53 protein-coding genes and 2 pseudogenes (2 of these 55 only partly in view) are annotated in these 55658 nt (G+C 72.1%); 22 read left to right on the top strand and 33 right to left on the bottom strand.

The features are described 5' to 3' along the window. Together AC5K6T_RS21420 and AC5K6T_RS21415 are read right to left on the bottom strand one after the other, a co-directional pair. A protein-coding gene (locus AC5K6T_RS21420; protein ID WP_493211337.1) for a PucR family transcriptional regulator crosses the window boundary here: on the bottom strand, positions 1-609 show its 5' portion. The gene continues 453 nt to the left of window position 1, outside the view; the window shows 609 of its 1062 coding nt (coding positions 1-609); it begins with the start codon at positions 607-609; its stop codon lies beyond the left edge, outside the window. Positions 610-857: 248 nt separating this feature from the next. After that, a complete protein-coding gene (locus AC5K6T_RS21415) occupies positions 858-2822 on the bottom strand; it encodes an NAD-binding protein (protein ID WP_493211336.1) in 1965 nt (654 codons plus the stop codon). Positions 2823-3656: 834 nt separating this feature from the next. On the opposite strand from AC5K6T_RS21415, the gene AC5K6T_RS21410 reads away from it, so the two are divergent. From AC5K6T_RS21410 to AC5K6T_RS21400, 3 genes are all read left to right on the top strand, one after another. Then, complete coding sequence (locus AC5K6T_RS21410; RefSeq protein WP_493211335.1) at positions 3657-5684, top strand: flotillin family protein; 2028 nt, start codon at positions 3657-3659, stop codon at positions 5682-5684. A 77-nt stretch (positions 5685-5761) separates the two neighbouring features. Further along, the gene (locus tag AC5K6T_RS21405; RefSeq protein WP_493211334.1) at positions 5762-10825 is read left to right on the top strand and encodes a DNA repair ATPase; all 5064 of its coding nucleotides are present in this window, start codon (positions 5762-5764) and stop codon (positions 10823-10825) included. A gap of 100 nt (positions 10826-10925) precedes the next feature. Beyond that, positions 10926-11189 (top strand): hypothetical protein, encoded by a 264-nt coding sequence (locus tag AC5K6T_RS21400; protein ID WP_493211333.1) that lies wholly within the window; start codon positions 10926-10928, stop codon positions 11187-11189. Between the two features lie 14 nt (positions 11190-11203). On the opposite strand, the gene AC5K6T_RS21395 is transcribed toward AC5K6T_RS21400, so the two are convergent. Continuing rightward, positions 11204-11734 (bottom strand): nitroreductase family deazaflavin-dependent oxidoreductase, encoded by a 531-nt coding sequence (locus tag AC5K6T_RS21395; protein WP_493211332.1) that lies wholly within the window; start codon positions 11732-11734, stop codon positions 11204-11206. Positions 11735-11899: 165 nt separating this feature from the next. On the opposite strand from AC5K6T_RS21395, the gene AC5K6T_RS21390 reads away from it, so the two are divergent. The 3 genes from AC5K6T_RS21390 (at position 11900) to AC5K6T_RS21380 (ending at position 14870) form a co-directional block, all read left to right on the top strand. After that, positions 11900-13036: a PP2C family protein-serine/threonine phosphatase gene (locus AC5K6T_RS21390; RefSeq protein ID WP_493211331.1), complete on the top strand. Its 1137-nt coding sequence runs from the start codon at positions 11900-11902 to the stop codon at positions 13034-13036. 295 nt (positions 13037-13331) lie between these two features. Continuing rightward, positions 13332-13838 carry a MarR family winged helix-turn-helix transcriptional regulator gene (locus AC5K6T_RS21385; RefSeq protein WP_493212161.1) on the top strand — a complete coding sequence of 169 codons (507 nt, stop codon included), beginning with the start codon at positions 13332-13334 and terminating at the stop codon, positions 13836-13838. Positions 13839-14117: 279 nt separating this feature from the next. Then, positions 14118-14870, top strand: a complete 753-nt coding sequence (locus AC5K6T_RS21380; protein WP_493211330.1) for a hypothetical protein — start codon at positions 14118-14120, stop codon at positions 14868-14870. A 90-nt stretch (positions 14871-14960) separates the two neighbouring features. Here AC5K6T_RS21380 and AC5K6T_RS21375 read toward each other — a convergent pair whose 3' ends face one another. The 3 genes from AC5K6T_RS21375 to AC5K6T_RS21365 all read right to left on the bottom strand — a co-directional run bounded on the left by AC5K6T_RS21375 (position 14961) and on the right by AC5K6T_RS21365 (position 19579). Further along, positions 14961-15707, bottom strand: a complete 747-nt coding sequence (locus AC5K6T_RS21375) for a DUF4142 domain-containing protein (protein WP_493211329.1) — start codon at positions 15705-15707, stop codon at positions 14961-14963. Between the two features lie 170 nt (positions 15708-15877). After that, positions 15878-17830 (bottom strand): radical copper oxidase GlxA, encoded by a 1953-nt coding sequence (gene glxA, locus AC5K6T_RS21370; protein WP_493211328.1) that lies wholly within the window; start codon positions 17828-17830, stop codon positions 15878-15880. A gap of 372 nt (positions 17831-18202) precedes the next feature. Further along, positions 18203-19579 (bottom strand): anaerobic sulfatase maturase, encoded by a 1377-nt coding sequence (locus AC5K6T_RS21365; protein ID WP_493211327.1) that lies wholly within the window; start codon positions 19577-19579, stop codon positions 18203-18205. 674 nt (positions 19580-20253) lie between these two features. Between AC5K6T_RS21365 and AC5K6T_RS21360 the strand changes: the two genes are divergently transcribed. Together AC5K6T_RS21360 and AC5K6T_RS21355 are read left to right on the top strand one after the other, a co-directional pair. Next, entirely contained in the window at positions 20254-21564 is a 1311-nt protein-coding gene (locus tag AC5K6T_RS21360) for a cation:proton antiporter (RefSeq protein WP_493211325.1), read from the top strand. Positions 21565-21750: 186 nt separating this feature from the next. Further along, entirely contained in the window at positions 21751-24105 is a 2355-nt protein-coding gene (locus tag AC5K6T_RS21355) for an arylsulfatase (RefSeq protein ID WP_493211323.1), read from the top strand. 151 nt (positions 24106-24256) lie between these two features. Here the strand turns inward: AC5K6T_RS21355 and AC5K6T_RS21350 are convergent, their stop codons facing one another. Then, the gene (locus AC5K6T_RS21350) at positions 24257-25675 is read right to left on the bottom strand and encodes a DUF2252 domain-containing protein (protein WP_493211321.1); all 1419 of its coding nucleotides are present in this window, start codon (positions 25673-25675) and stop codon (positions 24257-24259) included. Positions 25676-26174: 499 nt separating this feature from the next. Here AC5K6T_RS21350 and AC5K6T_RS21345 point away from each other — a divergent pair, with 499 nt between their 5' ends. Both AC5K6T_RS21345 and AC5K6T_RS21340 read left to right on the top strand, forming a co-directional pair. After that, complete coding sequence (locus tag AC5K6T_RS21345; RefSeq protein WP_493211320.1) at positions 26175-26627, top strand: DUF6325 family protein; 453 nt, start codon at positions 26175-26177, stop codon at positions 26625-26627. A 145-nt stretch (positions 26628-26772) separates the two neighbouring features. Next, positions 26773-27066 carry an SHOCT domain-containing protein gene (locus AC5K6T_RS21340; RefSeq protein ID WP_493211318.1) on the top strand — a complete coding sequence of 98 codons (294 nt, stop codon included), beginning with the start codon at positions 26773-26775 and terminating at the stop codon, positions 27064-27066. A gap of 17 nt (positions 27067-27083) precedes the next feature. On the opposite strand, the gene AC5K6T_RS21335 is transcribed toward AC5K6T_RS21340, so the two are convergent. From AC5K6T_RS21335 to AC5K6T_RS21310, 6 genes are all read right to left on the bottom strand, one after another. Then, positions 27084-27422, bottom strand: a complete 339-nt coding sequence (locus AC5K6T_RS21335; protein WP_493211316.1) for a type II toxin-antitoxin system PemK/MazF family toxin — start codon at positions 27420-27422, stop codon at positions 27084-27086. Continuing rightward, positions 27416-27661, bottom strand: a complete 246-nt coding sequence (locus AC5K6T_RS21330; RefSeq protein WP_493211314.1) for a hypothetical protein — start codon at positions 27659-27661, stop codon at positions 27416-27418. The genes AC5K6T_RS21335 and AC5K6T_RS21330 overlap by 7 nt, the downstream gene beginning before the upstream one ends. 205 nt (positions 27662-27866) lie before the next feature. Beyond that, complete coding sequence (locus AC5K6T_RS21325; RefSeq protein ID WP_493211312.1) at positions 27867-28901, bottom strand: hypothetical protein; 1035 nt, start codon at positions 28899-28901, stop codon at positions 27867-27869. 282 nt (positions 28902-29183) lie between these two features. Continuing rightward, complete coding sequence (locus tag AC5K6T_RS21320; protein WP_493211311.1) at positions 29184-29402, bottom strand: DUF397 domain-containing protein; 219 nt, start codon at positions 29400-29402, stop codon at positions 29184-29186. Between the two features lie 15 nt (positions 29403-29417). Beyond that, positions 29418-29549: a DUF397 domain-containing protein gene (locus tag AC5K6T_RS21315; protein ID WP_493211309.1), complete on the bottom strand. Its 132-nt coding sequence runs from the start codon at positions 29547-29549 to the stop codon at positions 29418-29420. Further along, positions 29512-30426, bottom strand: coding sequence for a helix-turn-helix domain-containing protein (locus AC5K6T_RS21310; RefSeq protein ID WP_493211307.1), 915 nt, complete (start codon positions 30424-30426; stop codon positions 29512-29514). The genes AC5K6T_RS21315 and AC5K6T_RS21310 overlap by 38 nt, the downstream gene beginning before the upstream one ends. A 242-nt stretch (positions 30427-30668) precedes the next feature. On the opposite strand from AC5K6T_RS21310, the gene AC5K6T_RS21305 reads away from it, so the two are divergent. Beyond that, complete coding sequence (locus tag AC5K6T_RS21305; RefSeq protein WP_493211305.1) at positions 30669-31133, top strand: ATP-binding protein; 465 nt, start codon at positions 30669-30671, stop codon at positions 31131-31133. A 244-nt stretch (positions 31134-31377) separates the two neighbouring features. Here the strand turns inward: AC5K6T_RS21305 and AC5K6T_RS21300 are convergent, their stop codons facing one another. The 3 genes from AC5K6T_RS21300 to AC5K6T_RS21290 form a co-directional block, all read right to left on the bottom strand. Continuing rightward, a complete protein-coding gene (locus AC5K6T_RS21300) occupies positions 31378-32280 on the bottom strand; it encodes a F510_1955 family glycosylhydrolase (protein ID WP_493211304.1) in 903 nt (300 codons plus the stop codon). Between the two features lie 251 nt (positions 32281-32531). Beyond that, positions 32532-33203, bottom strand: coding sequence for a DUF305 domain-containing protein (locus tag AC5K6T_RS21295; protein ID WP_493211302.1), 672 nt, complete (start codon positions 33201-33203; stop codon positions 32532-32534). A gap of 118 nt (positions 33204-33321) precedes the next feature. Then, positions 33322-33744, bottom strand: a complete 423-nt coding sequence (locus AC5K6T_RS21290; protein ID WP_493211300.1) for a DUF6153 family protein — start codon at positions 33742-33744, stop codon at positions 33322-33324. A gap of 705 nt (positions 33745-34449) precedes the next feature. Between AC5K6T_RS21290 and AC5K6T_RS21285 the strand changes: the two genes are divergently transcribed. Together AC5K6T_RS21285 and AC5K6T_RS21280 are read left to right on the top strand one after the other, a co-directional pair. Beyond that, positions 34450-35235, top strand: coding sequence for a hypothetical protein (locus AC5K6T_RS21285; RefSeq protein ID WP_493211298.1), 786 nt, complete (start codon positions 34450-34452; stop codon positions 35233-35235). Next, a complete protein-coding gene (locus AC5K6T_RS21280; protein WP_493211296.1) occupies positions 35232-36554 on the top strand; it encodes a 7-cyano-7-deazaguanine synthase in 1323 nt (440 codons plus the stop codon). Before AC5K6T_RS21285 ends, AC5K6T_RS21280 begins: the two co-directional genes overlap by 4 nt. A 123-nt stretch (positions 36555-36677) precedes the next feature. On the opposite strand, the gene AC5K6T_RS21275 is transcribed toward AC5K6T_RS21280, so the two are convergent. The 3 genes from AC5K6T_RS21275 to AC5K6T_RS21265 all read right to left on the bottom strand — a co-directional run bounded on the left by AC5K6T_RS21275 (position 36678) and on the right by AC5K6T_RS21265 (position 37550). After that, complete coding sequence (locus AC5K6T_RS21275; RefSeq protein ID WP_493211294.1) at positions 36678-37001, bottom strand: MazG-like family protein; 324 nt, start codon at positions 36999-37001, stop codon at positions 36678-36680. 73 nt (positions 37002-37074) lie between these two features. Continuing rightward, complete coding sequence (locus AC5K6T_RS21270) at positions 37075-37287, bottom strand: hypothetical protein (protein WP_493211292.1); 213 nt, start codon at positions 37285-37287, stop codon at positions 37075-37077. Beyond that, the gene (locus AC5K6T_RS21265) at positions 37287-37550 is read right to left on the bottom strand and encodes a hypothetical protein (protein ID WP_493211290.1); all 264 of its coding nucleotides are present in this window, start codon (positions 37548-37550) and stop codon (positions 37287-37289) included. The genes AC5K6T_RS21270 and AC5K6T_RS21265 overlap by 1 nt, the downstream gene beginning before the upstream one ends. On the opposite strand from AC5K6T_RS21265, the gene AC5K6T_RS21260 reads away from it, so the two are divergent. Further along, positions 37512-38648 (top strand): tyrosine-type recombinase/integrase, encoded by a 1137-nt coding sequence (locus AC5K6T_RS21260; protein ID WP_493211288.1) that lies wholly within the window; start codon positions 37512-37514, stop codon positions 38646-38648. The genes AC5K6T_RS21265 and AC5K6T_RS21260 overlap by 39 nt on opposite strands. Here the strand turns inward: AC5K6T_RS21260 and AC5K6T_RS21255 are convergent. The 5 genes and pseudogenes from AC5K6T_RS21255 to AC5K6T_RS21235 all read right to left on the bottom strand — a co-directional run. Continuing rightward, on the bottom strand, positions 38635-39060 hold the full coding sequence (locus AC5K6T_RS21255; RefSeq protein WP_493211286.1) for a PIN domain-containing protein: 426 nt from the start codon (positions 39058-39060) through the stop codon (positions 38635-38637). The two genes, AC5K6T_RS21260 and AC5K6T_RS21255, sit on opposite strands and share 14 nt — an antisense overlap. Further along, positions 39057-39335, bottom strand: a complete 279-nt coding sequence (locus AC5K6T_RS21250) for a ribbon-helix-helix domain-containing protein (protein WP_493211285.1) — start codon at positions 39333-39335, stop codon at positions 39057-39059. Before AC5K6T_RS21250 ends, AC5K6T_RS21255 begins: the two co-directional genes overlap by 4 nt. A gap of 42 nt (positions 39336-39377) precedes the next feature. Beyond that, the gene (locus AC5K6T_RS21245; RefSeq protein WP_493211283.1) at positions 39378-40292 is read right to left on the bottom strand and encodes a phosphorothioated DNA-binding restriction endonuclease; all 915 of its coding nucleotides are present in this window, start codon (positions 40290-40292) and stop codon (positions 39378-39380) included. Between the two features lie 125 nt (positions 40293-40417). After that, complete coding sequence (locus AC5K6T_RS21240; RefSeq protein ID WP_493211281.1) at positions 40418-40792, bottom strand: hypothetical protein; 375 nt, start codon at positions 40790-40792, stop codon at positions 40418-40420. Positions 40793-40838: 46 nt separating this feature from the next. Continuing rightward, positions 40839-41024: pseudogene (locus AC5K6T_RS21235) on the bottom strand (serine hydrolase domain-containing protein); the annotation flags it as partial. Positions 41025-41088: 64 nt separating this feature from the next. Here AC5K6T_RS21235 and AC5K6T_RS21230 point away from each other — a divergent pair. The 5 genes and pseudogenes from AC5K6T_RS21230 (at position 41089) to AC5K6T_RS21210 (ending at position 44122) form a co-directional block, all read left to right on the top strand. Next, the gene (locus AC5K6T_RS21230; protein WP_030053558.1) at positions 41089-41397 is read left to right on the top strand and encodes a transposase; all 309 of its coding nucleotides are present in this window, start codon (positions 41089-41091) and stop codon (positions 41395-41397) included. Then, positions 41394-42314 carry an IS3 family transposase gene (locus AC5K6T_RS21225; RefSeq protein WP_493211280.1) on the top strand — a complete coding sequence of 307 codons (921 nt, stop codon included), beginning with the start codon at positions 41394-41396 and terminating at the stop codon, positions 42312-42314. The genes AC5K6T_RS21230 and AC5K6T_RS21225 overlap by 4 nt, the downstream gene beginning before the upstream one ends. 36 nt (positions 42315-42350) lie before the next feature. Continuing rightward, positions 42351-43040, top strand: coding sequence for a methyltransferase domain-containing protein (locus AC5K6T_RS21220; protein WP_493212159.1), 690 nt, complete (start codon positions 42351-42353; stop codon positions 43038-43040). A 76-nt stretch (positions 43041-43116) separates the two neighbouring features. Next, positions 43117-43669 (top strand): annotated as a pseudogene (locus AC5K6T_RS21215) (flavoprotein). Between the two features lie 288 nt (positions 43670-43957). Continuing rightward, entirely contained in the window at positions 43958-44122 is a 165-nt protein-coding gene (locus AC5K6T_RS21210; RefSeq protein WP_493211278.1) for a hypothetical protein, read from the top strand. Here the strand turns inward: AC5K6T_RS21210 and AC5K6T_RS21205 are convergent, their stop codons facing one another. Beyond that, complete coding sequence (locus AC5K6T_RS21205; protein WP_493211276.1) at positions 44123-45301, bottom strand: ISAs1 family transposase; 1179 nt, start codon at positions 45299-45301, stop codon at positions 44123-44125. It lies immediately after the preceding gene. Positions 45302-45569: 268 nt separating this feature from the next. Here AC5K6T_RS21205 and AC5K6T_RS21200 point away from each other — a divergent pair, with 268 nt between their 5' ends. Continuing rightward, on the top strand, positions 45570-46772 hold the full coding sequence (locus tag AC5K6T_RS21200; protein WP_493211275.1) for a pentapeptide repeat-containing protein: 1203 nt from the start codon (positions 45570-45572) through the stop codon (positions 46770-46772). A 714-nt stretch (positions 46773-47486) separates the two neighbouring features. Beyond that, positions 47487-48152, top strand: a complete 666-nt coding sequence (locus AC5K6T_RS21195) for a hypothetical protein (RefSeq protein WP_493211274.1) — start codon at positions 47487-47489, stop codon at positions 48150-48152. Positions 48153-48349: 197 nt separating this feature from the next. Here the strand turns inward: AC5K6T_RS21195 and AC5K6T_RS21190 are convergent, their stop codons facing one another. Both AC5K6T_RS21190 and AC5K6T_RS21185 read right to left on the bottom strand, forming a co-directional pair. Continuing rightward, on the bottom strand, positions 48350-48916 hold the full coding sequence (locus tag AC5K6T_RS21190; RefSeq protein WP_493211272.1) for a peptide deformylase: 567 nt from the start codon (positions 48914-48916) through the stop codon (positions 48350-48352). After that, a complete protein-coding gene (locus AC5K6T_RS21185) occupies positions 48913-49257 on the bottom strand; it encodes a hypothetical protein (RefSeq protein ID WP_493211271.1) in 345 nt (114 codons plus the stop codon). The genes AC5K6T_RS21190 and AC5K6T_RS21185 overlap by 4 nt, the downstream gene beginning before the upstream one ends. Positions 49258-49657: 400 nt before the next feature. Here AC5K6T_RS21185 and AC5K6T_RS21180 point away from each other — a divergent pair, with 400 nt between their 5' ends. Then, positions 49658-50515 (top strand): hypothetical protein, encoded by an 858-nt coding sequence (locus tag AC5K6T_RS21180; protein ID WP_493211269.1) that lies wholly within the window; start codon positions 49658-49660, stop codon positions 50513-50515. A 52-nt stretch (positions 50516-50567) separates the two neighbouring features. On the opposite strand, the gene AC5K6T_RS21175 is transcribed toward AC5K6T_RS21180, so the two are convergent. The 6 genes from AC5K6T_RS21175 to AC5K6T_RS21150 all read right to left on the bottom strand — a co-directional run. Continuing rightward, the gene (locus AC5K6T_RS21175; protein WP_493212157.1) at positions 50568-51611 is read right to left on the bottom strand and encodes a serine hydrolase domain-containing protein; all 1044 of its coding nucleotides are present in this window, start codon (positions 51609-51611) and stop codon (positions 50568-50570) included. 124 nt (positions 51612-51735) lie between these two features. Then, the gene (locus AC5K6T_RS21170; protein WP_493211268.1) at positions 51736-52857 is read right to left on the bottom strand and encodes a glycosyltransferase family 4 protein; all 1122 of its coding nucleotides are present in this window, start codon (positions 52855-52857) and stop codon (positions 51736-51738) included. Then, a complete protein-coding gene (locus tag AC5K6T_RS21165; RefSeq protein WP_493211267.1) occupies positions 52854-53390 on the bottom strand; it encodes a dCTP deaminase in 537 nt (178 codons plus the stop codon). The genes AC5K6T_RS21170 and AC5K6T_RS21165 overlap by 4 nt, the downstream gene beginning before the upstream one ends. Further along, positions 53387-53926 carry a dCTP deaminase gene (gene dcd / locus AC5K6T_RS21160; protein WP_493211265.1) on the bottom strand — a complete coding sequence of 180 codons (540 nt, stop codon included), beginning with the start codon at positions 53924-53926 and terminating at the stop codon, positions 53387-53389. The genes AC5K6T_RS21165 and dcd overlap by 4 nt, the downstream gene beginning before the upstream one ends. Next, complete coding sequence (locus AC5K6T_RS21155; protein WP_493211263.1) at positions 53907-55184, bottom strand: metallophosphoesterase; 1278 nt, start codon at positions 55182-55184, stop codon at positions 53907-53909. Before AC5K6T_RS21155 ends, dcd begins: the two co-directional genes overlap by 20 nt. After that, a protein-coding gene (locus AC5K6T_RS21150; protein WP_493212156.1) for a carboxyvinyltransferase crosses the window boundary here: on the bottom strand, positions 55181-55658 show its 3' end. 806 nt of this gene lie beyond the right edge of the window; only the last 478 of its 1284 coding nucleotides appear in the window; its start codon lies off the right edge, out of view; its stop codon occupies positions 55181-55183. Before AC5K6T_RS21150 ends, AC5K6T_RS21155 begins: the two co-directional genes overlap by 4 nt.

Raw genomic sequence — 55658 nt, 5'->3', positions numbered from 1 at the left:
GGCCGCGTACGCCTGCTTGGCGAAGAACGACAGCACGTCGTCCTGGTCTCCGGGCGCCACGCAGACCAGCCTGCCGTCCTTGGTGGTGAGCAGGATGCGCCGCTCGCCGAACCGGGCCACCACGGCGCTCTCCACCTGCCGGGCGGCCGGATCGGCGTCGTCGACCGACACGGCGCCCTGCGCGACGGCCACGGCGTGCGCGCGGGACAGCAGCAGACCGAACCGCTCGGCCCGCTCCGCCAGCCGGCCCAGGTCGCTGCGGCCGTACAGCAGGTCGTCGACGAACTCCCGGCGGACCGCCTCCTCCTGCCGTACGGCGAGCAGCTGGGCGCGTTCGTGGCCCTCGGCGAAGGCGTCGACGGCCTGCTCGACCGCGGCGAGAGCGTGCGGGCCGGTGCCGTCCGGCAGCGCGGGCCAGGCCTCGCGGGCCACGGAGATGTGCCGGCGAACCAGCGCGCGCAGACCGAAGCCGGCCTCCGCCGCGCGCTCCCCGCGGGCCCGCAGCGACTCCAGCTCCTCGCGGGTGAGGCGGCGGCCCGTCGCGCACACCTCGGCCAGAGTCCGGGCGTAGCCCTCCAGATACTCGTCGGGTATCTCCCGCCCCTTCACGCTGTCCTCCGTGGTGCCGGCGCCGTGCGGCCGCCCCCTCGGCGCCGCCGGACCAGCCTGGCAGATCACGGCGGCACCGGGCAGCCCGGCCGGCCGGGGGCCCGCCGTACGGTGCCGTGGAGTGCGGTGCCGTGGAAGGCTCCGCGGCACGGCACGGCACGGCACGGCACGGCGCGGCACGGCACGGCGTGGCACGGCGCGGCGCACGCCGTACGGCCGGGTGCCTCCCGCGGCGCGGCGGGGCCTTCTCAGGGTTGTCCGGCGGGCCCGGTCCGGGCGGGTGTCTGGGTGGCGAGCAGCTCGGCCAGGCCCTGGCGGGTCGCGGCGAGCACCACCCGGTCGCGGGAGTGCAGGACATAGCCGGGGTGCAGGTCCCACAGCAGGCCGCCGGAGTGCTCCCGGCCCTCGTGGGAGGGCGTCACCGCGAGGTCGGGCAGGCGCTCGCCGGGGGCGGTGGAGTCCACGGCCAGGACCCGCCAGCCGCCCGCACGGAACGACTCGGCCACGGTCCGGCCCTCCAGCTGGGGGTGGTCCGCCACGTTCAGCGCGGCGAACACCAGGACGCGCCGCTCGACCGGGATGGCGCCGAGGATGCGGCGGCCCATCATGGCCCCGGCGAAGGCGGGTGCGGCGAGGGTGGAGACACTGCGGCTGCGGGTGAGGGCCTCGGGGTGGGCGGCGCGCAGCGTGCGGTACACGGCGGTGGCGAAGTCGTCGTCGTACAGCCGCAGCGACACCCGGACGCCGGGGGCCACGGAGCGGGCGTACAGGGCGGCCTCCAGGTTGGTGCTGTCGTTGCTGGTGACGGCGAGCAGCGCGTGGGCGCGGTGGATGCGGGCGGCCTCCAGGACGCCTTCCTGGGTGACGTCGCCGACGACGGTCGGCACGTGCAGCCGCCGGGCGAGGGGGATGCCGCGGGCGTCGGGGTCCTCCTCCACGCACACCACGGGGATGTCGAGTTCGTGCAGCCGGGCCAGGACGCGGGTGCCGACCTTGCCGAGGCCGAGCAGGACGACGTGTCCGGACAGTCCGCGCGGCGGGCGGCGCAGGGTGGCGGCGTTGCGGAAGGTGCCGAGCCCCTCCAGCACGGCGGCCAGCAGCACGGGCAGGATCAGCAGCCCGGTCAGTCCGGAGAGCAGTTGCAGGACCTGGCGGGGCACGGGTTCGTCGACGGCCGGGTCGCCGATGGCGAAGATGTCGAGGAGCGTGAGGTAGGCGGCGTGCAGCGGGTGTTCGCCGGCGGTCAGCCAGGACGCCACCGCTATGCCCAGGACGCTGAGCACGAGCCCGGCCAGGGACCAGCGCAGCCGGCGTGAGAACAGGGAGCCCAGCGGCAGTCCGCGCCCGGTGAGGCGGCCCGGCGGCCGGCGGTCGGCGGCGGTGACGGTCTCCAGCACGACCGTGCCGCGTCCGGTGGCCGCGGCCACGGCGTCCTCGTCCGGCAGCAGCAGCGGCCCGTCCTGGCCGCTGGCGTCCGAACCCTCGGTGCCTGCCGGGTCGTTGGCGGTGGAGGAGAGCAGGGCGAGGGTGCACAGACCGGGGTCGGCGACCTCGCCGGGGCGTGGCGGGGTGCGCTCCACGGCGCGCAGCAGCAGTCCGTCGGCCTGGACGACCTTGCTGGTTCCGGTGACGGCGGTGGCCACGAGGGAGGGGGCGGCGGTGTCCGCGTCGGACAGCACGGTGGTGGAGGTGTCGAGGACGGCCGGGTCCAGGCCGGGCGAGGCGACGACGGCGGCCTGGTCGAGCACGTCGGCGAGGTGCTGGCCCAGTTTGCGGTCGTAGAGGCGGATGACCAGGCGCAGGCGGGGGTTGAGGCGGCGGGCGGCGAGCGCGGCGCGGATGTTGGTCTCGTCGTCGTCGTGGACGAGGGCGAGGGCGTCGGCCCGGGTGACGCCCGCCTCGTCGAGGGACCGCTCGTCGAGGACGGGTGCCTGGAGGATCCGCACACCGGTCGACGGGTCGGTGCCGGGGGCGCGGTTGACCGCCGCCTGCATACGGGCGAGCAGCGCGGCGGCGCCCGCCCAGCGCGGTGTGGCGCCGCCGGGAGTGCCGGTGCCCGGCAGGGACGGTACGACGACGGTGACCTGGACCCGGTACAGCTCGCGCAGTTCGGCGGCGAGCCGCCCGGCGAGGGCGTCGTCCCCGGCCACGATCATGTGGCCGGGCAGCGTGCGGTGCCGGGTCTGGTCGGGCAGTGAGGGGACGCGTCTCATCGGCGGACCGCCCCGGCGGCCGGCGGGTGCGGGCCGGCCGCCGGGCCTGGCGCGCGGACGGACGACGTCCTACTGTCAACACGGCCTGGACGCACCTGCGTTCCTCCCCGTCTGCCGATACCGAGCGGCCGCGTGCGGTGGTCGGTCGTGCTGCGGCCGCCTCGATCATGACGCACCGTCGGACGGGACGGGAGCACCTCCCCCCGGGGACGTCCTCTCGCGAGCCGTGCCCGCCGGGAGGGGGCGCCGTGCCCGCCGTGCCCCGCGGTCGGCTCGCACGGTCCAGGCCCGCGTCGCCGGGCCGCGCGGGCCGCCTGCCGGTGCTCGGCAACGAGGCGGCCCGTGGCGGACGTTGCCGCCCGCGGAGGCCGGCGCACGGCCGCCCGCCGGGTCGCTGTCCGGCATGAAGGAGGCCCCAACACTGCCGGATCACGGCAGTGCGCCGGACGGGCCGGCCGGGCCAGGATGAGTGCGGCAGAAACACGGGGAGGGTTCCGGTGCCGTGCCCGGCGACGGGTGCGGCGCCCGGAACCCGCGGACACGGGTACGGGAGGTGCGGACATGGCGCAGGTCGACGCGGTGTCCGCCGCCACCCGCTGCCCGGTCCCGGGGATGCCCTCGGTTCCTGCCGCCGGGCCGTGCCGCGGCCGCGGCGGGTTCGGCGGGCCGGACGGGGCGAGCTGCGCTCCGTACGATCCCGGCAGTCGCCCCGCCCGCCCCGCCCGCGGCTGATCCGCCGCCAGGCGTCACTCCAGGACGCCGCGGCCCGCCCTCGCGCGGGCCGCCCCGCCTCCTCGCCGAGGCGTCCCTTCCCGCAGACTTCGAGGACCCCTCATGGATTTCGTCACCCTGGGCATCGGCCTGCTCGTTTGCCTCCTGCTCCTGGCCGTCGTCGCCCGGTTGTTCCGCAAGGTGGAGCAGGGCAAGGCGCTGATCGTCTCCAAGATGCGCAAGGTCGACGTGACCTTCACCGGGCAGGTCGTGCTGCCGGTGCTGCACCGGGCCGAGCTGATGGACATCTCGGTGAAGACCATCGAGATCACCCGGGCCGGCAAGGAGGGGCTGATCTGCAGGGACAACATCCGCGCCGACATCCGCATCTCGTTCTTCGTCAAGGTCAACAAGACCGTCCACGACGTCGTGAAGGTGGCGCAGGCGGTCGGCACCGCGCGGGCCAGTGACCGGGAGACGCTGCAGGAGCTGTTCCACGCGAAGTTCTCCGAGGCGCTGAAGACGGTCGGCAAGCAGATGGACTTCACCGACCTCTACACCAAGCGCGAGGAGCTGCGGTACCGGATCATCGAGGTCATCGGCGTCGACCTCAACGGGTACCACCTGGAGGACGCCGCGATCGACTACCTGGAGCAGACCCCGGTCGGCCAGCTCGACCCGTCCAACGTCCTCGACGCCCAGGGCATCCGCAAGATCACCGAGCTGACGGCCGTGGAGCACGTGCGCACCAACGAGGCGCAGCGCACCGAGGAGAAGGAGATCACCCGCCAGAACGTCGACGCCCGCGAGGCCATCCTGGAACTCGAACGGCGCCAGACGGACGCGGAGATCAAGCAGCGCCGGGAGATCGAGACCGTGCGGGCGCGGGAGGAGGCCGAGACGGCCCGGGTGGTCGAGGAGGAGCGGCTGCGCGCGCAGTCCGCGTTCCTGAAGACCGAGGAGCACCTCGGTGTGCAGCGGGAGAACCAGGCCCGCGAGGTCGCGGTGGCGCAGAAGAACCGCGAGCGGGTCATCGCCGTCGAGAACGAGCGGATCGAGAAGGACCGGCAGCTGGAGGTCATCGCCCGCGACCGGGAGACGCAGCTCACCCAGATCGCCGCGTCGAAGGAGGTCGAGGCGGAGAAGCGGGAGATCGCCGAGGTCATCCGGGAGCGGGTGGCGGTGGACCGTACGGTCGCCGAGCAGGAGGAGTCCATCAAGCGGCTGCGTGCCGTGGAGGAGGCGGAGCGGGAGCGCCAGGCGCTGGTCATCGCCGCCGAGGCGGAGGCGCAGGAGAAGCTGGTCAAGGACATCAAGGCCGCCGAGGCCGCCGAGCAGGCGGCGGTGCACCGGGCCGCGGAGGAGCTCACCCTGGCCGAGGCCCGGCTGAAGAGCGCCGACCTCGACGCGCAGGCCAAGCTCAGGATCGCCGAGGGCGTCCAGGCGGAGGCCGCCGCCGAGGGACTGGCGGCCGTCCGGGTCCGCGACAAGGAGGCGGACGTCATCGAGAAGGCCGGCCGTGCGGAGGCCGAGGCGGCCGGGGCGCGGATGCGGGCCGAGGCGGAGGGCGCCCGTGCGAAGGCGCTCGCCGAGGCGGAGGGCGTCAGCAGCCGGCTGAAGGCGGAGGCGGCGGGCCTGACCGAGAAGGCGGCGGCGATGGCCGCGCTGGACGAGGCGTCCCGGGGCCACGAGGAGTACCGGCTGCGGCTGGAGGCGGAGAAGGAGATCCGGCTGGCCGGGCTGGACGTGCAGCGGCAGGTCGCCGAGGCGCAGGCCACGGTGCTGGCGACCGGGCTGGAGAACGCCGACATCGACATCGTCGGCGGGGAGTCCGCCTTCTTCGACCGGCTGGTCGGGGCGATCTCGCTGGGCAAGGGCGTGGACGGGTTCGTCCAGCACTCCGAGACCGTGCAGTCCCTCGCGCGGCCCTGGCTGGACGGCTCCGCGGACTTCACCGAGGACCTCGGCCGGATGCTCGGCTCGGTCTCCACGTCCGACGTGCAGAACCTGACCGTGTCCGCGCTGCTGATGAAGCTGATGCACAGCGGCGGCGCGGACTCCGGCGCCCTGAAGCAACTCCTCAGCAAGGCGGGCGAGCTGGGGCTCGCAGACACCTCGCTCGCCGCCCTGAACGGCAGCGCACGGCGCTGACCGACGACGGTCCGGAGCTGCCGCACAGGGGACGGCAGCTCCGGACCGTACTTCTCCGACTTCCTGAGAGGGACCCCATGACCACCGGCCTGGACACGGGACTGTACGAGGTGCTGCGCGACCGGCTCACCGCGCAGGCGGCCGAGCTCGCCCGCCGCGCAGAGGCGCTGAACGCCCGCCGCGTCGAGGAGTTCGGCTCGCTCAGGCTGGAGCTGGCCGGCACCGAACGGCTGCGCACCGCCTCCGCGGCCCTGCCCCGCGCGGTCGTGGCCGTCGGCGACGCCCTGCTGTTCGGCTACGGCACCGTGCCCGGCCGGGGTGCCGACACCGGCCCCGGCGACGTGTTCGCGCTGTACGACCGGGCCGCCCTGGAGCGGCTGCCCGACGACGCCGTGCCCGGCCTGCTCGACGACCCGGACTTCGTCCGCGAGTTCACCGCCCTGCACCGCTACTTCCACCAGGCCCGGCTGGTCCGGCTGCACCGCGTCGAGGGCCGGCTGCTGGCCGTGTTCCGCACCGGCGAGGCCCTGGCCGACATCCGGGTGCTGCGCTGGTCGGTCACCGCCGACGGGCAGGTGTCCTTCCTCGACGCCCGCGGCGACCGCGACCACGTCCAGCCGCCCTCCCACGACTTCACCTGGACGCCCACCACCCGCGAGGACCACGTGCCGGGCCGGCACCCGTACGTCCTCGTCGACGGCGAGGTGGCCGTGTCGACGGTGGGCGGCACCCTCACCGTCCGCGCGGCGGAGGCCGTCGTCCCCGGCACCGGCGCCGGGGAGGCCGGTTCCGGTCCGGGCGGTCCGGGCGGTCCGGGCGGTCCGGGAGGCGGCGCGGCCGGCGGCTCCGGCGGCGGGGCCGTGGCCGACGGCTCCGGCACCGGCTCCGGCACCGGGACGGGAAGCGGCACCGTCCCCGGCGCGACCGGCAGCACCGGCAGCACCGGCACAGGCGCCGGCTACAGCGAGCCCGTCGACGAGCCGCTCCAGTCGCTCGCCGACGCGGACGTCTCCTACGCCCGCGTCGGCCCCCTGATCCTGCTCGACGTCCTGCCGTACAAGGAGGTGACCCACCGCCACCTGGTGTTCAACACCCTCACCAAGGCGGTCGTCCGCCTCGACGGCATCGGACAGGCCTGCCGCCGGCTGCCCGAGGACCAGGGCGTCGTCTTCCCCGGCGGCTACTGCCTGGCCACCGGCACGCACCGCACCTTCGACGGCGTCGACACCGCTGACCTGGAGTTCGAGCGGACGGTCCGCTCCCCGAACGGCGAGGACGTGCTGTTCGCCTTCCGCGCCCGCCGGGACGGCCGCGGCCTGCTGCTGCCGTACAACGTGATCCGCAAGGAGGTCGCCGCCCCGCTGACCTGCCAGGGCTGGGCCCTGTTCGACGACGGCGCCCTGCTCGCCCTGCGCGCCGACGGCACCGAGCCGCAGCGCGTGCACCCCGTGCAGCGCTGGGACTCCCCGTTCGTCTCCGACACGTTCGCCGCCGCCCGCCCGGCCGGCACCGGGCCCCTCGCCCGCGTCGGCAACGCCGACCTGGTCCGCGGCATCTCCGACTGCCTCTCCCTGACCCGCGCCGTCGCCGACACCACCCCCACCCGCGAGGTGTACGAGGAGCTCGCCGCGGCCTGCGTACGGGTCGCCGACTCCTGCCACTGGCTGGCCGAGCCCGGTCTCGGAGCCCTGCACGAGCCGCTCGCCGAGGTCCGGGCCGCCGCCGAGCAGGTGCTGGCCGAGTTCACCGCCGTGCAGGACCTCACCCGGCAGGCCGCCGACGCCCTCACCGAGGCCGAGGCGCGGGTCGCCGCCGTCGTCCGGCGGCTGCGCGGCGAGACCCCGCGGGACGCCGGCGCCTGGGTGGCCGGACTCACCGAACTCCGCCACGCCCAGGGGCATCTGCTCACCCTGAAGGACATGCGGTACGCGGACACCGCCCGCATCGACGCCCTCGCGGCCTCCGCCGAGGCCGACCTCGCCGCGTTCGGCCGGCGGGCCGTCGGCCACCTGGCCGACGAGGACGCCTTCGCCGGACACCGCACCGACATCGAGCGACTCGCCGCCGCCGCCGACGCGATCGGCACCGTCGCCGAGGCCGCGCCCGTCGCCGCCCGCCTCGACGAACACGCCGACGGCCTGCGCACGGTGACCGAGGTCGTGGCCGGACTCGACATCGCCGACGCCACCGTCCGCACCGCCGTCCTGGAGCGGATCGCCGAGGTCCTGGGCGGGGTCAACCGGGCCCGCGCCACCCTCGACGCCCGTCGCCGCCACCTCGGCGAGAGCGAGGGCCGCGCCGAGTTCGCCGCCGAGTCCGCCCTGCTCGGCCAGGCCGTCACCGGCGCCCTCGCCGCCGCCCACACCCCCGAGGACTGCGACGAGCACCTGTCCCGGCTGCTCGTCCAGATCGAGAACCTGGAGTCGCGGTTCGCCGAGTCCGACGACTTCCTCACCGAACTCGCCGACCGGCGCGACGAGATCCACGAGGCGTTCTCCGGCCGCCGGCAGACCCTCGCCGACGACCGCGCCCGCCGCGCCGCCCGGCTCGCGGACTCCGCGGCCCGCGTCCTCACCACCGTCACCCGGCGGGCGTCCGCGCTCGCCGACGCCGACGCCGTCAGCACGTACTTCACCTCCGACCCGATGCCCGCCAAGGTGCGCCGCCTCGCCGGGCAGCTGCGCGAACTCGGCGACCAGGTGCGGGCCGAGGAACTCGACGGCCGGCTCAAGTCCGCGCGCCAGCAGGCCCTGCGCACCCTGCGCGACCGCACCGACCTGTACGCCGACGACGGCCGCACACTGCGGCTGGGCGCCCACCGCTTCGCCGTCAACACCCAGCCGCTCGACCTCACCCTGGTCCCGCACGGCGAACACCTCGCCTTCGCCCTGACCGGCACCGACTACCGCGCCCCGGTCACCGACCCCGACTTCGCCGCGACCCGCCCCTACTGGGAGCGCCCGCTCCCCTCGGAGTCGCCCGCCGTCTACCGCGCCGAACACCTCGCCGCCCGGCTGCTCGACGAGCACGGCCCGGCCGCCCTCGCCGCCGCCGACGACCTGCCCGCCCTGGTCCGGCAGGCCGCCGAGGCCGCGTACGACGAGGGCCACGAGCGCGGCGTCCACGACCACGACGCCACCCTGATCCTCGGCGCGCTGCTGCGCCTGCACGATGGCGCCGGCCCGCTGCGGCACGAGCCCGCCGCCCGCGCCGCCGCCCAGCTGCACTGGGCGCACGGCACCACGGCCGGGGAGCGCTCCGTCCTCACCCGGCGCGCCCGCTCCCTGGCGCGGGCCCGCGACACCTTCGGGCTCGCACCCGCCATCGCCGACCTGGAGGCCGAACTCGCCGCGGCCACCGGGTCGCCCGCCGCGGCCGCCTACCTCTTCGAGGAGCTGACCCGCGGCCCCGAGGGCTTCGTCCTCGCCGCCGGCACCCGCACCCTTCTCGACAAGTTCCGCCGCGCCGTCGGCACCTCCGCCTACGACGACGACCTCGCCGCCCTCGCCGACGCCGGGGGCCTGCCCGCCCGCCGGCAGCTCGTCGAGGCCTGGCTCACCTCGTACGCCACCGCGACCGGGACCGACCTCACCCCCGGCGACCTCGCCGAGGCGGTCGCTGCCGAACTCTGCCCGGACCTGCCCCGCTACACCTGGGACGCCGCCCTCACCGAGACCGTCACCGGCCTGCTCGGCAGCCACCCCCGCGTCCAGGGCCGCACCCTCACCGTCCGCATCGACGAACTCCTCGCCCGTACCGAGGAGTTCCGCACCCACGAGGCCCCCGCCCACCGCGCCTACCAGCGCCGCCGCACCGCCCTCGTGGCCGCCGCCCGCGACCGGCTGCGGCTGGAGGAGCACCGGCCGCGGGTGATGCCGGGCTTCGTGCGCAGCAGGCTCGTCGACGAGGTGTACCTGCCGCTCATCGGCGACAGCCTCGCCAAGCAGCTCGGCACCACGGGCGAGTCCAAGCGCACCGACACCGGCGGCCTGCTGCTGCTCATCTCCCCGCCGGGCTACGGCAAGACGACCCTGATGGAGTACGTCGCCGACCGCCTCGGCCTGCTCCTGGTCCGGGTCAACGGCCCCGCCCTCGGCCACGCGGTGACCTCGCTGGACCCGGCCCAGGCCCCCGACGCGACCGCCCGGCGCGAGGTCGAGAAGATCAACTTCGCGCTGGAGGCGGGCAACAACACCCTGCTCTACCTGGACGACATCCAGCACACCTCGCCCGAACTCCTGCAGAAGTTCATCCCGCTGTGCGACGCCACCCGCCGCGTCGAGGGCGTGCACGACGGCCGGCCCCGCACCTACGACCTGCGCGGCAAGCGGTTCGCGGTGTGCATGGCCGGCAACCCCTACACCGAGTCCGGCGGCCGCTTCCGGGTCCCCGACATGCTCGCCAACCGCGCCGACGTGTGGAACCTCGGCGAGGTGCTCACCGGCAAGGAGGACGCCTTCCGGCTCAGCTTCGTCGAGAACGCCCTGACCGCCAACGCCCACCTCGCCCCGCTCGCCGGCCGCGACCGCGCCGACCTGGAGCTGCTGCTGCGCCTGGCCGGGGGCGACACCTCCGTCCGCGCCGACCGGCTGTCCCACCCGTACGCGCCCGCCGAGCTGGAGCGGATCACCGCGGTGCTCGGCCACCTGCTGGCGGCGCGGGAGACCGTCCTCGCGGTGAACGCGGCGTACATCGCCTCGGCCGCCCAGTCGGACGGGACCCGCACCGAGCCGCCCTTCCAGCTCCAGGGCTCGTACCGCAACATGAACAAGATCGCCCAGCGCATCCAGCCCGTGATGAACGCCGCCGAGCTGTCCGCCCTGGTCGAGGACCACTACACGGCGGAGGCCCAGACCCTCACCACCGGCGCCGAGGCCAACCTGCTGAAGCTGGCCGCGCTGCGCGGCACCCTCACCGCCGCGCAGGCCGCCCGCTGGGCCGAGCTGACGGCCGCGCACGTCCGCGCGCAGACCCTCGGCGGCCCCGAGAACGACCCCCTCACCCGGGCCGTCGCCGCTCTCGGCCTGCTCGCCGACCGGGTAGCCGCCGTCGAGGCCGCCATCACCCGCGCCGTCGACCCCCGCACCCTGCTCGCCACCCCGCACGGCCGGCCCGCCGCCGGACGAGAGGAGCACGCGTGAACGCCGGACCCGGTACCGCCCGCCGCGATCGGAGCGGGGGAGAGGCCGCCGCGACGGGACGGCCGGCGCCGCCCGCCGCCGCGGGACGGAGGCTGCGCCCGTGACGCCCTTCCTCGTGCCGCTCGCCGCCGCCGTGCTGATCGTCGCGGCCGCCACGTCCGTCCTGTGCCGCCGGGACCGGCGCCGCCTCGCGGCCTGCGCCGACGGCTCCCGGACCGACGGTTCCCGGACCGACGGTTCCTGGACCGACGGTTCCTGGACCGACGGTTCCTGGACCGACGGTTCCCGGACCGGCGGCCCCCGGGCCGGGAGCGGCGGGGGCGGGGCCGGCCGCCGCCCCACCGGCACCGGGGAGGCCGGATGACGCGCGCCCGGGGGTCACGGCCGGGCGGTCCGGTCCGGCAGGTCGTGCCGGTGCACGTCGGCGGCCTGGAGCCGGACGAAGGGGATGGCCTCGCCCGCCGTACGGAACGACGCCTCGCTGCCGTCGGAGGGCAGGCCCAGGTACGAGCAGAGCCGCCGGGCCGTGCCCGGATACCTGCGCGCGTAGTCGGCCATGACGTCCGCACCCGCCTCGGACGGCAGGAACTGCGCGGTGACGGCGTAGAGCCGGTTGCCGAACTGCAGCACCGTCTGCGGCTGCTCCCGGAGGTTGCGGTACCAGTCGGAGCCGGGCCCGAACCCGGAGGCCACCACCCAGCTCTGGCCCGCCGGGTCGTGGGAGACCACCTCCAGCACCACGACCCGGTCCCGGCCGCTCACCCGGCCCACGTGATGGAGCAGCAGCATCCGCTTCCCGGCCAGGCCCCCGAGGCCCGCCCGGAACAACAGCACGGGCAGCCGGGCGACCAGGCGCCGCCATCCGGTGGGCGGGCCCGGCCGGGAGGATGCGGTCTCTCTGCGTGGCATAGCGCCTTCCGTGGGTCGGAAGCGTCGGCTCTCGGCGTCGATTGGGTAAAGGCCATGACGGAGGGCCGTCTCGTCCGGGCAACCTTTGCATAGTCTAAAGGTGGGAGGGGCGACTACGGGGCCGGGAGGCGGCTCCCGAGAGCCGGGAGACCTCTGGAGAGCGCCATGACCGACCACAGCGCGGCGTCGAGCCGTCGGGTGCTGTCGTGGCTGCCGGGCGTGGTCATGGCGGTCGTCGCGGTCATGGACATCGTCGCCGGGCCCGGGGTGGGTTTCCTGCCGCTCGTCTCGCTCGGACCGGCGTTCTCCGGACTCGTCGGCGGCTGGCGCCGGACCGCCGTGTACGGGCTGGTCGCGCTGGTGCTGTGCGTGGCGCTCGGCCTGTACGACGGCCTCTTCGAGGAGCGGCGCGGCTTCACCGCGATGGCCTCCGTGGCCGGTGTGACCGGGGTCGGCATCGCGGCCGCCGTGACGCGCTCACGCCGGGAGGGCGAGCTGGCCAGCGTGCGCTCCATCGCGGAGGTCGCCCAGCGCGTGCTGCTCAGGCCGGTGCCGCTGAGCGCGGGACCGCTGCAGGCGGCCGTGTCCTACACCTCCGCCGTCGCCGAGGCGCGCATCGGCGGCGACCTGTACGAGGTCGTGGCCTCACCGCACGGCATCCGGGTGATCGTGGGCGACGTGCAGGGCAAGGGCCTGGCCGCGGTGGAGACGGCGGCCGTCGTCCTCGGCGCCTTCCGGGAGGCCGCGCACGACGAGCCCGACCTCCTCGGCGTCGGCGAGCGGCTGGAGCGGAGCGTGGACCGGGAACTGGAGGGCGAGAAGTTCGTGACCGCGATCCTCGCCGAGATCGGCACCGGGCACGAGGCGGTGTTCCTCAACTACGGCCACCCGCCGCCGATGCTCGTCCGCCGGGACGGCGACGTCGACTTCCCGCAGCCGCCCGCCTACGCCCTGCCGCTCGGCCTCGGCGCGCACGGCGGCGGCGGTCCGACGCCCTACCGGGTGGACTTCCCGCCCGGCGCGCAGCTGCTGCTCTACACCGACGGCGTCACCGAGGCCCGCAACGAGGACGGCCTGTTCTACCCGCTCGGGGAACGGGCCCACCTGCTGAAGGACCCCGACGCGCACCGGGCGCTGGAGGCGGTGCGCGGCGACCTCGCCCAGCACATGGGCGGTCCGCCGCACGACGACGCGGCGATGCTGCTGCTCAGGTACCACCGGCACGGGGACGGGGACGGGCACGGGGACGGGGACGGGCACGGGGACGGGGACGGGGACGGAAAAGCCGTTCCGCACGGGTGAGGAGCCGGTGGCCCGCGCGAGGTACAAAGGACTCATGGCCGAGCGCGAGCGCCCCGTGGGGGCGGTGGACGACGTGGCCGCGGCCGACCCGGCCGACCCGGACGTCGCGGCCGACCCGGACGGCGCGGAACGCGCAGCAGAAGCGGCGGACGCGGCCGCCACCGAACCCGGGGCGGACGCGGCCGCCGGCGAAGGCGCGGCCACCGAAGGCGGGGCGGACACCGAAGACGCGGCCGGTGTGGCCGGCACCGGAGCCGGGGCGGGCGGGGCGGACACCGGGGACACGGTCGGCGGGGTGGACGACGTCGACGCGGTGACCCGTGCGGTGCTGACCGCCTCCCGCCTGCTGGTCGCGGTCTCCGCTCGTTCCCTCGCCGAGGTCGAGGAGCGAGTGACGCTGCCGCAGTTCCGGATGCTGGTGGTGCTCTCCACCCGGGGCGCCACCAAGCTGGTCGCCCTCGCCGAGGTGCTCCGGGTGGCGCCGTCCACCGCGATGCGCATGGTCGACCGGCTCATCGCGGCCGGGCTCGCCGACCGCCAGGCCAACCCCGGCAACCGCCGCGAGACGCTGCTGCGCCTCACCCCGGAGGGCCGGCGCACCGTCGAGGTCGTCACCGCCCGGCGGCGTACCGAGATCGCCGCCGTCGTCGAGCGGCTGAGCCCGGCCCAGCGGCTGGCTCTCGTCGAGGCCCTCTCCGTCTTCAACCAGGCCGGGGGAGAGCCCCCGGCACCGGAACCCGGCGAGGTGGAGCGTCACCCGCTGGGCTGGGCGGCCGACCTCCCCGTCCGCCGGGACTCCTGACGGCCCCGCCCCGGGGCGCACTCCGCCGGGCCTCCGGGGCCTGAGGTCCCGGGGCCGCCGAGGTGTCCGGGCCCCCCGAGCGAGGGGGCGGCCGGTGGCGTGTTTTCCGTGCCCGCGCAGGTCTTTGCATAATGCAAGGCAGCCGGGGTGCGCGGGCTCGTTGCCCGGTCCCGGCAAGGTGGGGCGTTCGTACGCATCCGGCCGGAGGCCGCGCGGGCGGTCCGCGGTCGGGACCAGAATGCAGGGCCGTGGCCCGAGCCGTGGAGACGCCGGAAGGGGATGAGCGTGCGCCGTCGCAGTCGTCCCCTGCCCGCGCCCGAGGAGCACCTGCCGGCGCATCTGCGCGCCATGGTGTGGGGGCCCGCCGAGTTCATGGGGCTGCCGCCCTGGTGGCTGGTGGCCGAGGGGGTGCTCGCCGGATGTGTCACCGTGGCCGCCATCGTCCTGCTCACTCTGGCCGGGGTCTGGTACGGCGTCCCCGTCCTCGCCGACGGCGAGGGCGGCCTGCTGTGTGCCGCCGCGCTCACCGTCCACCTCTGCGCGGTACGGGCCGGGCGGGCCCTCGTCGGCATCGTCGCCGTGCTCGGTGTCTGCCTCGCGTTGCAGGCGCCGCAGGCGGCCGCGGACATGGTGCTCGCCGAGCGCGGGCAGGTGGAGCCGACGGTCGTCACCTCCGTGGAGGGCGGGCCGGGCGAGATGCCGGGGCGCGGCCGCTACCTGTGCTCCGTCGTCGACCGTGACGGCGTCCCGCTCGGCGTCCGCATCCGGCGCGGCTGCGGGCGGGCCACCCGGCCCGGCGACGTGCTCGCCGTCGTCCACGACGTACGGGGGCTGGTGCCGCCGCGCGGGGTCGACGCCCACGCGTCCTGGTCGAGGCCGTGGCGCGACCTGGGCGGCTGGGCCCTCGCGCTGGTGGGCGGGTGTGTGACCGCCGTCGTACGCTCCTTCCGCCTCGGCGGGACCGGACCCGCGGCCGCGCCTGCGGCGGAGCCCGCGTGCACCGGTCCGCCCGAGCCCGCGCGGCGCCGCTGAGGCCGGTCCGGGTCCGCGCCGCCGCCCGGTACGGCGCTCGGCCCCGGTGTGCGGCCCGGCCCGGTTCGGCGCTCGGCCCCGGTGTGCGGCTCAGCCGACGGCCGGTTCCGGGCTCGGCGTCGGGGCGGCGGTGTCGACGTCCAGGTCGGGGCGCGGAGTGAGCACCACGACCGGTGAGCCGGGCTGCGGAGCGGGCGGCGTGAGCTGCTCCTCGGGCAGCTTCGGCGGCGTGGTCTGCTGGAAGTTCACCTGGTCGTGATTGACCAGCCCGGTCTTCTCCAGCACGGTGATGTGGTCGAGGACGGTGTCGTTGGCCAGGTCGGCCAGCCGGCGCACCAGGGTGTTCTGGGTGTTGGCCCGGATCTTCGCGATCACCGGGAAGATCTGCCCGTGCGTGATCCGCATGATGTTCACGGCCGTGGAGTCGAACTCCTTGCCGTTCTTGGCGGCCACCGTCTGCACGAACTGCTGCTGCTGCGGACTGGCCTGGTTGGGCAGTGTCACGTTCAGCTCGGGAGCGATCTCGCGGCACATCCGGTCCAGTCCCTCGTGCCCCACGATCAGGTGCTCGCCCGCCTCCTTCATCTCCTTCGTCGTCCCGCGCGCCAGCGCCATCTCGCCCAGCGGGTACTCCCACAGCCCCGCTGCCCGGACCTTCACCACGAAGTCCCGGTCCGCCTCGGTCAGCGGACCGTACTGGGTGCTGGCGATGATCCGGGAGGTGTCGCTCGCCGTCTTGTCGAGGCCGAGCATCGCGGGGTAGGCGAGCGCGGAGAGGGTGAGCACCAGGGCGCCGCACACGAAGGCGGTGCCGACCGTGTTCCGGGAGAGGGGCATGGGGGCTCCTGATAGCAGCGGGCTGTACCAGGAGGTACGGCTGAGCGCGCCGAACCCGTCAGCGAGTCGGACGAAATCTGCCGCGGTTCACGTGAGTTACGTCACTCCGGGGCGGGTGGCGAGGGTGCGGCGGTACGCCGGAGGGGCGGGCGCGGCCGGGGCGAACGGCTTCAGGACGCCGCGGCTCCCCCGGCGACGTGCACCCACACGGCGGTGGACGGCACACCCTCGCGGTCCACCGCGACGGCCATGTACCAGCCGGGCGGCACCAGCGTCGGGTCGTCGGGGACACCGACGGTGAGGGTCTTGCCGGTGCGGTCGGTGACGGCGGCGGCGACCGAGCGCTGGTCGAAGTCGGTGACATGGGTCGCCGAACCGGGCCGGATGAGCCGGACGCGGTCGATCGCGGCCGGGTCCGCGGTGCGCAGGACGAGCTTTCCGCCGTGCTCGGTGTCGGCCGGGCCGTCGAGTGCGAGGCCGGGCCGGTCGCCCTGGTACAGATAGGGCGGCGAGAAGACCTCCACGCGCTGCTCGAAACGGCCGGGGCGGGAGTCGGCCCGGTCCGCGAAGAGCGGGTCGGAGCCGAAGACGGCGACGCGGCCGTCGGGCAGCAGCAGGGCCTCGGTGTGGTAGTTGCGGCCGACGGTCGGGTCGGCGGCCGGGGTGAAGGCGTTGCCGGCCGGGTCGTAGATCTGGGACCTGAGGATGTCGCTGGCGCCCTTGCCGCGGTAGTCGTTGCTGCCGCCGGTGGTGAACAGGGTGTCGTCGGGCAGGATCACGCTGTTGAGGTAGCGGGTGTTCTCGGGCAGCCGGGGGCCGGGGGTGAACTCCGGCTTGCCGGCCCGGGTGTCGACGATCGCGGTGCGCGAGGTCGCGGCGCGCGACTCGCCCACCCCGCCCCCGCCGAGCACCATCACCCTGCCGTCCTGCGCGGGCGGCAGGAGCACCGAGGAGGACGTCTCCAGCACGTCCGGGTCCGCCAGGCCGCGCACCGGGGTGAAGGTGTTGTCGGTCAGGTCCCACAGTCCGGGGGTGCGGCCCTGGTCGGCGGGGCCGTAGCCGGCGTTGGAGCCGGAGTAGAAGATCTTCCGCTTGCCGACCAGGAAGAAGGACGGATACGTCGGGAAGTACCGGGTGGGCGCGGGCGACCAGGTCTTCTTCGCGGGGTCGTACAGCTCGTTCTTGCCGGGCACCACCTGGCCGATGTCGTCCAGCCCCGAGACGGCGAGCACCCGGCCGTCGGACAGCGTGGTCAGGGTCGGGTACCAGCGGGCCTCGCTCATCGGCCCGACCTCGGTGTACCTCTCGGTGACGGGGTCGAACTCGTAGGCCTTCCTGATGCCCTGGAAGTCCTTCTTGTCGAGTCCGAGTTTGTTGGCGATGCCGTAGAAGTTGTCGGCGTCCTTGCCCTTGAGCCCGTCGATGGCGTACTGCTCGGTGGTGTTGGTGATGCCCTGCCGGCCCTCCGCCACCGCCTCCACGAACACCCGGGCCTCGCTGGCGGTGACCTCGACCTCGCCGCCCCGCCCGGTCGGGGTCTTGCGGGCGGCGGGCACCCGCACGTCGAACTGGGAGCGGTAGGCCACCCCCGACGGTGAGCGGAACACCGTGCCCTTGGGGAAGGTGCGGGCCGTGTCCGGGTTCTCGTTCTTCACCAGCATCGCGCCGCCGGCCCGGGTCACATCGCCCTGGAGCACCTCGTAGCGGGCGGTGCCGCCGGCGATCAGGACCTTGCCGTCGGGGAGTTGGGCGTGACCGCCGCAGAACAGGTCGGCGGGGGTGTCGATCTTCTTGAAGGTGTCGGCGGCCGGATCCCACAGCGTGCTGCGGAACACGCCGCCGTCGAACTGCTTCACGTCGTTGCCCGACCCGGCGATCAGCAGCACCTTGCCCGTGTGCAGCAGGACCGCGTGGATGGAGTTGAGCTGGTACTTCTCCGGCAGCGAGGCGAGCGCCCAGTGGCCGTGCGCCCGCTTGTACTCGGGCCGGTCGATCTCCCAGCGGTGGTACGCCTCCTGGGCGAACCCCGCGACCGCGGGGGCGTTGACGGCGGCGAGCACGAGCACGGCCGCGGCACCGAGCCAGGTCTTGCGGGTGGTGGGGCGGGGGGACAGCTTGGGCATGGGGCGGCTCCACGGCGGGCGGATCGGACGTGGACGTACCGACGACTACCGCAGCCGCCCCGGACCCTCGCGCAGACACGCTCGTTCGCACAGTGCAGGATGCCCCGATCCGCCCAGCGCACCGCCTCGCCGGAGCACCGTCCTGCCGGTGGGCCGTCCTGCCGGTGGGCCGTCCTGCCGGAGTGCCGTCCTGCCGGAGTGCCGTCCTGCCGGTGGGCCGTCCCGCCGGAGCACCGTCCTGCCGGAGCACCGTCCTGCCGGTGGGCCGTCCTGCCGGAGTGCCGTCCCGCCGGAGCGTCGCCCTGCCGGTGGGCCGCCTGTTCGGCGGGCGGCCCACGGGGCCGCGGGGCGCGCGGGGCCCGCCCCGGGGCGTCAGGAGCCGGCGGGCGGCCGCCCGCGCCCCGCGACGGGCCTGCCGTGACAGCGGGCCCACTTGCGTCCGCCCCCGCACGGGCAGGGCGCGTTGTGCGGCCGCCGGGCGTCGTCCTCCGCGTAGCCGCGCATGATCTGCGCCGGGGCCAGCCCCCGGCGCAGCAGCCCGGCCATGGCGCGCATCGGGGGGTCGACGTGCCGGAAGAACGCCTGGAAGCCGGCGCACAGGTGGTTCAGGCCCGGCTCGCCGTCCGGCGTGGTGTCGAAGCGGTCCTTCGGGCAGCCGCCGTGACAGGCGAAGCGGACGTCGCAGTCGAGGCACTGACGGGGCAGGGAGTCGTACTTGTCCTGGCCGAACCTCCGCTGCCGCGGCGAGTCGACCAGCTCCAGCAGGTGCCGGTCGCCGATGTTGCCGAGCAGGTGTGCGGGCTCGACGAAGTGGTCGCAGGAGTACACGTCCCCGTTGTGCTCCAGGGCGAGGGCGTCGCCGCAGGTCCGCGCGTGCACGCACAGGGAGGGCGGCTCCCCGTACCAGTTGGCCAGCGCGACATCGAACATCTGCACGTAGACCGTGCCGACGTCGTGGCGGACCCAGTCCTCGAACACGTCGATGAGGAACCGGCCGTACTGCTCCCCCGTCACCGACCGGTCGGTGACGCGGTCGCCCTGCTGCCGGTACAGGGGCCGGTCCGTGGCGCGGGTGCCCCAGCCGTCGTTGGCGCGCTGCAGGTCACCGGAGGTGGCGCGTTCCACGATCGGGATGAACTGCACGTGCTCGGCGCCGCACTCCTCGCGCAGGAAGGCGTACACCGCGCGGCCGTGCCCGGCGTTGGCGTCGTGCAGCGTGGTCAGGGCGTTCCACCGTACGCCGTGGGCCCGCAGCTGCCGCAGTCCGGCCATGACGCGGTCGAAGGTGGGCCTGCCGCCCTTGTCCACCCGGTAGGCGTCGTGCAGTTCGCGGGGCCCGTCCACGGAGAGCCCGACCAGGAAGTCGTTGTCCCGGAAGAAGCGGGCCCACTCGGCGTCGAGGAGGGTGCCGTTGGTCTGGACGGTGTTCACGATCCGCTGGCCGGGACGGGCATGGCGTCGCTCGTACGCCACGGACCGGCGGAAGAAGTCGAGCCCCATCAGCGTCGGCTCGCCCCCCTGCCAGGCCACCGTGACCTCGGGGGCCGGGCCGTGCGCCTCGATGAGCTGCCGGATGTAGGCCTCCAGCAGCTCGTCCGCCATACGGAACCTGCTGCCCTCGTAGAGCAGCTCCTTGGACAGGAAGAAGCAGTAGGTGCAGTCCAGGTTGCAGATCGCCCCGGCCGGTTTGGCCAGCAGATGGAACGGCCGGCGCCGGACGGTCGGATCGGGCAGCGCCACGGTGTTCATCGGCCCAGGATGGGGCGGCCGCCCGGCGGGCGCGTCACCCGGCGGGGGTGAGGTGCGGCGGCCGCCCCGCCCGCCGCCCCGGGGGATCCCGGCACCGAGCGCGCGGCACCGGGCGGGCGGCGCCGACGGCGTGGGGCGGGACGCCGGGCGGGCACCGCCACCGTCGGTGGGCGCCGGGAACGACGGTCACCCGTGACAGGTGAGGTCCGCGGGCCGGACGGCTGGTGCGCTGGGCTCTAGGGCGTGTTTCGAAAGTAGCGTCGTCTGCCCGAAGGGCAGGCCTGGCGGCGTCTGGTGCGTGCGATCGCAAGGCGGAGGGTCGCCCCGATACTGGATGTATCGGGGCGAGCCCGACAACGCGGCGAGCGTGCGTGCCAGACGCCGCCAGGCAGGCGGGACGTTCGAAACAGGCCCTACGGCAGGCCGGCCCCGCCACGGGAGGAGGGCCGGTCACCGCCGGCCGGACACGGGCGGGCGTGCCGCGCGCCTGCGTGCACCTGCGCGCGCCTGCGTGCACCTGTATGCCGGGCGCGGACGGGCCGGACGGCAGGACGTGCCGGGAGGACGGACGGGCCGGGAGGACGGACGGGCCGGAAGCAGGGAGGGCCGGGAGAGATGACGAGATGCCGGGAGAGATGACGAGATGCCGGGAGAGATGAAGAAGAGATGAAGAGATGAGCGGTGAAGCCTGGACCGGTGTGGCGGTGGCCGGCGTCACCGCGGCGTACGCGCTGGGCTCCCGGCGGCTGGCCTCCACCCCGGTGTCCTCGGCGATCGTGTTCGTCGGCTGCGGGGTGCTCCTGGGGCCCGCCGTGCTGGGGGTCCTCGACCTGGCGCACGACGCCGGGCCGATCCTCACGCTGCTGGAGGCCGCGCTCGCCCTGGTCCTGTTCACCGACGCCATGGCCGTCCGCCCGGGGGACCTGCGCTCCGGCGGCTTCCTGCCGGGCCGGCTGCTCGGCATCGGACTGCCGCTGACCATCGGGGCGGGCTGGCTGCTGGCCTGGCCCCTGCTGCCCGGCCTGACCGCCTGGGAACTCGCGCTGGTCGGCGCCGTCCTCGCCCCGACCGACGCCGCCCTGGGCAAGACCGCCATGAGCAGTCCGCGGGTCCCGCCCCTGGTCCGGCAGGGACTCAACGTGGAGAGCGGCCTCAACGACGGCATGGTGCTGCCGTTCTTCGTCCTCTTCCTGGCCGGAATCCCGGGCACCTCCGCCGCCCGGGAAGGAGTGGAGGGCGTCTTCCTGCGGGCGCTCGTGCTGAGCACGGTGCTGGGCCTCCTGGTCGGCGCGGTCGGCGGCCGGCTGCTCCGGGCGGCCCAGGCGCGGGGGTGGGTCGCGCCGGAGTGGGCGCAGCTCTTCGTCCCCGCCGTGGCCACCGCGGCGTACGCGCTGGGTGTCGTGGTGGACGGCAGCGGGTTCATCGCCGCCTGGGTCGCCGGGTTCGCCTTCGGCTTCGCGCTGCGCCGCTTCCGGGGAGCCGCCGCGGACGACGGCCTCTCCGGGGGAGCCGGCCGTACCGCCGACTTCACCGAGCACCTCGGCGGGCTGCTGGCCTCGGTCAGTCTGCTGGTCTTCGGCGCGGTGCTGCTCGGTCCGACGCTGGAGGACCTGAGCTGGCGGATCGTGGGCTACGCGGTGCTCAGCCTCACCGTCGTCCGGATGCTGCCGGTGGCCCTCGCGCTGGCCGGCAGCGGGCTGCGGCTGCCCACGGTCGGGTATCTCGCGTGGTTCGGGCCCCGCGGCCTCGCGTCCGTCGTCCTGGGGCTGCTGGTCCTGGAGGAGCACGTCCAGGGGGCGGACCTGCTCGGCCGGGTGGTCGCGGCCACGGTCGGGCTGAGCGTGCTGCTGCACGGCGTCTCGGCCGTCGTCCTCGCCGACCGGTACGGCCGCTGGACCGAGCGCGTCACGGCCGCGGGCGGCGCCCTGCGCGAGACCGGGCCCGTCCCCGGACCGCCCAGGCCGCGGCGGATCACCCCCCGCTGAGGCCCGTGCGCCGCGCGGGGCACCCGGCACGTCACCGGCCCGCCTCACCCGCGCCGGGTGAGGCGGGCCGGTCCGCCCGCCCCCAGGGTGGAGGGGAAGGCGAGGCCCCCGGGACGGCTCGGGACAGCTCCGGGCAGCCCGGCTCCGGGCACCGGGGGCAGCTCACGGCAGCGAGGGAGAACCGTCATGGCCAAGCCCTTCCGGGGAAAGATCGCCCTCGACGTCCGTGACGCGCAGCCGGACTGGGCGCCGTTCCTCGCGCCGAAGGCACCGGAGAACGCCCCGAACGTGCTGATGATCGTCTGGGACGACGTCGGCTACGGGACGATGGACTGCTTCGGCGGCCCGGTGCGCGCCCCGGCGATGTCGCGGATCGCCGACATGGGCCTGCGCTACGCGAACTTCCACACCACCGCGCTGTGTTCACCGACCAGGGCCTCGCTGATGACCGGCCGGAACGCGACTTCCAACGGGATGGCGACGATCGCCGAGTTCAGCTCCGGCTTCCCCGGCATCTCGACCCGCATCCCGTTCGAGAACGGGTTCCTCTCCGAGGTCCTCGGCGAGCGCGGCTACAACACCTACTGCGTCGGCAAGTGGCACCTCACCCCCGGCGAGGAGACCAACCTGTCCGCGTACAAGGGACGCTGGCCCCTCGGGCGCGGCTTCGAGCGGTTCTACGGCTTCCTCGGCGGCGAGTCGAACTGCTGGTATCCCGACCTCGTCCACGACAACCACCCGGTCGCCCCGCCGGCCACCCCCGAGGAGGGGTACCACATCGCGAAGGACCTGTCCGACAAGGCCATCCAGTTCGTCCGGGACGCCAAGGCCGTCGACCCCGGCAAGCCGTTCTTCCTGTACCTCTCGCTCGACGCGGCCCACGCGCCGCACCACGTCTTCAAGGAGTGGGCCGACCGGTACAAGGGCGTCTTCGACGAGGGGTACGAGGCGATCCGGCCCGGGATCCTGCGCCGCCAGAAGGAGATGGGACTGCTTCCGGAGGACACCGGGCTCTCCCCGATCAACCCGCACGGCGAGCCCGCGGCGGACGGACCGGACGGTCAGCTGTGGCCGGTGCTCGACACCGTGCGCCCCTGGGACGAACTCAGCGACGACGAACGGCGGTTGTTCGTCCGGATGGCGGAGGTCTTCGCCGGATACGTCTCGTACTCCGACGACCAGCTGGGCCGGGTGCTCGACTTCCTGGAGTCCGCCGGGGAGCTCGACAACACGATCGTCGTGGCCGTGTCCGACAACGGGGCCAGCGGCGAGGGCGGTCCGGACGGCACGTTCAACGAGTGGCGGTTCTTCAACGGCCTGTCCACACCGGCCGCGATGTCCCTGGAACACCTCGACGAGCTGGGCGGCCCGGCCTCGTACAACCACTACAACACCGGCTGGGCCTGGGCGTTCGACACGCCGTTCCCGTACTGGAAGCGCTGGGCCGGCTACGAGGGCGGGATCGCCGACATGTGCCTGGTCGCCTGGCCCGCGGGGATCGGGGCCCGCGGCGAGGTGCGTCAGCAGTACGTGCACGCCGTCGACGTCGTCCCCACGCTCTACGACCTGCTCGGCATCGAGCCGCCCGAGACGGTCAGGGGCTACCCGCAGAACCCGATCGAGGGCGAGAGCTTCCGGGCCTCGCTCACCGACCCGGAGGCGCCGGGCCGGCAGACCCAGTTCTACGCCATGCTCGGGCAGCGCTCCCTCTACCACGAGGGCTGGCTGGCCTGCACGGTCCACCCTCCGCTGAGCGGCTGGGGCGGGTTCGCGCACGACGTGTGGGAGCTCTACGACCTCACCCGCGACCGCGCCCAGTCCACCGACCTGGCCGCACGGGAACCGGAGCGCCTGGAGACCCTCAAGAGCCTCTGGTACTACTACGCCGGCATCTACAACGGGCTGCCGCTGGACGACCGCAGCGCCCTGGAGCAGGTCCTCGCCGAGCGGCCGCACGGGACCCCCGAGCGTGACCGCTACGTGTACTACCCCGACTCCGCGGCGGTGCCGGAGGCGTCCGGCGTGGCCACCAGCGGACGGTCGTACACCATCGCCGCCGGGGTGGACGTCGGCTCGGCCGACGCCGAGGGCGTCCTCTACGCCCACGGCGGCGTGGCCGGCGGCCACAGCCTGTACGTCAAGGACCACCGCCTGCACTACGCGTTCAACTGGGTGGGCAGCCGCCTGCAGACGGTGGACGCCGACCGGGAGATCCCGCCGGGCAGGCACGTGTTCACGGCGGAGTTCGCGGCGAGCGGGCGCAGCAGCGACCCCGCGATGCCCGGCGCGACGGGCACGCTCACCCTCTACATGGACGACCAGGAGGTGGGCCGCGACGACATCGTCACCCAGCCCGGCTCGTTCTGCCTCGTCGGGGACGGGATCTGCGTGGGCCGCGACGACTCCTCACCGGTCACGCCCGACTACCGGGGACCGTTCCCGTTCACCGGGGGGACGATCGACAAGGTCGTCGTCGACGTCTCCGGCGAACGCTACGTCGACCACGAGGCGCAGGTACGCGGCTGGTTCATGCTCGACTGAACCCGCGGCGCGGTGCCGGTGCGGTGCCGGGCGACGCCGTCCGGCCCGCACCGGCTGAGGCACGCGCCGGTCCGCGGAGGCGAGGTCACGCGAACTCCCGTTGCCCTCGGGGTTCCTTCGCCGGGCCGCGTCGCCGGGCGGCGGCGCGGCCTCAGGCGGCCTCGGCGGGCAGCCGTCCCGCGCGGATGGCGTCGACGAGGGACTGGTGGTCCCGCTCGTTCTGGTCGGCGTAGCGCTCGGCGAACGTCACCAGGGCCCGGTCGAAGGAGTCGCCGCCGCCGAGGTAGGCGGCGATGGCGATCCGGTCGCCGGTCCTGGCGTGGGCGCGGGCCAGCGTCGTGCCGCAGAGCGCGCCGAACGAGCGCATGATGCCCGGATCCATCTCCTCGGCCACGGCGACGCCCTTCCAGTCCCGCAGCTGCCGTACGTAGAAGTCCCGTCGCCGGCCGTCCATGCCCTCGACCCGGTCCCAGCCCAGGAAGATGTCGCTGGTGGCCTGCATCAGCCGCTGCCCGGCCACGACGCGCTCGCCCTGCGTCGGCTGGGCGGAGGCCCCCACGTAGGGCGCGAGCACGGACTCGTCGGCCTCCTTGGCCTGGAGGAACAGCGGGTCCTCGCCGTCGCGCCCCAGCAGCAGCACGATCCAGCAGCGGGTGCCCACGCTGCCCACCCCGACCACCTTGCGCGCCATGTCGGCCACCCGGTACTGCTCCAGCAGGAAGCGCCGGTCCGAGGGCAGGGACCTGCCGTAGCTCTCGATCAGCCGCCCGATCTGCTGTTGCAGCCGGTCGCGCCCCTCGCCCGGCAGCAGATCCGCCAGGCGGGTGATGAGCGGCGGCTCGGGGACGATCCGGCGCTCGCCGTCGACGACGCGGGTGAGCTTGCGGAAGACCTGGAGTGTGTCGTGCGAGCGCGCCTTGGCCACGCCGCGCTCCCAGCGCTCCCGGCCCTGCGCGGACAGGTCCGCCCCGTACCGGTCCCGGACCCACGCCTCGTCGTACTGCACGTACCAGACGCCCAGGTTGCCCATACCGGCGAAGGCCCGCATGCTCTCGCGGTACGACCGTACGGTGTCCCGCACGACCGCGGTGCGCTCCTTGGTGCTGAAGCCGTTCGACCGGCCGGCGATGACCAGGCTGGCGACCAGCCGCTTGACGTCCCACTCCCAGGGCCCCGGCAGCGTCTCGTCGAAGTCGTTGATGTCGAACATGAGCCGGCGTTCGGGGGAGGCAAGCAGCCGGAAGTTCAGCATGTGGGCGTCGCCGCACAGTTGGGCCCGGAGACCCGACCTGGGGGTGCCGGCGAGGTCGGACGCCATGATGGCCGCGGCCCCGCGGTAGAACCGGAAGGGCGACTCGGACATCCGGCCGTAGCGGATCGGCACCAGTTCGGGCACCCGGGTCGCCGACTGCCGCTCGATGATCTCCAGCGGGTCCGGCCGCTTGGGGCCCGGCGAGAACTCGGCGTGGCTGGAGCGGGGCACGTCGGCCCGCGCCGCCTTGCCCAGCGCGGCCCTCTCCTGGGGAGTGCGGTGCCGCAGCTCGCGGCCGTCGAGGCGGTTCTCGGTCATAGCGGCGGCTCCAGGGGAGTGTCGTGCCCGCGCACGCGGGGGCTGCCGAAGGGCGGGTGGCCGAAGGCGGGGGCGCGCCGCCTCGGTGTGCCCCCCCGGGGCGCGGGTCCTGGCCGGCACGCCCTCCGTCCGGGGTCGGTGCCGACGGAACGGCGAGCCACCGTCCTCCTCGCCCAACGTATTCCCGGACCGCCCCCGCGGCGAGCGGAGCCCGGAGGGGCGGGCCGGGCCGGGCGGTGCCGTGGGACGCGCAGGCCGCCGAGGTGCGTCGGCCGCGGCCCGATGCTGCAATTGAGGTGAGACACAGACACAGACACAGACACGGAGACACGGAGACACACGGAGACGCAGACACACGGGAACACCGGCGAGGGAGCCGGAGGAAGCCGGAGGAGCCGACGAGGAGTCCGGCGTGGAAGTCCCGGCGTGGAAGTCCACCGGAACCGGAATCGGAGTCGGAGATGCCGGCGGAGACCCAGCGAGCACCCGAGGTGACGGCGTGAGCGACGCATTCGAGGAAGCGGGCGATGTCGGCCCGATCGACTATGTGGTCGTCGAGTTCCCGGGCAACCGGATGACCGGCGAGGGCCTTCCCGCCCTCGTCGACCTCGTGGACCGCGGCCTCATCCGCATCCTGGACCTGACGTTCGTCAGGAAGGACGAGGACGGGTCCGTGACCGGCCTGGAGATCGCCGACCTGACCGGCGACGGCCGGCTCGACCTGGCCGTCTTCGAGGGCGTGTCGTCAGGGCTCCTGGGCGAGGACGACATCGAGGAGGCGGCGTCCGCGGTGGAGCCGGGCAGCTCCGCGGGCATCCTGATCTACGAGAACCTGTGGGCCGCCCCCTTCGCCGCCGCGCTGCGCCGCGGCGGAGCCCGCATGGTCGCCTCCGGCCGCATCCCGGTGGCCGACCTGGTCGACGCCCTCGACGCGGCGGAGTCCGCGGGCTAGGTGTTCCGTCCCGCGAGGCCGTGGACGGGCGGCGTGCGCCTACGGACGCCCGGCGCGCACGGAAGCGGTAAGCGGTGCGGGCACGGATGCCACAGGGGCCCGCACACGGTGCGGGCACCGGCGTGAACACAGAAGGGACACCGTCATGCCAGGTCTTCTCCGAGGGGTGGCGCGCACGGCCGTGGTCGCCGGGACGGCGACCGCCGTCTCGAACCGGGTGTCACGGCGGCAGCAGGGCCGATGGGCGGCCCAGCAGTCCTACGAGGCCCCGCCGCCCCAGCAGCAGGCGTCCTACGCCGCACCGCCGCCGCCTGCCGCGGCGCCCGCCGACATGACCAGCAAGATCGACCAGCTCAAGCAGCTCGGCGACCTCAAGGCGCAAGGCGTCCTGACGGAGGCCGAGTTCGAGGAGCAGAAGCGCGCGATCCTCGGCTCGTGACGAACGCCGGGACCTGGCTACGCCAGCCCGAGGATCACTCGACAGCACTCCTCCACACGCCGCATCTCGCTCGGGGCCAGCAGGCCGAGCCGTCGTCGGAGCCTGGGCCGGTCCACGGTGTGCAGGTCGGTGCAGTTCACGTACGACTCGGCGTACGTGGTCACCCCGCAGTCGGGACCGATCGGCACGTGGGTGGCGGCGGGGCCGGGTGTTCCGGTGATCAGCGCGACGGTCAGTGCCGACAGTGGTTCGGCGATCCGGTTGACGGTGAGGACGACCACGGGATGAGGGCCGATGGGGCCGGGGAGGGCGCAGCCCCACACCTCGCCACGCAGGGCGGAGCCGGGGTTCACCATTCGGTCTCGTCCGCTGCCGAGAGTTCCTGCGCTGTCGCGGGCAGCACGCCCTCGGGAGCCGGGGCCTGGGCGCCGTGGTAGAAGTCGCGGATCTCCTGCGCGGCAGCGACCTCGGTCGCCTCGCGGGAGAGCAGCCGAAGCCCCTCGCGCAGGGCGTCGGAGAGCGAGTGCAACTGGAGGGTCTGCATCACCTGCTGGAGGTTCGCCATCTCGTCCGGGCGCAGTCGCACCTGGGCCACGCTGGTCGCACCGCTGTCACCCTGCCTCCGACCTGTCTGCGGGGGTCGGGCTGCGGTGGAGGCTCGCCTCTTGGGCGTGGCAGCGGAGGCTCGTTGTCCTTGGTCGGGCTTCGAGGCCATGCCCGCCTCCCCTCGTGTATGACAAATGTAGTACATCCAGTCTCGCTCTCGTGTCGGACCTGGTCAAGTGCCGGGGACCGGCGACTCAGGCAGCGGCGGGCAGGCTCTTGCGGCGTCGTCGGCAGTCACTGCAGTAGCCGGGTTCCGCGGCGCGGATGGCGCGCTCGCAGCCGTCGCAGTTCAGGAAGGGCAGCACGGGCGGCCGCTCGGCCCGGGGCGGCGCGGGCGGGGGCGGCGCGGGCAGTGGCGTCTCCCGGAGCCGGTAGGCGAGGACGCCTGCCGGCCGGACCCGGAAGTGGTCGGGGAGCCGCGCGGTCAGCAGCCCGGTGATCTCCCGAGGCCCCACCCCGGCCGCCAGCCACTCGGCCACGGCGGGTGCCAGGCGGGCGGCCTCCCGCTCGGACAGGACGAGGCGAGGGTCGACCCGCCGCAGGCCGGTCAGCACGGCGACCGCCGCGGGGTCGGCGTCGGCGAGCGCGAGCGCGGGTGCGGATGCGGATGCGGATGAGCGTGCGGGTGCGGGTGCGGGGTCTTCGGCCGGGCCGGGAGCTGAGCCCGCCTCCGGCCGGGGCGTCGGACCGGGTTCCGCCCCCACCGGGGCGGCGGCCCGCCCGGGGGACCGGGCCGGCTTCGACGCCTTCGGCGGCCCGGACGAGCGCCCGGAGCTGTCAGGACCAGCCGGGCTGTCAGGGCTGTCAGGACCGGCCGGGCTGTCCGGCCGCTCCGGGCGCGGTGGGCCGGGCGGACGGGGAGGGCCGTCACCGCCGTCACCACCGGGCACGTCGTAGAAGTACGTCCGCGTACGGACCTGACCGGTGGGCGTCCGCTCCCTGCGGCGTTCCAGGTAGCCGGCCTCCTCCAGCTCCCGGAGCGCCCGCGAGACGAGGATCTCGCCCTCGCTGAAGTGCCCGCACAGGGCGCTGATGGTCACGGAGGAGCCGTCGGGCAGGGAGGCGATGTACGCCGCGACACCGACGGTGACCGCGCTGCCGCGCCGCTGGACGAGGGCGTTGGAGAGCACCGTGAAGTCGGCCGTCAGCCGGGTGCGTACGTGGATCACGCCGGAGCTCGGAGCTCCGGCCTCGGCGCGCAGGCGCGCGTTAGACTGCGGTTCAGCCATCGGGAAGGGGCTACTTCCTGATCGGTGAGGCCCTCGATCGGGATTGCCGTCCCGGCCGGGGGCCGCATCTGTCTGCGGTTGTTGCGGCGAACGTAACCGCCCGTATCGCGTGCCTGCAAGCCGGTCACCCGGACGGGTGACGCCGCCCCTGCGGTGCGAGGAGGGTGGGTGGGCGGGGAGTTCTTTCCCCCGGTTCTTTGAGGAGCCCCGCGGCCGACCGGACCCTCGCCGACAAGGGCCCGGCACTCCCGGAACCCGGACCCCGCCCGGGACCCGGCGACCTCAGAAGCGGCCGAGTCCGCCCCTCAACCCGCCCACGAAGGCGGTCCAGGCGCCGTCCCCGAAGCAGAGCGCGGGCCCGTTCGGGACCTTGCTGTCACGGACGGGCACGCCCCCCGGAATCCCGTCGGCCACCTCGATGCAGTTGCCTCCCGCTTGATTGCTGTGGCTGCTCTTGCGCCAGGCGGTGTCGTCCAGGCGGGGAAGGAGCCTTCGCGTCATGGGGGTTGGCCTCTCTCAGGGGTGGCTGTGCTCAGCCTTGAGCGAGCTGGTGAAGGCATTCCAGGCGGCGGCTTCGAAGCACAGCGCGGGCCCGTTCGGGACCTTGCTGTCACGGACGGGGACGACGGCCGGAATCCCGTCGGCCACCTCGATGCAGTCGCCTCCCTCCTGATTGCTGTAGCTGCTCTTGCGCCAGGCGGCGGCGTTCAGATCGGGATGGGACCTTCGCTCCACGGTGGTTGCCCTCCAAAACGGATCGGATCACGTCCAGGGACATGAGCGGGGGCAGAGCTGCCGCCCGAAGCCGATCGTAGGTCAGCGCGTAGCTCAGGACATCGTCCGGATCCTCAATGAGTTGGCCATGGTGTGCACCCTCGGTGTACGCGATCTCCGAGCTGTCAGGCATGGAGAGCACCGTGAGCGAGCCACCCATGACATCGTGCTCGCCTTGGTCGAAGGGGAGTACCTGCACGGTGATGTGGGACTCGGCCGTGGTTGCGATCAGCCGTGTCAGCTGCGCCCGCATCACTGCCTGCCCGCCTATGGGGCGCCTGAGCACCGCTTCATCGAGGACCACCCAGATGTCAGGCCGATCGGGCGCCGAGAGCCGTTTCTGTCGTCCCAGACGAACGCTGACCCGCTCTTCCAACTGGTCCTTGTCGCCGAGCGTTCGGCCGACGCTCAGCACAGCGCGCGCATAGTCCTCGGTCTGCAGCAGGCCGGGCACCACATGGGCCGCGTACTGCCGGACGGCAACCGCGTGCTCCGAGTACTCCATGAACCTTCGCGACCAGTCCGGAAAGGCCTCGCGGTACACGTAGGGCCACAGCTCCACCAGGAGGTCGTCCGCGCCGAGAGCCGTGTCGAGGGCACGCGCCAGCTCCAGCGTGGGCTTCGCCCCGGAGGCCCGCTCGATCTGGGTGATCCGGGTGCTCACCACATGGGTCAGGCTGCCGAGTTCGGCCTGGGTCAGTCCGGCCCGCATCCGGAGTCTGCGTACGCGTGCGCCGAACAGCGCGGCCATGGACACACTGGGATCGATTCCGCCGGCCAAGGCATCACTTCCGTTCCTTACGGCGTGAAGGGTAAGGCTGCACCCCCTGTTGAGCGTAGGACGACCCGGCGATTCTTGAGCACGGAACGTGACGATCCGTGTGCGCAACGGCGTGCATCGGCTCGATGGAGAGGAACGAACAGGCCGTGCTGACTGAGACCGCCGCCCCGGGAGACGAGCCACGACGGAGGGCCGAGCCGCGGGCGGACGCTGTGGAACGCGATGGCGGCGGGTACGGCGGGTACGGCGGGCAGGAGTTGCAGCGGTTCGGAGCGCACTTCCCCTCGTCACCGCGAGGTGCGCGACGGGCCCGGCGGGAGACCGCACGGTGGCTGGAGGAACGCGGCCATCCACCGGAGTCGGACGTGTCCTGCGCGGCCGCCCTCGTCGTCGGTGAACTGGCGGCGAACGCCGTACGGCACGGTCGGGTACCCGGCCGAGGGTTCGGTCTCGGACTGGCCCTCGACCGGACCGCCGGCGTGCTGCGGGTGGAGGTCGCGGACGCGGCCGCCGCGAGGCGGTTGCTTACGGCGGTGCCCTCGTCGCGTCCCGAGGGCGAGTCCGGCCGGGGACTGCTCCTGGTGGAGGCCGTGGCCCTGCGCTGGGGGTCGGCACCACGCCACCCGGTGGGCAAGACGGTGTGGGCCGAACTGGCCCTGGAGGCCTCGTCGCCCTAGGACGTGCTGCGGAAGCGGTGTCGTCCGCCCCGAGCGCTCCCGCCGCCGTCGACACCCCTCGCCCGTGGAGCCGTCGACTGCCCGGCGACCGCCCTCGCCCGCCGAACCACCGGTCAGCACCCCGCCCCCTCCCGCCCGGCGGCGCCGGACATCCGACCGGGGAGGGAGCCGACGGCGTCGGCTCCCTCTCGACGGCGGCCGACGGCGACGGCGCACCGGGCAGGCACACCGGGGGAGTCGGCGCTCAGTGGCTCTCGGCGGTGGCCACGGGCAGGCGTCGGGTGAAGGTCCGTCCGCCGTCGGGGGATTCGTACACACCGTCCTGTGTGGCGACGAGGACGCGCTCGGCGTCGACTGCGGTCAGGGCCTGGGGCCGTCCGCCCGGCGCCGTTCCGGTCCGCTTCCAGGTGGTGCCGCCGTCGGTGCTGCGGTGCAGGCCGCCGGAGAGATCGACGCCGTACAGGGCGCCGGCCGAGGGCCACGAAAGAAAGGCGAGGACCCGCCCGGAGCCCGCGCCGAACGTCCGGCCGCCGTCGTTGCTCGTGGCGACGCCGTTCTCGGTGGTGGACAGTACGACGTTCCGGTCCTCCGGGCTGACGGCGATGTCGAGGGCGGCGAGTTCGGCACGTTCCTCCCAGGTGGTCCGGTCGGAGCTGACGAGCAGCACGCCGCGGGCGCTGTCGTAGCCGTAGACGGTGTCGTGGGCGTACACCAGGGAGTGGAAGTCGGTGGTGCCGCCCAGGGACAGGGTCTTCCAGGTCCTGCCGGAGTCGGTGGACCGGAGCAGGCCGCGGTTGCCGTGGTCCTTGCTGCCCGCGGCCGGGTGGCCGCTGCCTAGGAAGGTCTTCGGGCCGACGACGGTGAAGCTCATGTAGTCGGCCCGGTCACCGGCCCGCTCGGCGGTGCCGTCGGCGGCCACGGCGATCACGCCTTCGTGGGTGGCGACGTACAGACGACCGTCGGCCGGGTCGACGCCCAGGCCGTGCACGTGGCTGACGGCGAGGCCGCCGGAACCGCCGGAGCCGTCGGCCGACGCCGTGTCGGAGGCGGTGCCGGACGCGGTGCCGGGGCCGGAGGAACATGCGGCCAGCACGGCCGTGAGAGCGGCCGCGGCGACGGCGGCGGCCGCGCGGGAACGAGTCTTCATGCTGAGGATCTCCATGAGGCGCGAGGAGGGCGAGCCGGGCCCGGCAGCCGGCGCGGGACATGCCCGCACGGGCCCGGCAGCCGGCGCGGGACATGCCCGCACGGGCCCGGCAGCCGGCGCGGGACGTGCCCGCACGGGCCCGGGAGTCGGCACTGGACGTGCCCGGACGGGTGCGGGAGTCGGCACTGGACGTGCCCGGACAGGCTCGGGGGCTGCGCGGAGGCGGTCCCCGAGCCCCGGTGCGGGTGGGGTCAGCTCTTGCCGAGGAGCTTGTTCATCTCCTCGATCTCGGCCGTCTGCGTGGTGACGATGTCGTCGGCCAGCGCTGTGGCCGGCCCGTACCGGCCCTGCTCCTTCTCCGTGGCGGCCATCTCCACGGCGCCCTCGTGATGCTCGATCATCATGGTCAGGAACATGGCGTCGAAGCCCTTGCCGGACGCGCCCGTCAGCTCGTCCAGGTCGTCGGCGTCCATCATCCCGGGCATGCCGGAGTCAGCGCCGTGGTCCATGCCCGGCATGGAGGCGGGCACGTCCTCGCCCCACGCCTCCAGCCAGCCCGACATCGTCTCGATCTCCGGGGCCTGGGCCTTCTCGATGCGCCTGGCCAGGTCCCTGACCTCGGCGGAGGACGCCCGTTCGGCGGCCATCCCCGACATCCGGACGGCCTGCAGGTGGTGCGGGATCATGTCCTGCGCGAAGGACACGTCCTGGTCGTTGTGGGGGCCGAAGGCGTCGTCGGCCCTGCCCCCGGCGCTCGCCGAGGCCGAGGCCTGCGGCGCCGGTCCGCTGTCGGCCCCGTCGCCGCAGGCGGCGAGGACCAGCCCGGCGGCGACGGCTGCGGTGCCGAGAACGGCACGACGGACGAAGGAACGGGTGCGGGTACGGGTGCGGTTACGGCGGGTGCGGCTCATGGCGGTACTCATCGCTGCTACTCCTACGGTCTGCTCCGGAAGCCGCGCCGAGCGGCGCGGGACGTGGCTGAGTGCCGCGGGGCGACTCGCCGGCCGAAGCCGGCGGGGCGGTGTGCGGCCCGGCCTTGTCCTAGATCCGCAGGGGCTGCGGTGGGGCCGACGTGGGCGGCGCGCGGCCGCCGCCGGGCGTGGCGTGAGGCACGCCGTCACCGATGCCGGCGGAGGAGAACGCGGCGACGGCGCCGGTCGACGGCGCACGAAGGACCGGCCCGGTGCCGACCGCACCGGACGCGCACGTCACATCGGCGTGCTCGCTGTGCCCGCCACCGCCGTCACCGTGGCAGACGTGCTCACCGCCCACCGTCGCCGGCCCGGCATGCCCGGGGACGGAGGAAGAGTGATGAGCACCGACCGCCACGGGAACGACCCCACCCGCACTGAGGGCGTGCATCCCGAGAAGGCCGGCCAGCAGCCCGAGCACCAGCGGCACGCGCCACCGCCCACGGGGCGCTCGCGCGAAGCGGAACGGTGCTCGGCCTGTCACAGCCCTCATGCTACGGAGGCCCCTCGGCTCCGCGCACGCGGGTGACCGCGGGACGGCGCGGAGCCGTGCGAGCCACCAGCGGGTCACTCCGGTCAGCCCGCCCCGAAGCCACCCGTCGTCATCCCGGCAGCATCGCAGCAGCCACCGACATCGCAGGCGACACAGGCGCCCAGGACCTTTCCCCGGCGCTCGCACCACTCACCGGACAGGGGACGGACAGTCACACCGGAACAGCAGATCAGCCGTCCGTCCGCAGCGAGGTCTGCTGTCCGCTCACACGGATGTCGCAGTGTGCCGTGCCACCGCCCGCTGAGCCCGACGACGGGGAGCAGCCGAACCTCGTGCGGCGTGTGGCGACGAGCTCCTGATCTCGAAGAGTGACCTCCAGTGGAGCCACACGGCGAACAGCCCGACCTCGGCTGAGCCGCGCGGACTGGCTTGGCGTCGCAGCAGGTGCGAACCACGTGACGTACGGCGCAAGGCCCGTTCTTGCCAGCTTCTGACCTGCCCCGCACCAGGGCCTGCGTCACGTTTGTGACCCGGCGTCACGTCCGGTTGCGTTCCAGGGTGCGTGTGTCGCAGAAGGTGACACGCGTGGTCGGCCGGCTGGCGGGCCCGTCCGTGCTGCCCTGGCTGAGTCCCGCCCTGTCTGCGGATCGTCCGGTCTGATGCCATGGACGAAGTGCGGGTTGCGGCACCATCGTTGGGGGCGATGTGGGGACATCCACGCGATGGAAGGGGCCTGACGGGGATCGGTGGAGCTCTGCCGGGAGGCGGCTGGCGCGCTGGCGGGACGACTCGCGCAACGCGGATCAGCGGCTGGAGGAGATCGCGGCGGACCACCTGAACGCCCTGCACGAGACGCTCCGCGCCGATCGATCGGCTTTCGGGTTGTACGACACGGCCTGTGCAGCCGGTGAACGGCTCTCCAGGGCCCTGGGGTCGCTGGCGACACAGGGCGCGGAGTCGGAGGACGAGCTCGTCGCGCGCCTGGTGTCGGAGGTCGGAGGGGACGGCGGCACACTCGCCGACGCAGCGGTGCGCAGGGGGATGGCCGCGGCGGTCCGCGATGTCCGGAGCAGACATCCCGAGCTGGACGACGCCGAGGGCGGAGGCGTCGGCGGCGGCTTCACCTGGGACATCCTGTGCGATCTCTACCAGGTGTTCTTCGCCGACATGGTGGGGGAGTTCCTCAGGTCCGTTGTAGCCGAGCACATCAAGCTGGCGGTACCGGCGCTCATCGCGACCGATCCGGAAGGCAGGATCGCCGACTGGGTCGCGGAGAAGGTGGTGGACCTGGTGCCGAATCCCTGCGAGGAGTCCGCCGAAGCGACCGACCATGCACAGGCTGTGGATACCGCGCAGACGGTGGCGGGCGCTGTGCAGGATCCGTCGGCGGCACTGCCCGAGATCGCCGAGTTGCTGGTACCGCGGGCGGTCGGAAGGGCGCTCGGCCTGATCACTGAGGAGAGCACCGGAGAAGAGGGAGCTGCGGCGTGACCGATTCCGAGGACTTCCTGTGGTGGCGCGGACCCGGGGGCGACCGGCCACATGGCGGCCACTGGATGGAGATCGGCGAGGAAGACTTCCAGGAGAGGGAGCGTCGCATCACCGGCCGGCACCGTCTGCCCGATCCTGTCCCCGACTGGGCCGAGGATCTGTTCCGTGTCGCCAGGGCGACGTTCATCGCCGACAAGTACGTACGCCGGGCCGGACAACGGGACCGGTGGACCCGCCGCATCAGCCTCGCCGTGCCCGTCACGAAACTTGAACGGTGGGGAAGCGCAGCTGTCCGTACCCACCTCAATGCGCTCCTCCAAGTCCTGACCGGGGACATCTGGAACGTGGACTTCAGGCCTCTCGCCGGCCACTACATCCAGGAGGCGATGGCCTCTCCCGACGACCCGCGTGCATCGGAAGTCGCGTTGTTCTCCGGTGGACTGGACTCCCTCAGCTGGGCTGCCACCCGTTCGCGTGCCGACGACTGCCGGCCGCTCCTGCTCGTGATGTTCCGCGAGATCGGCCTGCTGCGTCTCCAGCAGCGGGTGTACAAGGCCGTGGAGCGACTGGCCGGAGCACGGCCGGTGCTGCTGTTGCCGATGAGCCAGACCCCGGCGGGTGACGGCTCCGGGCTGCGGCTGGAGACCTCCTCCCGCACTCGTGGTCTGCTGTACGCGGCGGGCGCCATCCGCGCCGCCACCGCGCACGGCGTGGGTATCGTCCACATCCCCGAGAACGGCCAGCTCGCCCTCAACCCGCCTCTGACGCCGGCGCGTTCGGCCGCATGCTCCACGCGTTCCGTGCACCCGCGGACGCTGGGCAGTCTGAACGCCTTGGTGGCTGCCGTGAGTGACCCGGAGAGCACGGTGCAGGCGGTCAACCCCTTGGCGCGGCTGACGAAAGGCGAGGTATGCAAGGCCGGACGTGATGCGGGCCTCGCCCCGTCCGACCTGGAGTCCACCTTGAGCTGCGGCAAGCCGCCCACCCGCCGAAGCGGCGGCCCTCCCATCGCCAACTGCGGCGTCTGCTTCCCGTGCCTCGTGCGCCGCTCCGGGCTGCTCCACGCCGACGGCACCGACGACACCCGGTACGAAGCATTGCCATGGGCGGACGGCCTGCCGCCTGAGCGGGGTGCCGACTGGCGAGCACTACAACGGTGGCTGCTCGGCCGGTACACCCTTACGGATGTCCTCACCGATACCCCGCTGCCGCCGGACACGGACCCGGTGGCTGCCTTCGACTTGATCAGGCGCGGGCGGAGGGAGCTGGAGCGCCTGCTCAGGATCGCGGCTGTCGACGGGGCCGCTGACGCAGCGTAGGCGTCGACCTGGCACACGAGTCAACGACGCGCGTGCGACGTCCAGTTGCTCCGTGGTCTTCCCTCTTGGCCGAGAGCTGCCAGGTTCGGGACGAAGTGCGGTACGGCGGCAGCCACCCGGCGCTCACGGCACGGACTGGTGCGAGGAGGCAGCGGCGTGCCCGTCGGCCAGGAGGCCCGGCAGCAGCCCGAGAAGCTGCGTGTGGGCCCCCAGGGCCACCTGGGCAGTCACGATGACGTCGCACAGCTCCTTCTCGACGTCCTCCCAGGTGTGGCTGTTCCCCTTGCGCGGGTTGGCGCCGAGGGCCCCGGTGATGGCCTCCGCTGCCTCCCCGAACTCCTCACCGACCTTGAGCACGCGCAGCAGGCGCACGTCGCCGGCCGCGGCCTGGTCCTCCTCGTCCAGCCGGCCGCGCAGCTTCCGCACGCCGTCCCACGTCCGGTCCATGTGGCTCGTCTCCTCGTCTCCTCGTCTCCTCGTGTTCTCGGTCGGTCGGGACAGCGTGGCCGTTCAGGCGGCGTCACGACGGGCGTCGGACACCGGTGCCCCGGCACATCGCCACGGTGTGCGCGGTGCCCCGCGTCACGGTGTGGTGGATCACCACGCCGTGGACCTCGCCCCACGGCCCCATGTGGTTCCGCGACGTGGTCCTCCAGGCCCCGACCTCCACGGCGTTCAGTCCCTCGCCGCGCAGCGCGCGAAGGAGCTGGTCCGCTCCGATCGGCGCGGCCATCACGCGCGCTCCGGCCGGTGCCAGGACCCGCCGAGCATCCCGTCCGCGTCCGCGTGCACGCAGCCGCCGGCCGCGAGCGAGTGGAAGAACTGCCCGGTTGGGTTGAGCACGGCCAGGCCGACGCGCCCGGAGTCGTCCGGGTCGACCTCGGTCACGATCGCGGCCCGGCACGCGATCGGGAAGGTCTGGGAGCCGTCGGAGCGCACGCTTCCGCGAGAGACGTAGTGCACGGTCCGGCCGACGGACGCGGGTGGGTGGGACATGGGCATCTCCAGGGTGCGGACAGGGGGTCCGGACACCGGGCAGAGGGAGTGAGGACAGGTGTCCGCCCGGGGGGTCTCAGGCGAGGACACGAGGACGGTGACCTGCACGGACACCGGGCGGACACGGTCCGGCAGGGGTGTCCAGGGGTGTCCAGGGGTGTCCAGGGGGTGTCTGTCCAGGGGTGTCCATGGCTGTCCGGGGACAGGGCGCCGGGCTCACCGCCAGGGGGAGACGTACTACCGGTCCTGCTGCCAGCGGCCCGGCCGCAAGGCTCAGGAGGTCGTCGGGTACCGGACGGCAGAGCCGTCCGGTACCCGACGAAGACAACAGCCCAGAAGGCCGCCGAGAAGGCGGACGTGGAGGCGTTCGAGGTCGCGAGGAGCGGCCGTTACGTCCCACCGGAGCAGGCCGCGGCCACCGCCCGCGTCACCGTCGGGGAGTACACGAAGGAGTGGCTGGAGGGCATCAGCCTCGCGGACTCCACGATGCAGAACTACCCCCGCAGCTTGGCCCACTTGCTGCCCTGCTTCGGCGACAAGCCCATCCAGGACATCACCCCCGTCATGGTGGACACCTGGGAGAAGGAGCAGCGCAAGGAGTCCGCGGTGAGCAGCGTGCGGACCTACCGGTCGCTGCTCCACCTGATCCTGGCCGACGCGGTCGACGCCGGCCTCGCCCAGACAGGGGCGAGTTCACCCGGTGCCCGCCGAAGGACGACAGCTACCGCGCGATCGACTCCCCGCCCTGGCTGTCCGGCCTGGTCGGGGAGCACATCGCCCGCACCAGGCCGCAGCCCTGCGCCTGCCACGGGCTCACCTACGTGTTCAGCGGCCGGGGCCACGGCGGCACGAGGCACTCCCAGATGGCTCCCAAGGGTGCTGCTGCCTGGATGCTGCCGGAGAGTCAGCCCTGTGACCCGAAGACAAACCACCGGCCCATCAGTGCCAGGAAGTCGAGTCGGCCACTCTATTCGCCGTCCGCTGCCTCGTGTCGGAGACTGCCGATGTGGTCCGGACAAAGTACGCGAGGGCATCGCGAGTGCTCACCAGCGTGGGTGCGGGCGCCGGAGGGGCGCGGGTCGGGTCACACCTTCTTGACGACGATCGTGTCCGGGACCAGCTTCTCCAGGTCGTCGACGTCCGAGGTGAAGACGGTGACCTGTCCCCTCTGCTGTCGCGCGATGACGGCGAGCACGGCGTCGATCGCGTACTTGTGGCCGTGCAACTTGGCGTCGGCCAGGACTCGACGCGCCTGGCGGGCCTCGTCCTTCCCGGTGTCGACGACCTGGAGCCGGGACAGTACCCAGTCCCAGCGTTGCTCGGTCGTTCTGCCGTCGTACGCCTCGACCAGTGTCATCGGGGACGTCACCACCTCGGCTTCCCCGCGTGCCGCGAGATCGAGCCAGGCGATCATCCTCCGGTCGCCGCGCACCGCGAGGGACAGGGCTTCACAGTCCAGTACGAAGACGCGGAGGGGGCGCTGTCCGTGCTCACCGGCTCGCTTCTTCACGCAGCCTCTCCGGCGTTGTGCTTTCCGGCGGTTCGACGCCGCTCATGCTCGGCGTCGAGATCGTCCAGCTCGTCGAGTGCTGCCGCGTGTTCGTCCTCGGTGACGGGGCCGTGTTCTTCCTGCAGCCAGTCGACCAGTTCTCGGAGCCGGTCCCGGTCACGCTTGAAGCGCAGCGCCTCGGCGACATACGCCGACAGACCCCGCTCTGCCGCGTCCGCGCGGATCTCGTCCAGGAGATCCTCGGGGATCGTCACGGTTACCTTCTTCGTCGCCATACAAGAGACCATACTCCTGGTATCGCACTCCTTACCAGTGGGTCAGTGATCGACGCTCGGCGAGCAGGAAGCCGAGGCGGGGCGTGGGCTGCTGTGGAAGACCTGGCTGGTGTGCCAGGAGCGGTGGACCGCCGCGACGGGACGGGCACCCGGTTGAGGTCCGATGAGCGGGCGGCCGGCGAGCGCTATGACGTGCTCGCGGGCGGCGGGGCTGTGGCCGACGAAGCGCTGCGAGACCAGGATGCGGTGACTGTCACCGATGCCGAGGACGCCCTTGTCGAAGAGCTTGTGGTGCAGCGAGCACAGGCACAGGCCGTTGTCGACGTCGTCAGGGCCGTCGAACGCCCACCAGCGCACATGCGCGGCCTCCAGCCCGACCGGCACCGCGCCGATCCTGCCGTCGTAGCCGCAGAAGGCGCACTGGTACTCGTATGCCGTCAGGACCTGCTCCCGCATCCGGGGATCCCGCCGCCTGCGCACGGCCGAGAACTGTTCGGTCTCCGTCGGCTCCAGCTCCAGCCCGACGGCTTCGCACAGGTCGCCGTGGAGCGAGGGCGGGAAGTTCAGGTCGAGCAGGACCCGTGCCATCCGGCCGAGCAACGAGGGCTCGCGCCGCAGCGCCGCCCGTAGTTCCGGCGTCAGCCGCCCTGCGGCTCCGACCTCCCGCAGCTCCCGCACGCCACTGCCGGGACTGCCCGGCCCACGCTCGGTGCGCACCTCCCACACGCCGTCGCTCACCAGATGGTGGAACGGGTAGGCAGGCGTCGTTCTGTTGGGTGGACCGTACTCGGCCAGCAGCCGTCTGAGATCGTCCTCCACCGCGCTGTACCGCAGTTCACCGTCGGCGTCCTGCTGGAAACGCCCGAGCGCGTACAGGAACAGCAGCGGCTTGTGCGGAGCGCGGGTCCCGCTCCTGCTCCACTGCCTCAGCTTCGCGGTGCGCTCCAGCCAGTCCATGACCGGCGATCGTAGTGGCGTTGGGGTGCGGTCGTATCGAAGGGGCTTGGGGAGTGGGGCGACTCCCAGACGGCGCCCAGACGCCGTGGGGCCACTGGCTTCGTGCCGACGTTGCCTGTTGCGGCCTAACGAGTCGTGCCGAGGCGACTGCGACGGGTCTCAACCAGGTGCCGCCATCGTTCGCGCGTCTGTCGTTCTCCGTCGATCCACCGAGCTCGCGCGGTGTGCTCGGGGAACGGAAGGCCGACCATGAAGTGTGCGATCTCGACGTAATAGGCGTAATCGCCGCTCCGCGTGAGTTCGCGCAGGCGGGTGATCGCGTCGACGAGGTCGTCCTGGGCGTCGAGAACGGCGTGGTGGAAGCACAGGGCCAGTTGCAGTTTCGCCGCGGCGTAGGAAATGCCGGAGACGCCGATTTCGGCGAGCAGGACGGCCGCCCGGTCGGGCACGTCTGCGGCGAACCCGGCATCGCGTACGAGTGCGGCGATGCGAGCGGTCATCTCGCTGGAGCGCAGGCTGAGGCGCGACAGCAGACGTCCATGGGCGTCAGCGAAATGCCATGCCGCGGAAGGCGTTGCGGACGTCGGCCAGAGGCTGGCGGTCGCGGGTGTAGTAGAGCTTGTTGGTCAGCAGTACCGCCCATCGGCGCCGCCGGGGTGAGATCCACATGCCGGTGCCGGTGAAGCCGTAGTGGACCCAGATGTCGTCGGAGAGGCTGGTGCCGGGGTGAGGTTCCCCCGAGATGCGGGGAAAGATGACAGCAGGTCGGATGGGTCTCATGAGAGGAGCCCAGACTATGCCTGCCCCGAGGAAGTACCCGCTGGAGTTGCGTGAGCGTGCGGTGCGGATGTATCGGACCGCCGAGCCGAAGCCCGTGATCCGCCGCATGGCCGAGGAACTCGGTGTGCATCACGAAGCCCTGCGGAACTGGATCCGGCAGGCCGAGGCCGACGCCGGCGAGCGGGATGACCTGCTCACCACCGAAGAGAAGAACGAGCTCGCCCAGCTGCGGCGCGAGGTGCGGGACCTGCGCCGGGCCAACGAGGTCCTGCGGACGGCCTCGGCTTTTTTCGCCGCGCAGCTCGACCCGACCCGGCCCAGGTGACCGCGCTCCTCGACGAGCACCCGCACCTGGGGGTCGAGCCCGTACTCCGGGAACTGAACATCCCCTCCTCCACCTACTACCGCTGGCGCCAGGCCGAGAAGGACCCCTGCGAACGGATCCGCCAAGACACCGAGCTGACCGGGCAGATCCGGCAGATCCACCAGGACTCCGGCGGGATCTACGGATCGCCCAGGGTCCATGCCGTCCTGAAGCGCGAGGGTGTCCACGTCGGCCGTAAGCGGGTCGAGCGGCTCATGCGCCAGGCCGGCCTGGCCGGGATCAGCCCCCGCAGGAGCAAGGGCTTCACCCGCCGTGACCCGGACGCCGACCTCGCCCCTGACCTGGTGCAACGCGACTTCACGGCACCCGCGCCGAACCGGCTGTGGGTCACCGATCTGACCATGATCCCCACCCTGGACGGGCCACTGTGGCTGTCGGCGATCCGCGATGCCTTCTCCCGCAGAGTCGTGGCCTGGGAAACCTCCGCCCGCGCGGACGCCGACCTGGTCCTCACCTCCCTCGAGTACGCGCTGGCCAGCCGCGAGGTTGCCCCTGGCGAACTCGTCCACCATGCCGATCACGGCACGCAATACACGTCTATCAAGCTCACAACACGTCTGGTCAGAGCAGGAGTTCAGGCGTCCATGGGCTCGGTCGGCGACTCCTTCGACAATGCCCTGGCGGAGAACCTGTGGATGCTGATCAAGACCGAGTGCATCCGCGGACGCGTCTTCGCAACCAGGGCCGAGGCGAATCTCGCGCTCTTCGAGTACATCGACGGCTTCTATAACCCCCGCCGCATCCAGAAGCGGCTCGGCTACCTCAGCCCTATCGAGTTCGAGGAGAAGCACTACGCCGACCAGGCAGCGGCCGAACCAGTGAACCTGAAACCACGTCAACCCGCCCTGACCTGCTAGTCAGCCACTCCCGCGCAGCGGGGGAACCTCACCCCGCTGGCGCAGGTCGGGGACGGCCGTGACGGCTACCCGGCCAGGGCCCCGTACGACCGGCTGATCGCCACCTGTGGCTTCACCACGATCCCGGTGGCCTGGCTGGAGCAGGTGCGGCCCGCCGGCCTCATCGTGTGCCCTGTCGGCTGGGGGACCGCGCGCCTGGTCGTCGCCGACGACGGCCGCGCCGAGGGCCGGTTCCTGCCCGGCGGTTCCTACTTCATGGCCGTACGCGATGCCGGTGCCACCGGCGCCCCGGCACACCCAGGCAGGCCGAGCGCGACGAGCGGCCGACTCACCGGCCTGGACCTGGCCGAGGTCGCCGGGGACGATGCGTTCCGCTTCGTGCTCTCGCTGGTTGCGCCGGACACGGCTTTCGCTTCGGAGCGCGATGGTGACGGCCGGGTGACGGCCGTGGAGCTGTGGGGTGCTGACGGCGCGTGGGCGCGCGCCGAGGACGGTGGCGTACGGCAGGCCGGGCCGCGTCTGCTGTGGGAAGCGGTAGAGGCGGCACACGAGCTGTACGTCGAGAACGACCGGCCTGGCCGGGAGCGCTTCGGAGTGACCGTGACCGCCGAGGAGCAGCGCACCTGGCTCGACGTCCCCAGCCGTCCTGTACCGGTTGCCCGTGCCGTGGACCGGGACGGGGGTAGGTCCTCGGAGAGCCCAAACTGCCGTACAGCGGCCACGTGAGCGGGCGCTTCCGTGTCCGCCAGCGACCGTCGCCGCACACTGCCGGAAATGCACCCCCGTCAACCGGGAGTCCCGCGTGAGTGATCAGCCCGACAAGCCGTTCCTTCAGATCGTGGTCTGCGCGGCCGGGGTCGCCGCCGACGTCGGCCGGCTGATCACAGCGGCACAGGAGCGGCACTGGGACGTCGGTGTCATCGCCACCCCGCAGGGACTCGGCTTCCTCGACGCGGAGGCGGTCGAGGTCCAGACCGGCCGCCCCATCCGCTCGGCCTGGCGATCACCGGGGGAGCCGCGCCCGACTCGGCCTGCGGGACGCGATCGCGGTCGCCCCGGCCACGTTCAACACGGTCAACAAGTGGGCGGCGGGGATCTCTGACAATCTCGCGCTGGGCATCCTGTGCGAAGCGCCCGCCATGGACGTCCCGATCGCTGTGCTGCCGTACCTGAACTCGGCCCAGGCCGCCCACCCCGCATACCGGCAGAGCCTGGACCGGCTGCGCGAGATGGGCGTCCTGATTGGCTCGTACGAGCCGCACCGGCCGAAGGCCGGCGGCGGGGCCGACCGTTACCGCTGGGAGGAAGTGCTGGAGCTTCCGATTCCCGCGCTGGTGGGGAGGGCGGCCGACTGAGGAGTGGTCGTCGCCCCGACCGCCTGGCCTCGGCCGCCGCGCGGAGGAACGCCGGCAGCTCTTCGGAGGGCTCTGGGGGCCGACGGGGCTGTGCCGGCCCCCAGAGCGTCCGGGAGGTCAGCGCCGACCTGTCAATTCCTTCAAGAGGGTGCGCGCCTCGGCAGTGAGGCCGTCGATGACCTCCTGCGCGTAGCGGGTGCCGGGGCGGGCGGCGAGGTTCTGGACCGCGGGCCAGTTCGCCGTGATGTCCTCGACGGCCTGCTGGATGCGGCGGATGGTATCGCGCCGGTGGGCGTGAAACTCCTCGGCGCGTTCGTGGGCCTGCTGCCAGGTGATATCGCCCTGTTCGACGAGCTGCGTGAGGGGCGGGGTGGTGTCGTCGTCGGCGAGGCGGAGGGCGTCGGTGTCCTGGACGTGCCGGCGCAGGCGCTCCTCCTCTTGCCCAGGGCTTGATCAAGTTCCCTGAGTGTCCGGGTTGTTGGTGATGCCCAGGAGTGGGAGGGCTCGTTCGGGCTGGTCGCGGATTGCGCGGGTGGTCTTGGCGATGTTGACGGCTCCGAGGGTCTTGAGCAGGCCGATGGCGAGGTTGCGGAAGGTGGCCATGGCGCGGGGTGCGGTGCCGGTGTGGAGGGTGGAGGCGTCCTCGGCGTAGGTCACGTCTCTCACGTGGTGCAGGGCCTCGACGGCCCGGTGGCCGTGGACGGCGGCGGCGAGTTCGGCCGGGGTGGTCTGGTGGGCGTCGAGGCTGGTGACGGCGTAGATGGTCTCGCGGCTCTCGCGCTCGCCGGTCTGTTTGCGGCGTCGGTGGACGCGGAGGGCGAGGCGGCCGTGGGGGAAGGCGATCCCGCCGAGTTCGTCGGCGATGCCGCAGGTCTTGATCGAGCGGGACTCCCGGCGGCCGTGTCCGGCAGAGGAAGCGGTGTGCTGGACGGCGATGTCCGGCCAGGGCAGGGCGGCGAGCTGCCGGTGGGCGGTCGGCTGATTCCGTTTGATCATGGCGATGTAGTGGGCGTTCTTCGTCTCGACCAGCCAGGTGACGTTCGCCTTGACCGAGTGCAGGGCGTCGAAGGTGACGACGGTGCCGGTCAGGTCCAGCGGTTCGAGCAGGGGCCGGAAGTGCGCGGTCTCGTTCGTCTTGGTTCCGACCTGGGCCTGGGCGAGGGTCAGGGCCCGGTGGTGAGTGACGGCGGAGAGCAGGTGTCTGCGGCCGGCGGACAGGCGGGCCGATCCTCGCAGTGACTTGCCGTCGACGGCGATCACCTGTCGTTTCCCCGAGACTGTTCCCGCGGTGTTCCGGGCGGTGAGGTAGGCGCCGACCGCTTGGTCCAAGGCGTCACCGTCGACGGCCGCGAGCACGCGGCCGATCGTGGTCCGCGAGGGGGCACGGCGCCATCTGAGCGGGTGCCGGCGGACTCCGACGGCCGTCAGCACGGTGTCCGAGGCCCGTGCCGCCCACTCGGCGATCTCATCCACACTCCTCATTCCGGAGACGGCCGCGCAGGCACAGACGAGGAGGATCGCGGTCAGCGGGTACCAGCGGCCCCGCCTCGCCCGCGGGTCGGGCACCCGCTCCAGAAAGGGCCGCAGGTCAGCGACTTGACTGGCATCCAGCGGACCCAGCTTCACCGGCACCGGCGGGATGAGAGAAGATGCAGCGGCAGGCACGGGCCACCTCATGATCGTTGAGCTTCGACACCCCAATGATCACGAAGCCCGTGCCTGCTCCGCTATGCACCCCAACCGGTCACGCCCGACCAACCGCCCGACCCCGGAACTCGCCCAAGCCCTGATGTGGCTGATCAGCCGCATGTGAAGAGGCCCGGCTGTGCGGGCCGCCGTCAGGGTACGGCGGCCCGCACGGATACTGCACTCCGCCACTTGCAAAGTGGTGCATTTCCCTGTGAAGGAGATAATGGCTAGTGAAGATGTCTATTGGGTGCAGGTTTATGCTTTATATGCCGAACGGATGGCGGACTGCATGGGCGCGACGTACCGCGAACGACGTTCTTTCCGGCATGCACGACTAGCAGTTGCTATTGCTCTCCTCGTGCTACTTGGAGCCATGGTCGGCTGGAAATGGGGGCCGTCTATCGTGCGGTTCCTGGTGCCGATGGAAATGCCAGGGTGGAGAGACCTTGGCGCGGCCGAACGTGCGACGGTTCTTGGTCAATTTCGGATCGCTTTAGCGCAGATTATCGCTGCGAGTGTCGCCGGGTTGGCCATCCTCTACGCGGCGCGCAATTATCGATTGAGTCAGCGTGGACAGGTGACTGAGCGGTTCGCTAAGGCTCTAGAGAGGCTCAGCTCTGACAAGACCTATGTTCGCGCCGGCGGAGTACTCGCTCTTGAGCAGATCATCAGAGATGCTCCGGACTACGCCCTTGATGCTGTACGTGTCCTTGAGGCATTTCTGTGCCATGAAGCATCCCGCTGGGGTAGGACCCCCGGCGGCTGGTCGATCGACGAGGCTAGGAGGGGGGATCCGCCGCGAACCGCCAACGCGTGGCTCGTGCGACCCAACGCCGATGTGCAGGCGGCTGTGACGGCGTTGACTCGCCCTGCCGTGCGGCAATATGTCCCCGCAGGGTGGGCGCCGGATTTACGGCACCTCCACCTGATGGGAGCGCATCTTGAGGGCGCCGATCTTCGCGGAGCCCAGATGCATTGGACGAACTTGAGTCGAGCGAGTCTTGTCAACGCGAACTTGGCAGGAGCGGTTTTCGAATACGGATGGCTGACGCAGGCCAAGTGTGCCGGGTTAATTCTGACCGATGCAAGTCTCAGGTCGACCGACCTGGAGTACGCCCAAGGGATCTCGACTGCCGAACTTACCGGGACTTTTCTGGACGGTGCCGTTTTGGACCGTACAGGCGTCACAATCGAACAACTCGTCGTTGCGAAGCCCACGCGGTACACCAGGGCTGTAAATATCGTGACCATAGAGGACCCTACCTCGGACTTCCCCTGGCGTTCCGTCTATCGGGACCTGATCAACGATCCGCGTGTGGTCGCCCGGATTGAGGAACTTCCGGAGGGGCATCCCGACCTTTACCCGCCTTCGGCGCCCCCGCCTCCACCCCCAGGCCGGACGACACCCAGATAGACCTTGAAGGTACAGGCGCCCGCGTGGACGTCCATCAGGCCAGACCCTGGTGCTGGCGACCCAGGGCAATGGGCGAGTCTTCGTGTAGCTGCGCCGGTAGTCACGCATTCATCCACGCGCTCAGCGCTCCAGCGCGTTCCTGTGGCCTGCTTCGTCGAGGCCCTCGCGGACAGGTTGGCCCGTAGCAACCGATCAGCCGAGGCGTGGCTACATCGATCGAAGTGGGGCGCAGGACAGTGATCAGCTCTGTTTGGCCCCCCGTTTGGCCCCCCCAGGCATGACAGAGGCCCATTCGCGATCATGCGAATGGGCCTCTGACCAGCGTCGGGGTGGCGGGATTTGAACCCACGACCTCTTCGTCCCGAATGAGGTTCGGCGAAGATCGATACCAGCGCTGATGAGCATCAGTGCTGCTCAGAGGCTTGGAGTGGGTTGGTCTTGAGTGGCCTTGATGGGCTTCCGGGCGAAGATCATCTCCCAGATTTCTCCCAGACCGCGAGGCAGCTGATGGGCCCGGGATGAAGCAGCAGGCACGGTCGGCCATTTCCCTCGCACATTTGCGGTGAGACCGGTCGGCAGCTGGCGCGTCCGGCGGTTCGTTGATGGGGGCGGCTTTGGCGAGTTCGGCAGCTGTGCCTGGTCGCGATAGATGACACCTGGCCGCGACGACTGACGCCCGAAGCGCATCTGGCCCCGCCACTAGACTCCGGCACCATGACGGCCGCCACTCCTATGTCGCCCATCCCAATCGCACCTGCTGGCCTGAGCGACCGAGCCAAGAGGTTCATCGAGGTGGACGGCGTTCGTGTTCCTCGGCAGGGCATCGGGCAGTACCGAGAGAGGTGGATTGGGCACGGGGTCCCGGCCTTGGAGATCGACCGGGCCGCGGCCTTCCAGGACCGCTGGGGCGGTCTTGCGCTGCCGCCTGCCCCGTTCTACGAGGGCGGTCCGCGCATTCTGGGCGCCGGCTGCCCCGAGGGCTCCGCCGCTGAGGGCTGGTTGTTTCCGGCAGGAAGCTGCCGGGTGTCCATGGCCTACGGATTCAAGATCGGCCCCGACGGCGCATTCGGGATCGATGCCTACACCTGGACACCGCTCCATGCCAGCACAGACGGATGGGTGGAGTCCTTGGCGCTCGCCGCTCATGCCGGTCGCTGGGCCAAGACCATTACAAGGATCAAGGGGAAGGCCGTCGAGTCGTTGGACCTCGCCGGTTTCGAGCCGGTGCCTGAAGTACAGGGCCTGTCAGACATGTGGTGGCGGGGCAAGGACTCGCTCATAGCCCTCTACCGAGGTGAGGCCGTCGGTATGGACACTCCGCGATGCCTTGAAGCCCATGTGTACGGCGGCCTCGACGAGTGGGGGCTCCAGGGCGGCTGATCGCCGACACCGTCAAATCTCAGCATCTACTTGGCCGGACGGCCCGCGCTGTCGCGCTCAGTCGCATCGGCCTGAGCAGGGTTCTGGCGGACTCCGCCGATGTCATTTTTCGCGACCAGTCACAGCAGCGCCGGGCAACGCCGCAGCGCTGGTAGACCGCGAGCTCGTATCTCGGCCCCCCCACGTGAAGTTGACGGCTATTGCTCGTACGCCCAGGCCCTGCCGGTCTGCCGGTACTCCTCGACAGGGATCGGCTCGACCCCGGTGCGCATGCGGGCGGTGTAGAACAGGCCGTCGAGGTGGTCGATCTCGTGGTGGATGAGGCGGGCGAGGCCGCGTTCGTACTCGGTGGTGACGGTCTCGCCGGTCAGGGCCGTGGTCTCGACGGTGATCTTCAGGGGGCGGGGGACGAGGCCGCGGACGTCGAAGAAGCTCAGGCAGCCCTCGTACTGCTCGTCCAGCTCGTCGGAGCGGTCGGTGATCTTCGGGTGGAGCAGGATGACGGCGGGTGCGTCGCCGGGCGGCTGGACGACGGCCGCGGAGCGGCCGATGCCGATCTGCGGGGCGGCGATGCCCATGCCCTTGGCGAAGGGATGGACCTGTCCGATCCGTTCCATCGCGGCGAACAGCTCGTCGGTGATGCGCTCGGCTTCGTCGCGCTCGGCGGGCAGGGTGAAGGCGCGGGCCGGTTCGGTCAGGATGCCGGCGCCGTGCTGGACGACTCCGAGGTCGCGCATCTGCTGGCTGGGCCGCACGTCGATCACCTGAAGTCCCCTTGTTCCGTGTTGTGTTCGGGCCGTGTCCGGAACCTCCACTCAAGACGGTACCGAGCGTGGAGGGCGGGCGTGGTCGTGATCCAGGTGAATTGCCTCAGTTCACCGTCGTCGCTGCGGACAGGCGGGGTCCGTAGCTGGGAGGCTTCGGCGGTCATGGAGGTCTCGGTGCCCCACACGACGGGGGCGAGGGCGGCGGGGAAGGCGAGCTGGACTTCGAGTTGTTCGGTGGGCAGTCGGACGGCCCGCTGGAACCAGTTGCCCCATTTGTCGTCGCCGACGGTGTAGGCGTACTCGATCCATACGGATTCGCCGGGGGCCCGGCCAGACACCGCCCGACCTGGCGCACAAGACTTTGCCGCCGTTCCGGGCGGGGCTGTCGGTGGGATACGTGAGACTGTCCACGTGTTCACAATCGGTCTTCTCATCGCGGTTTCCCCGTGGTTGGTCTTGGTTGGGATCGCTCTGCTCCTCATTCCTGGACCGGTTCAGCGCTGGGGGTCGGCGTCTTTGGAGCGCTTCGAGCGACTGCGCGCCAACTCGGGGGTGCGTCGAGCTGCTCCGCTTCTGACGCAGATACTGCTACTGCCGCCTCGAATACAAGATCGGGTCGGCGGCCACGGATTGGCCCCTCAGTATGTTGTGCGTTGGTGGCGTGCTCGGCCCCTGGCCGCGCCAATCAAGACACTCCGGTTTTGCTTGCTGCTATTCGTCTTGCTGCACGTTAATGACATGGCCGACTGGGAGCATCTGCGGTTGAGCGCTGATCCGGGACCGCAGCCTGGCGTGGTGCAGGAACTGCTCAGCAGCATCGTGACTGTGCCGATGTCGGTGCGTCTCTGGGACTTCTCTGCGATCCCCAAGGCGACGGGACTTCTCTCCTGGGCCCTAATCCTGATCGCTGAAGTGCGGCTCATCAAACGCATGAACCTGAGCAGTTCTGGCAACGGCGCGTCGTATGCCGCCTATGACCTGGAGGCGCTCGCAGGGTACCCGGTCAAGGAGAGCGCGCGAATGGAGGACCGGCGCTGCTGGCCTGTCGTTGCACTGCTGACGGTCGCAGCTCAGTGCGCCACGGTTCTCCGTCGCTGGGAGGAAACCCACCCAGACTGCCAGATCCCGCGAGTTTCCGTACAACCGGTTGAGCGCGCCATCTGGAGGGCTCATCGCACCCGCCGCGCCAGAGCGAGACGGCACAACGAGAGGCAATTCAAGGCACATGCCGCCCTGGTGGTGGGCGCGCTACGAAGCGCCGAAGCCCGACAGGACTCCGAGCCGGGCCGCGCCCTTGAAGACCTCACCGTGATGCTGCTGACAATCGCCGAACGCTACGCCGAGGGCCGTGTCGACGACCTTCTCGACGCAGATCAATTGGCCGGTGTGGCTCCGGCCGCGCCGAGGGAGCGATTGCGGGTGGTCGTGGTAGGGGTCGTGGTCGTGCTGGTCATGGCTGGTGCGGCCGTCCTCGGATTGCCCGATGCTGCACTCATCCCCTTGCTGCCGGCAGTGGTGCTGTTCGTTGCGGTCATCTTCAACCGCGGTCGGATACCAACTGCGGGGCAGCTCACCGATTTCCTCATCCCTCGGTGAGGCCCGAGTACACATGTTGAAGCCTACCCGCCTCACCACATAGGACAGCGCCTTAGCCGAAGACAAGCTCGCGGAAGGCGTTGCGGATGTCCGTCAGGGGCTGGCGGTCGCGGGTGTAGTAGAGCTTGTTGGTCAGCAGCGCTGCCCACAGCTGCTGACAAGGCGAGATCCACATGCCGGTGCCGGTGAAGCCGTAATGGACCCAGACGCCATCGGTGCGGGCGGCGCCGGGGGCGGGGTGCCAAAACAGGCCGCGTGCGGGTTCCAGTCCGCCGGTCTGGATGGCCAACGATTCCGTGGTCCAGGCGGGGCCGAAGCCTGCCCGCCTCGGCCCAGTGGTGGGGTGCAGCATGTGACGCAGGAAGACGGTGAGGTCGTCGAGGACGGTGAAGGCGCCGGCGATTCCGCACACTCCGCCCAGGAGTCGGGCGGAGAAGTCGTGAGCAGTGCCCTTGAGGTGAGTATCGGTGTCCTGGTCGAGTTCGGTCGGCGCGCACCGTGCGGCGATCTCGGCGGGGAGCGGTCCGAAGCGCGTGGAGTCCATGCCCAGGGGCTGCCAGGCCCGTTCTGTGGCGATCTGGTCGAGGGGCTGGCCGGAGAGATGCTCGGCGAGGTAGCCGAGGATGAGGGCGGCTCGGTCGGTGTACTCGACGGCTTCGCCGGGCGGGCGGTGCAGGGCCTCGTGGAGGACTCCGTCGCGTACGTCCTGAGGGTCGCTGCCGTACAAGTTCTTGAGTTGGGCCCGCAGCGGGACGCCGGCGGTGTGGGTCAGCAGGTGGCGGGCGGATACCGCTTCGAGTGGGTGGCCGTCGACCTCGGGCCAGAGGGCGCCGAGCGGGGCGTCGAGGTCGAGTTTTCCCTCCTCCCAGAGGGCCCCGATTGAGGCCCACACGGCGATGATTTTGGTGAGGCTGGCGGCGTCGAAGACGGTGTCGAGCCGCATCGGTGTGTCCGGCTCGTTGGGGTCGAGGACTCCTGTGGCGCCGTGGGCGCGGGTGCCGGTGGCATCGCCGACTGCCCATACGGCGCCGGGGTAGACCTTGTCGCGGACGCCTTCGCTGAGGAGCTGTTCGATGCTGTCGGTGCGGTACGTCATGGTCTCCCTGTTCGCCGTCGGCATCCCGCGGTCAGCGTAGTGACGAGGGTAGGGCTGGTGGGGCAATGGCGTGTCGACACCGGTCACGGCACGCCGTTCCCGAGGAACCGGTCCTGAAGCGTGTTCATGCGAGCTGGCGGCCGACGTCGGCCAGGGTCTGGGCGGTCGTCGAGAGCGGATAGCGGGCGGCGTTCGCGTAGCCCGCGTGTCGGATCGCGGGAAGCATGCCCGGCGCGGTGCGTAGCCGATCCAGATCGCGGCCGAGCCTGGCCGAGTGTGTGAAGTCGGTGGCCACTCCGGACGCGGCGAGGACTTCGTTGAGGCCGGGCACAGGTTGATACAGGACGGGCAGGCCGCAGGCTTGGGCCTCCAGAGCGACCAGGCCCATGGCCTCCAGCGTGGTGGACGGTATGACCAGCAGGTCGTGCTCGGCGAAGGCTTTCCACAGTTGTGGACGGCGGAGCCAGCCGAGGTACCGGGCCCGTACTCCGGTCCGCTGGAGAAGTGGGGTCAAGGCGTGGAACTGGGCTCTGGGGGCGGCGATGCTCAGCTCGACTCCTGGAACGGGTGCCAGGCCGGTGATCAGGTGCCCGACGCCCTTCTCGGCTGTCAGGCGGCCTGCGTACAGCACCCGCAGATTGCTGGTTGACATGCGGGCGCGTCGCGCCGGCGGAGCGGTGATCAGGTGGTCGGGGATGCCCCAGGGGATGTGGATGACCTTGCGGCGGTCCGTCTGCGGGGCGAGTTTGAGCAGGTGATCGGCCATTGCCCCGGTGGAGACCACAATGGCGTCGGCGGCCCTCGCCGTCTGGCGCAGCACCTGGAGCTGCTCACGGTGGGCTTCGGCAAACAGCAGGTCGGTGCCGTGAACCATCGCGATCCTCGGGTGCGTCGGCAGGGCCCGGAGCAACGCGGGTGTGGCGCCGAACGCGAGATGCTGCAGGTGCAGCACGCCGATCTGAGCCGGATCGATCGCGGTGACCAGGGCCTGGCGCAGGGCCGCGACGTAGCGACTGAAGCCGGTACCTTCCAGGCACTTCCCGGACACGGCTACAAGGTCGAGTCCCAGTGGGAGACGAGGCCCGGGGCCTGTGGGGGCCAGCATGAAGGCCCGGGCGGGGATGAGGGGCTCGTCGCCGGTATAGAGATCGAGGAAGAGTTCGACGCTGCCACCAGGGCTACCTGCTGGAAGGTCCAGGAAGGTGGCGGTCAGAGGACCTGCGGCCGGGCGTACGACGGAACTCACAGCGCTCCTTGAGGGATCTCTTCGTACAGGCGGGAGATGTCGATGCCTTCCGTCGCCGCGTACTTGGCGGGCTGTTGCTGGTAGCTGGCTGGGCTGCCGACGCTGCTCAGGAAGGTGACCTTGCCGAAGGTCATCCCCGGATAGACCCGGGCGGGCTTGGCGACGCGGATCTCCAACGTCCAGCGGATCGCGTGCCCCTGGTGGCCGAGTGGGGCGGAGACGTGGACCCAGATGCCGAGGGCGCCGATGGTGCGGTCCCCGTTGAGTAGCTGTGCGTACGTTTCGGAGCCGGTCTTCTCCAATGTGACGCCGAGGTAGAGCGCACCAGGCTTCAGCACCAAGCCGGAAGCGGGGATCAGGTGTTCGGTGAACTCGGTGGGGGCGGCGGCGTCCAAGTCGCTGTCGCAGACGCGGATCGTGTCGCCCAGCCGCCAGTCGTAGGCGTTGGGGGACAGCTGCGTGGGCTCATAGGGGGAGATGGTGATCTCTCCCGCGCCGATGGCGGCGGCAATGGCGGGGCCCGTAAGAATCACGAGGTGACCGCCTCGATACGTGACGCATCCCGCCAGTAGCGGGAGGACTGCGGGCCCGCGGCGCCCTGGTACTTGCCGCGGTACAGGTCGACGTCACCGGTGGAGACGAAGAACATGATCTGCCCGATCTTCATGCCCGTGTACACCCGCAGTGGGCGGATGGGCGAGAGCATCAAGGTCCACTGCCCGTGGAAGCCGATGTCGCCGATGGGGGCGGTGATCTCGACGAACAGGCCGAGGCGGCCGACCGATGAGCGGCCGAAGAGCAGGGGGACGAAGACGTCCGAACCGACCTCCTCGACGGTGTGGCCGAGGTACAGCTCGCCGGGCTGGAGGACGTACCCGTCCTTGCCAATCAGGACGGAGCGTGTGGGATTGGCGCGGTGGGCGTCGATCACCTTGGCGGTGTACGTCAGCAGGGTCGGACCGAGGCGGACGTTGTAGCTGTTGGGGTTCGTCTGGTCGGTTGCGAAGGGATTGATCCGCAGGCGGCCGTCGGCGACGGCGGCTTTGATCTCAGGCCCGGTGAGGATCACTGTTCGCCTCCTTCTGGTGAGGGGCGGAGGTGGGGGGTGAGGTGGTCAGGACGCGGCACACGGCCTGCCCGAGCTGTATGCCTGACTCGTGCGTTCGCCCGCCCAGGTAGCTGTCGGCGAGGTAGTCGGTGGTCAGCACGGTGCGGATTGCCGGGGGCAGGGCAGCAGGGGCGACGACTACGGGGCCGACGAGTTCGGTGAGGTGCTCGATCAGCTTGTCGTGGTCCTGGGCGTGCTGCTCCGGGAGGAAGGCGTGCACGAGCTGGTTGCCGAAGGGCTCGATGGCCAGCAGGTCCCCGAGGCTCAAGGCGGTGCCGAGTTGTACGGGGCGCAGGGCGGTTTCATTGAGGACGACCGCGTCGGCGCCGAGGCCGGTGTGTAGTCGGCCGGCGACCTCTTCGAGCAGTCGACGGTGGTCCAGGGGCGCGTTGCGGAGGCGCTCGTCCACGGCGCCGATGGGACTCCTCAGCTGCAGTCCGACGGTCGAGATCTCGTCTTGCAGTGCGATCAGGTCGTGGGGTACGGCGGAGGCGTCGGGGAAGGCGCAGGTGCGGGCGGCCCAGCCACTGCCTACGGGTTCGGCGGCGGCGTATCCGACGCCGAGTTCGCGTCCCTTGACCACGAGGGTGTCGCCGACGAGTACGGGACCGTAGAGGTCGCTATGGCAGTGCCCGGCGAAGATGACGTCGGCGAACGGGCAAACGGCGGCCAGCTTCAGGTCCTCCCCGAAACCGGAATGGGACAGGACCATCCAGGCATCGGCGCGGTGATGGTGCTCCAGCATCACTTCGCGCAGGGCCTGGGCCGGATCGGTGACGTGGTGACCTTCCCGTTGGCCGGCAGGGATGGCGTTGAATGCCTGCGGGCCGATTACCGCGGTGACAGCCACTCGACGGCCGCCGATACTCTCGATGCGTACGCGGTCGAAAAGCGGTTCGCCGCGCTCGTCGGTCGTGTTCGCGCAGACCGTCATCCGGTGCAGCCGCGGCTCGAAGTAGTGCGGCCAGCCGTGGTTTCCGGGCGCGAGCAGGTCGTACAGGGTGGTGAGGACTTCGCGCTCGATGCGCCCCCTGCCGAGGTGGTAGAAGCCGCTGCCTTCGAAGAAGTCGCCGCAGTCCACGATCAGGCTCTCGGGCCTGGCGGCGTGCAGGTAGGTGAGCATCGGGGCGGCCGAGTCGAAGGCGGAGTGGACGTCGGTCGTGGCGATGACCTGCCGGAATTGACGGAGTTGCCGGAGTCGCCGGAGTCGCCGGTTCACGGGATCACCTCGCAGATGTCGGCGCCCAGGGCGTGCAGCTTGACGGGGAGGTCGGCGTGGCCGCGTCGGAGCTGTTCGAGGCCGCCGAGGGTGGTGACGCCGCGAGCGGTGAGGCCGGCGATGAGAAGGGCGGAGCCCGTGCGGATGTCGGTGGCTTCCACTCCGGCACCCGTCAGCTGCTGCGGACCGGTGAAGCGGCACTGCGTGGGCGACAGCTCGTCGATCGTGGCCCCGAGGCGAGCGAGATGGGGCAGCAGGTTGCCGTGGCGGCCGGGGTTGATGGCATCGGCGAACAGGTGGGTGCCGGGGAGGGTGAGGGCCAGGGCCATCAGCGGTGGTTCGAAGTCCGCGTCCAGCCCGCCGGGGGACAGGGAGGCGATGGCTCGCAGCGGTCGGCCGGTGGGCTGGGCGTCCTGGGCCCGGATGACGAGGGTGCCGTCTTCGGCGTCGGCGGGTACGCCGAGCCGGCGCAGT

The organism is Streptomyces sp. B8-7 (assembly GCF_058833805.1).
The sequence above is the reverse complement of the archived record's forward strand: the minus strand, read 5'-3'. Positions and strand labels throughout refer to the sequence as shown.

What these genes read in the sequence shown, in the direction of transcription:
- AC5K6T_RS21195 (WP_493211274.1), top strand. Translation starts at nt 47,487, where the DNA reads ATGACGGCCGCCACTCCTATGTCGCCCATCCCAATCGCACCTGCTGGC.
- AC5K6T_RS21175 (WP_493212157.1), bottom strand. Translation starts at nt 51,611, where the DNA reads ATGACGTACCGCACCGACAGCATCGAACAGCTCCTCAGCGAAGGCGTC.
- AC5K6T_RS21405 (WP_493211334.1), top strand. Translation starts at nt 5,762, where the DNA reads ATGACCACCGGCCTGGACACGGGACTGTACGAGGTGCTGCGCGACCGG.
- AC5K6T_RS21245 (WP_493211283.1), bottom strand. Translation starts at nt 40,292, where the DNA reads ATGGACTGGCTGGAGCGCACCGCGAAGCTGAGGCAGTGGAGCAGGAGC.
- AC5K6T_RS21180 (WP_493211269.1), top strand. Translation starts at nt 49,658, where the DNA reads ATGGCCGACTGGGAGCATCTGCGGTTGAGCGCTGATCCGGGACCGCAG.
- AC5K6T_RS21410 (WP_493211335.1), top strand. Translation starts at nt 3,657, where the DNA reads ATGGATTTCGTCACCCTGGGCATCGGCCTGCTCGTTTGCCTCCTGCTC.
- AC5K6T_RS21310 (WP_493211307.1), bottom strand. Translation starts at nt 30,426, where the DNA reads ATGGCCGCGCTGTTCGGCGCACGCGTACGCAGACTCCGGATGCGGGCC.
- AC5K6T_RS21340 (WP_493211318.1), top strand. Translation starts at nt 26,773, where the DNA reads ATGCCAGGTCTTCTCCGAGGGGTGGCGCGCACGGCCGTGGTCGCCGGG.
- AC5K6T_RS21300 (WP_493211304.1), bottom strand. Translation starts at nt 32,280, where the DNA reads ATGAAGACTCGTTCCCGCGCGGCCGCCGCCGTCGCCGCGGCCGCTCTC.
- AC5K6T_RS21250 (WP_493211285.1), bottom strand. Translation starts at nt 39,335, where the DNA reads ATGGCGACGAAGAAGGTAACCGTGACGATCCCCGAGGATCTCCTGGAC.
- AC5K6T_RS21375 (WP_493211329.1), bottom strand. Translation starts at nt 15,707, where the DNA reads ATGCCCCTCTCCCGGAACACGGTCGGCACCGCCTTCGTGTGCGGCGCC.
- AC5K6T_RS21325 (WP_493211312.1), bottom strand. Translation starts at nt 28,901, where the DNA reads ATGGCTGAACCGCAGTCTAACGCGCGCCTGCGCGCCGAGGCCGGAGCT.
- AC5K6T_RS21355 (WP_493211323.1), top strand. Translation starts at nt 21,751, where the DNA reads ATGGCCAAGCCCTTCCGGGGAAAGATCGCCCTCGACGTCCGTGACGCG.
- AC5K6T_RS21335 (WP_493211316.1), bottom strand. Translation starts at nt 27,422, where the DNA reads ATGGTGAACCCCGGCTCCGCCCTGCGTGGCGAGGTGTGGGGCTGCGCC.
- AC5K6T_RS21415 (WP_493211336.1), bottom strand. Translation starts at nt 2,822, where the DNA reads ATGAGACGCGTCCCCTCACTGCCCGACCAGACCCGGCACCGCACGCTG.
- AC5K6T_RS21240 (WP_493211281.1), bottom strand. Translation starts at nt 40,792, where the DNA reads ATGACCGCTCGCATCGCCGCACTCGTACGCGATGCCGGGTTCGCCGCA.
- AC5K6T_RS21270 (WP_493211292.1), bottom strand. Translation starts at nt 37,287, where the DNA reads ATGGCCGCGCCGATCGGAGCGGACCAGCTCCTTCGCGCGCTGCGCGGC.
- AC5K6T_RS21290 (WP_493211300.1), bottom strand. Translation starts at nt 33,744, where the DNA reads ATGAGGGCTGTGACAGGCCGAGCACCGTTCCGCTTCGCGCGAGCGCCC.
- AC5K6T_RS21265 (WP_493211290.1), bottom strand. Translation starts at nt 37,550, where the DNA reads ATGTCCCACCCACCCGCGTCCGTCGGCCGGACCGTGCACTACGTCTCT.
- glxA (WP_493211328.1), bottom strand. Translation starts at nt 17,830, where the DNA reads ATGCCCAAGCTGTCCCCCCGCCCCACCACCCGCAAGACCTGGCTCGGT.
- AC5K6T_RS21365 (WP_493211327.1), bottom strand. Translation starts at nt 19,579, where the DNA reads ATGAACACCGTGGCGCTGCCCGATCCGACCGTCCGGCGCCGGCCGTTC.
- AC5K6T_RS21295 (WP_493211302.1), bottom strand. Translation starts at nt 33,203, where the DNA reads ATGAGTACCGCCATGAGCCGCACCCGCCGTAACCGCACCCGTACCCGC.
- AC5K6T_RS21320 (WP_493211311.1), bottom strand. Translation starts at nt 29,402, where the DNA reads ATGACGCGAAGGCTCCTTCCCCGCCTGGACGACACCGCCTGGCGCAAG.
- AC5K6T_RS21350 (WP_493211321.1), bottom strand. Translation starts at nt 25,675, where the DNA reads ATGACCGAGAACCGCCTCGACGGCCGCGAGCTGCGGCACCGCACTCCC.
- AC5K6T_RS21360 (WP_493211325.1), top strand. Translation starts at nt 20,254, where the DNA reads ATGAGCGGTGAAGCCTGGACCGGTGTGGCGGTGGCCGGCGTCACCGCG.
- AC5K6T_RS21230 (WP_030053558.1), top strand. Translation starts at nt 41,089, where the DNA reads ATGCCTGCCCCGAGGAAGTACCCGCTGGAGTTGCGTGAGCGTGCGGTG.
- AC5K6T_RS21275 (WP_493211294.1), bottom strand. Translation starts at nt 37,001, where the DNA reads ATGGACCGGACGTGGGACGGCGTGCGGAAGCTGCGCGGCCGGCTGGAC.
- AC5K6T_RS21380 (WP_493211330.1), top strand. Translation starts at nt 14,118, where the DNA reads ATGAGCGTGCGCCGTCGCAGTCGTCCCCTGCCCGCGCCCGAGGAGCAC.
- AC5K6T_RS21395 (WP_493211332.1), bottom strand. Translation starts at nt 11,734, where the DNA reads ATGCCACGCAGAGAGACCGCATCCTCCCGGCCGGGCCCGCCCACCGGA.
- AC5K6T_RS21390 (WP_493211331.1), top strand. Translation starts at nt 11,900, where the DNA reads ATGACCGACCACAGCGCGGCGTCGAGCCGTCGGGTGCTGTCGTGGCTG.